Annotated in this window: 43 protein-coding genes; 21 read left to right on the plus strand and 22 right to left on the minus strand. The window is 58.2% G+C overall.

Going from position 1 to position 42,088, the window contains the following annotated elements; all coding sequences use genetic code 11:
* Nucleotides 1-263, minus strand: a 263-nt coding sequence (locus LNV08_RS21925; RefSeq protein WP_263535882.1) for a transposase, incomplete at its 3' end; no start/stop codon positions are given.
* Nucleotides 264-335: 72 nt separating this feature from the next.
* The gene (locus LNV08_RS21930) at nt 336-1,280 is read right to left on the minus strand and encodes a hypothetical protein (RefSeq protein WP_263535883.1); all 945 of its coding nucleotides are present in this window, start codon (nt 1,278-1,280) and stop codon (nt 336-338) included.
* A gap of 916 nt (nt 1,281-2,196) precedes the next feature.
* Here LNV08_RS21930 and LNV08_RS21935 point away from each other — a divergent pair.
* Nucleotides 2,197-2,412, plus strand: coding sequence for a hypothetical protein (locus LNV08_RS21935; protein WP_263535884.1), 216 nt, complete (start codon nt 2,197-2,199; stop codon nt 2,410-2,412).
* A 78-nt stretch (nt 2,413-2,490) separates the two neighbouring features.
* On the opposite strand, the gene LNV08_RS21940 is transcribed toward LNV08_RS21935, so the two are convergent.
* The 9 genes from LNV08_RS21940 to LNV08_RS21975 all read right to left on the minus strand — a co-directional run bounded on the left by LNV08_RS21940 (nt 2,491) and on the right by LNV08_RS21975 (nt 11,936).
* Entirely contained in the window at nt 2,491-3,783 is a 1,293-nt protein-coding gene (locus LNV08_RS21940; protein ID WP_263535885.1) for a nitrate/sulfonate/bicarbonate ABC transporter ATP-binding protein, read from the minus strand.
* 10 nt (nt 3,784-3,793) lie between these two features.
* On the minus strand, nt 3,794-5,521 hold the full coding sequence (locus tag LNV08_RS21945) for an ABC transporter permease (protein WP_263535886.1): 1,728 nt from the start codon (nt 5,519-5,521) through the stop codon (nt 3,794-3,796).
* A gap of 146 nt (nt 5,522-5,667) precedes the next feature.
* The gene (locus LNV08_RS21950) at nt 5,668-6,093 is read right to left on the minus strand and encodes a c-type cytochrome (protein ID WP_263535887.1); all 426 of its coding nucleotides are present in this window, start codon (nt 6,091-6,093) and stop codon (nt 5,668-5,670) included.
* 11 nt (nt 6,094-6,104) lie between these two features.
* Nucleotides 6,105-7,454, minus strand: a complete 1,350-nt coding sequence (locus LNV08_RS21955) for a cytochrome c1 protein (RefSeq protein ID WP_263535888.1) — start codon at nt 7,452-7,454, stop codon at nt 6,105-6,107.
* A gap of 64 nt (nt 7,455-7,518) precedes the next feature.
* Nucleotides 7,519-8,097, minus strand: coding sequence for a cytochrome b (locus LNV08_RS21960; protein ID WP_263535889.1), 579 nt, complete (start codon nt 8,095-8,097; stop codon nt 7,519-7,521).
* 78 nt (nt 8,098-8,175) lie between these two features.
* Nucleotides 8,176-9,570, minus strand: a complete 1,395-nt coding sequence (locus LNV08_RS21965; protein WP_263535890.1) for a sensor histidine kinase — start codon at nt 9,568-9,570, stop codon at nt 8,176-8,178.
* A gap of 5 nt (nt 9,571-9,575) precedes the next feature.
* Nucleotides 9,576-10,238, minus strand: a complete 663-nt coding sequence (locus LNV08_RS21970) for a response regulator (protein WP_263535891.1) — start codon at nt 10,236-10,238, stop codon at nt 9,576-9,578.
* Between the two features lie 647 nt (nt 10,239-10,885).
* Complete coding sequence (locus LNV08_RS23230) at nt 10,886-11,320, minus strand: HAD domain-containing protein (RefSeq protein WP_414858788.1); 435 nt, start codon at nt 11,318-11,320, stop codon at nt 10,886-10,888.
* A 211-nt stretch (nt 11,321-11,531) separates the two neighbouring features.
* Nucleotides 11,532-11,936 (minus strand): BPSL0761 family protein, encoded by a 405-nt coding sequence (locus tag LNV08_RS21975; RefSeq protein ID WP_263535892.1) that lies wholly within the window; start codon nt 11,934-11,936, stop codon nt 11,532-11,534.
* 1,247 nt (nt 11,937-13,183) lie between these two features.
* On the opposite strand from LNV08_RS21975, the gene LNV08_RS21980 reads away from it, so the two are divergent.
* Together LNV08_RS21980 and LNV08_RS21985 are read left to right on the plus strand one after the other, a co-directional pair.
* Nucleotides 13,184-13,486 carry a helix-turn-helix domain-containing protein gene (locus LNV08_RS21980; protein WP_263535893.1) on the plus strand — a complete coding sequence of 101 codons (303 nt, stop codon included), beginning with the start codon at nt 13,184-13,186 and terminating at the stop codon, nt 13,484-13,486.
* An 81-nt stretch (nt 13,487-13,567) separates the two neighbouring features.
* The gene (locus LNV08_RS21985) at nt 13,568-13,864 is read left to right on the plus strand and encodes a helix-turn-helix domain-containing protein (protein WP_263535894.1); all 297 of its coding nucleotides are present in this window, start codon (nt 13,568-13,570) and stop codon (nt 13,862-13,864) included.
* Nucleotides 13,865-14,642: 778 nt separating this feature from the next.
* Here the strand turns inward: LNV08_RS21985 and LNV08_RS21990 are convergent.
* The 3 genes from LNV08_RS21990 to LNV08_RS22000 are packed head-to-tail and all read right to left on the minus strand — an operon-like array spanning nt 14,643 to nt 19,478.
* Complete coding sequence (locus tag LNV08_RS21990) at nt 14,643-16,985, minus strand: hypothetical protein (RefSeq protein WP_263535895.1); 2,343 nt, start codon at nt 16,983-16,985, stop codon at nt 14,643-14,645.
* Entirely contained in the window at nt 16,978-18,435 is a 1,458-nt protein-coding gene (locus tag LNV08_RS21995; RefSeq protein ID WP_263535896.1) for a tyrosine-type recombinase/integrase, read from the minus strand. The genes LNV08_RS21990 and LNV08_RS21995 overlap by 8 nt, the downstream gene beginning before the upstream one ends.
* Nucleotides 18,436-18,473: 38 nt before the next feature.
* Nucleotides 18,474-19,478 (minus strand): tyrosine-type recombinase/integrase, encoded by a 1,005-nt coding sequence (locus LNV08_RS22000; RefSeq protein ID WP_263535897.1) that lies wholly within the window; start codon nt 19,476-19,478, stop codon nt 18,474-18,476.
* 870 nt (nt 19,479-20,348) lie between these two features.
* On the opposite strand from LNV08_RS22000, the gene LNV08_RS22005 reads away from it, so the two are divergent.
* The 18 genes from LNV08_RS22005 to LNV08_RS22090 all read left to right on the plus strand — a co-directional run bounded on the left by LNV08_RS22005 (nt 20,349) and on the right by LNV08_RS22090 (nt 31,243).
* Nucleotides 20,349-20,546, plus strand: coding sequence for a hypothetical protein (locus LNV08_RS22005; protein ID WP_263535898.1), 198 nt, complete (start codon nt 20,349-20,351; stop codon nt 20,544-20,546).
* A 3-nt stretch (nt 20,547-20,549) separates the two neighbouring features.
* Nucleotides 20,550-20,774, plus strand: a complete 225-nt coding sequence (locus LNV08_RS22010) for a hypothetical protein (RefSeq protein ID WP_263535899.1) — start codon at nt 20,550-20,552, stop codon at nt 20,772-20,774.
* A gap of 104 nt (nt 20,775-20,878) precedes the next feature.
* A complete protein-coding gene (locus tag LNV08_RS22015) occupies nt 20,879-21,076 on the plus strand; it encodes a hypothetical protein (protein WP_263535900.1) in 198 nt (65 codons plus the stop codon).
* 3 nt (nt 21,077-21,079) lie between these two features.
* Nucleotides 21,080-21,505 carry a hypothetical protein gene (locus LNV08_RS22020; RefSeq protein ID WP_263535901.1) on the plus strand — a complete coding sequence of 142 codons (426 nt, stop codon included), beginning with the start codon at nt 21,080-21,082 and terminating at the stop codon, nt 21,503-21,505.
* A complete protein-coding gene (locus LNV08_RS22025; protein ID WP_263535902.1) occupies nt 21,505-23,283 on the plus strand; it encodes a replication endonuclease in 1,779 nt (592 codons plus the stop codon). The genes LNV08_RS22020 and LNV08_RS22025 overlap by 1 nt, the downstream gene beginning before the upstream one ends.
* 429 nt (nt 23,284-23,712) lie before the next feature.
* On the plus strand, nt 23,713-24,201 hold the full coding sequence (locus LNV08_RS22030; RefSeq protein ID WP_263535903.1) for a hypothetical protein: 489 nt from the start codon (nt 23,713-23,715) through the stop codon (nt 24,199-24,201).
* A complete protein-coding gene (locus LNV08_RS22035) occupies nt 24,198-24,884 on the plus strand; it encodes a hypothetical protein (RefSeq protein WP_263535904.1) in 687 nt (228 codons plus the stop codon). Before LNV08_RS22030 ends, LNV08_RS22035 begins: the two co-directional genes overlap by 4 nt.
* 286 nt (nt 24,885-25,170) lie before the next feature.
* Complete coding sequence (locus LNV08_RS22040) at nt 25,171-26,010, plus strand: major capsid protein P2 (protein WP_263535905.1); 840 nt, start codon at nt 25,171-25,173, stop codon at nt 26,008-26,010.
* Between the two features lie 52 nt (nt 26,011-26,062).
* On the plus strand, nt 26,063-26,464 hold the full coding sequence (locus tag LNV08_RS22045) for a hypothetical protein (RefSeq protein ID WP_263535906.1): 402 nt from the start codon (nt 26,063-26,065) through the stop codon (nt 26,462-26,464).
* 3 nt (nt 26,465-26,467) lie between these two features.
* Nucleotides 26,468-26,878: a hypothetical protein gene (locus LNV08_RS22050; protein ID WP_263535907.1), complete on the plus strand. Its 411-nt coding sequence runs from the start codon at nt 26,468-26,470 to the stop codon at nt 26,876-26,878.
* 86 nt (nt 26,879-26,964) lie between these two features.
* A complete protein-coding gene (locus LNV08_RS22055) occupies nt 26,965-27,243 on the plus strand; it encodes a hypothetical protein (protein ID WP_263535908.1) in 279 nt (92 codons plus the stop codon).
* A complete protein-coding gene (locus LNV08_RS22060) occupies nt 27,243-28,442 on the plus strand; it encodes a hypothetical protein (protein WP_263535909.1) in 1,200 nt (399 codons plus the stop codon). Before LNV08_RS22055 ends, LNV08_RS22060 begins: the two co-directional genes overlap by 1 nt.
* Nucleotides 28,443-28,444: 2 nt before the next feature.
* Nucleotides 28,445-29,167 carry a hypothetical protein gene (locus LNV08_RS22065; protein ID WP_263535910.1) on the plus strand — a complete coding sequence of 241 codons (723 nt, stop codon included), beginning with the start codon at nt 28,445-28,447 and terminating at the stop codon, nt 29,165-29,167.
* On the plus strand, nt 29,164-29,850 hold the full coding sequence (locus LNV08_RS22070; RefSeq protein ID WP_263535911.1) for a glycoside hydrolase family 104 protein: 687 nt from the start codon (nt 29,164-29,166) through the stop codon (nt 29,848-29,850). The genes LNV08_RS22065 and LNV08_RS22070 overlap by 4 nt, the downstream gene beginning before the upstream one ends.
* Nucleotides 29,847-30,401, plus strand: coding sequence for a hypothetical protein (locus LNV08_RS22075; RefSeq protein WP_263535912.1), 555 nt, complete (start codon nt 29,847-29,849; stop codon nt 30,399-30,401). The genes LNV08_RS22070 and LNV08_RS22075 overlap by 4 nt, the downstream gene beginning before the upstream one ends.
* Nucleotides 30,398-30,580: a hypothetical protein gene (locus tag LNV08_RS22080; protein WP_263535913.1), complete on the plus strand. Its 183-nt coding sequence runs from the start codon at nt 30,398-30,400 to the stop codon at nt 30,578-30,580. Before LNV08_RS22075 ends, LNV08_RS22080 begins: the two co-directional genes overlap by 4 nt.
* A 196-nt stretch (nt 30,581-30,776) precedes the next feature.
* A complete protein-coding gene (locus LNV08_RS22085; protein ID WP_263535914.1) occupies nt 30,777-30,917 on the plus strand; it encodes a hypothetical protein in 141 nt (46 codons plus the stop codon).
* Nucleotides 30,918-30,982: 65 nt separating this feature from the next.
* Nucleotides 30,983-31,243: a hypothetical protein gene (locus LNV08_RS22090; RefSeq protein WP_263535915.1), complete on the plus strand. Its 261-nt coding sequence runs from the start codon at nt 30,983-30,985 to the stop codon at nt 31,241-31,243.
* Between the two features lie 734 nt (nt 31,244-31,977).
* Here the strand turns inward: LNV08_RS22090 and LNV08_RS22095 are convergent.
* The 8 genes from LNV08_RS22095 to LNV08_RS22130 form a co-directional block, all read right to left on the minus strand.
* Nucleotides 31,978-32,697, minus strand: coding sequence for a M48 family metallopeptidase (locus LNV08_RS22095; protein ID WP_263535916.1), 720 nt, complete (start codon nt 32,695-32,697; stop codon nt 31,978-31,980).
* Complete coding sequence (locus LNV08_RS22100) at nt 32,697-35,828, minus strand: type I restriction endonuclease subunit R (RefSeq protein ID WP_263535917.1); 3,132 nt, start codon at nt 35,826-35,828, stop codon at nt 32,697-32,699. Before LNV08_RS22100 ends, LNV08_RS22095 begins: the two co-directional genes overlap by 1 nt.
* Before the next feature lie 71 nt (nt 35,829-35,899).
* The gene (locus LNV08_RS22105; protein WP_263535918.1) at nt 35,900-36,031 is read right to left on the minus strand and encodes a hypothetical protein; all 132 of its coding nucleotides are present in this window, start codon (nt 36,029-36,031) and stop codon (nt 35,900-35,902) included.
* Nucleotides 36,032-36,112: 81 nt separating this feature from the next.
* On the minus strand, nt 36,113-36,562 hold the full coding sequence (locus LNV08_RS22110) for a hypothetical protein (protein WP_263535919.1): 450 nt from the start codon (nt 36,560-36,562) through the stop codon (nt 36,113-36,115).
* A gap of 11 nt (nt 36,563-36,573) precedes the next feature.
* Nucleotides 36,574-37,839 carry a restriction endonuclease subunit S gene (locus LNV08_RS22115; RefSeq protein WP_263535920.1) on the minus strand — a complete coding sequence of 422 codons (1,266 nt, stop codon included), beginning with the start codon at nt 37,837-37,839 and terminating at the stop codon, nt 36,574-36,576.
* On the minus strand, nt 37,830-40,271 hold the full coding sequence (locus LNV08_RS22120; RefSeq protein ID WP_263535921.1) for a type I restriction-modification system subunit M: 2,442 nt from the start codon (nt 40,269-40,271) through the stop codon (nt 37,830-37,832). The genes LNV08_RS22115 and LNV08_RS22120 overlap by 10 nt, the downstream gene beginning before the upstream one ends.
* 65 nt (nt 40,272-40,336) lie before the next feature.
* Nucleotides 40,337-41,263 (minus strand): HNH endonuclease, encoded by a 927-nt coding sequence (locus tag LNV08_RS22125; RefSeq protein WP_263535922.1) that lies wholly within the window; start codon nt 41,261-41,263, stop codon nt 40,337-40,339.
* A 1-nt stretch (nt 41,264) separates the two neighbouring features.
* Nucleotides 41,265-41,585, minus strand: coding sequence for a hypothetical protein (locus LNV08_RS22130; protein WP_263535923.1), 321 nt, complete (start codon nt 41,583-41,585; stop codon nt 41,265-41,267).
* Nucleotides 41,586-42,088 lie beyond the last annotated feature (503 nt).

Consider the following 42,088-nt stretch of genomic DNA (forward strand, 5'->3'; position numbering starts at 1 on the left):
TACGCGGCGGCCTTTTTTAAGATGTCGCGCTCCTCGGTCGTACGCTTTAGCTCAGCCTTGAGCTTGGCCATTTCGCTGCGCAGCGATGCCGCCTCAGTGGCCGCCGGGCCGCGGCCTTGATCCTTGGCCTGCCTGACCCACAAATACAAGCTCTTATCCGAAATCCCAAGGCGCTTGGCCACTTCCACGACGCCATGCCCTCGCTCGGTCACCTGTTTCACCGCCTCGGCTTTGAACTCCGGGGCATATCTTGCTCGACTCATTTCCTCTTCTCCGTTTCAAGTTCGACCTTATCAGGTGTCTACTGAAACGGATGAAGTCCATAACGTCAAAATTCAATGGCCTGATCGGCTTGCCGCGCAGATCCGGTGCACGGCCGGATTGGGCCCACATGCCACCTCGCCAGCTATTAATTGAACACCAGTGGTCCATCCCGCATCAATGCCATACGGTGCCTCAATCAAAAGATGCTCTTCGTCGCTGTCCACAACTACAAAGACCCATTGCTTTCCATTTCTTGTTTCCGTTGCCAGGGCAACGCCGGAAACTCCGGCGAGGTACTTACGAAGAACGTTTCCGAATACAGCGTGGCTCATGAATTCACTTCTCCCTCTGTCGTATCCGTCCTTTTCCAGAGGCGTTTCACGAAGCTTCGTTTCCGATGAACTACGAAATGCTCGAACAGCCGCCAGTGACACTTGGGGAAATTTCGTGTCTTGCGTTACCCGTATGCGCGAATACTGGCGAAGGTTTCCAAGATTCCCAAGATGGTATTGATCCACAGGATTGCCACAACAACCGATTGAAACCGAAGTCATTGTTTCGGCGCCTGGCGATACGTGCAAGATTCGCAAGGGCCATAGGACTGATTGCCGCACCATATAGCCATCTGTCGCTTGGAACCAAACAAGCGTTGCGTCTCCTTCGGCGCACTGAGCGCTCCCGGCGTATACAACGTCTTGTTTTCCATCCCCGTCAAAATCCATTTGGTAGAAAGAAGAAGACTCTGTTGGCTCAAGGGCACGCTCAATGAATGAACAGTCCGGGCCTTCGAGTGGCCCTTTCTCTAGTTTTGCCGAAAGGTATGCGGTCCTTAGCTTTTCTCGGATTGAACTGAGCGACTCGGGAGAAAATTTTGGTGCAGCCGAGACGAGCCGCCAAGACTTTGTAGCTGGATAGAGAAAGGCAGACGCCTGCGCCTGTTTGTCTTCCGCGACGGCGTTTCCCGCTAAGAAAAATGGCGCGACCAGCAACAAGAAGTAGGAGCGTATCGAGACCATCGTTGTGGGCCTAAACTGCTGTGTAGCGTGGCAAAGCGCTGAATACTGCCAGAGCCCGCGCAGCAACAACTCCGCCCGAATGGCTCGTAAGTGCTACTCTGAGGTGGACTTTTATGTCATTTAGATGCTTATTCATGCGGCACTAAAAACATCGACAAAAGCCGAGCCTGTTACAAACTCCCTGGCGGCCGCGCGCTGCCGCCAGGAATGGGGCGGGCCCCATGTTGCCATCAAATCCAAGCGTTATGCCATCTTCGGTGCGGCAATGCCCGGTTTCTTTTGGGCCGTTAGCTCGTCCAGCCGCAGTGCTCATGGTGCCCGGGTCGGCTCTGACGAGCCGACTCCCCTCGGTGTTCACTGCGCAGGTCTCCGGCGGCAAACGTCCTTCCTTCGCTACGCTCTCGGACGGGCACAAATCGCCCGTCGGCGGACCGAGCCAACTTCGGGACTGGCGTTCGGCGCGGGGATGGGGCAAGGCGTTCGCGCTGCAAGCGCACTGCAGCTAAATGCAGCAACCTCGGCTGCATTGAGAGGGGCTCCAAGTGGCTGAAAAAATGCCAGAACCAGGAAAGGGAAACCTGGCCGAAAAACGCCTCGGCTTTGAATCAAACTTCGCAATGCCGCCCCCGGCTACGATTGCCGGAATTCCTGGGTCATGTTGCCGGATTGTGCAGTCACGATCAACTATGGGAGCTTCTTCGTAAACCGTGGAAAAATTTGACTCCAATTTTGCACTTCACCACCCGCAACGCCAACGAGGAGTCCACCATCAGGCACTTGCAGGGTTTATTGAACTTTCGAGACCGAAGAAAGCTCTAGGTTTAGATGCAGTTTTGTCGGCTTTTTCCGATAAATAGGAAACGGTTGGGCAAAGCGGTCGACATCGGACGCAGGCTCCGCTGCACAGGAGCACCTCATGAGCAACAGCATTTCGCCTACAACGCTGGCTACCCAACAGCTTCGCCAGAACCAAGCCACCGCTGCCGTGCAGCAGGCTGCAGTTTCCCGACAGGCTCAGGCAAGCCGCGTTGATGCAGATGGTGACAACGATGGCAGCACTCGCGCTGCGCCCCCGCCAACACCATCGCCACCGTCGGCGACCTCGGGCAACAATCTCAACGTGGTGGCCTGATCTGCATCATCAGCTAGATCGCGGCCCACTCAGGGCTTGGCACTTTCTCGCCGGTCAGCCTGGCGCCTCTTTGGCGCCTCAACCCTCTCCAGACTCGGGCAGATGAATCATGCCTGTGTGGTAGTTGTACTCGAACACCTCACCATAGCGCGCCCATTCGATCGCCACGCGCAGCACCCGTTCGGCCTCATGCTCGTCCATGCTTTCATGCAGCAGCTTGAGGAAGGGTTCCTCGCGCAACTCGCCATGCGGCTCTTGCTCCAGACTGTGCCGGATGAAAGCCGCAATCGGCACATGGGCCATCAACTGCTGGCCGAACAGCTCACGCCGCAGTTCATGGTCGCCCTGGACATAGCTTTGCCCCAGCGGCGTGATCAAGATGTCGCCGCGCTCCAGTTGGGCCAGGCCCAGTCGGTGCAAAGCGTCGGCCAAGGGCAGCAGATCTTCGTCGGTCAGCTCGCTCTCTTCGGCCAATTGAGGCAAGTCGGCGCGGCCTGCGAAGCGCGCATCGATCAACAGCTCCAACAGGCTTTCCATCCGACCGACATCGGCCTCGGGCAAGCGGTCCGACAAATGCGGCCGCAGCTCTTGCACTTGGTCGGAAGGCGCCGCACCTGCCGTCATCAAGGCATAAACCTCATCGATCAACAGGCGAACTTCCGGGCTGTCGGGGTGCCGTGGGCGCGGCAGGCCGATCGGCAATTCCGCCCGCACCCGACCCGGGTTGCTGGCAAAAATCAGCACCCGGTCGGCCATCATGACCGCCTCTTCGATATTGTGCGAGACCACCAACATGGCCTGGGTCGGCATCTGACCGCTGCCCCACAGCGTCAGAATTTCATTGCGTAGGCGCTCACCGGTCAACACATCCAGCGCCGAAAACGCCTCGTCCATCAAGAGCACCTGCGGCTCCATCACCAAGGCGCGCGCCAAGCCCACGCGTTGGCGCATGCCACCCGAAAGTTCTCGCGGCAAGGCGCCTTCAAAACCGGCCAGGCCGATCATGTCGATGGCGTCACTGGCGCGCCGGCTGCGCTCTGACGAGTCAACACCGCGCGCCTCCAGCCCCAGCTCGACGTTTTGCTGCACCGTCAACCAGGGGAATAAAGCGAAGGATTGAAACACCATCGCAATGCCGTCGGCCGGCCCGAAGACCGGCTGACCGCAATAGTGGACATCGCCGCCATCGGCCGGAATCAAGCCCGCCATGATGCGCAGCAGAGTCGACTTGCCCGAGCCCGACTGGCCCAGCAAAGCGACGATTTCGCCTTTTTCCAGGCGGAAGTCGACCCCCTCCAACACCGAGCGCTGGCTTCCGTCCGAGGACTTGAAGCTCTTGGCCACTTTCTTCAATTCAATCAGGCTGCTCATCTGGGAAATCCTAAAAATTCATGCGTTGTTCGGCGATGCGGTACAGGCGCCGCCAGACCCAATGATTGAGGCCCATCACGAACACGCACATCACGCCTATGCCCAAGGCAATGCGCGGAAAGTCGCCGATCGAGGTCATGTGCGCGATATAGCTGCCCAAACCTTGGGCCTGCAAAGTGGTGTCACCCCAGGACACATATTCGGCCACGATGCTGGCGTTCCAGCTGCCGCCACTGGCGGTGATGGCGCCCGTCACGAAGCTCGGGAAGATCGCCGGCAACAGGTAGCGGCGCCATTTCAGCCAGCCGCTCAGGCCCAGGTTCTGGGCGGCAAAGCGCAACTCGGACGGGATCAAGGAGGCGCCCGCGATCACGTTGAACAGCACATACCACTGCGTGCCCAGCACCATCAAGGGCGATAGCCAGATGTCGGGGTTGAGCTTCCAGTGCACGATCAGCATCACCGCCACCGGGAACATCAGGTTGGCCGGAAAGGCGGCCAGGAACTGCGCCAAGGCCTGCACCCGCCCTGCAATACGCGGATTGAGGCCTATCCACACCCCCACCGGCACCCAAACGAGCGAGGCCAGCGCAATCAGCAGCAGCACGCGCAGCAAGGTGTAAAAGCCGAGTTTGAAAACATGGGCCGCTTCAGCCCAGCCAACCTCGGTGTGGATAAAGGTCAGCAAGTGCCAAAGCGCGAACAACACGGCGGCCGCCAGCAAGGCGTCCCAGGCGCGTGCCCAGAGGGGGTTCGGCAATTGCGGGCGTGCACGGATGGAGGTGCCGTCAAAACGCCGCCGGGTCAGCCTGAAAGTCGCGACCAACAAGCGCCCCGGCAGCACGCCCAAACGTTGCAGCAAAGCGGTGCGGCGCAGCCAGGTCAGCAACCAGGAGGTCGGTGCTTGCTCATTGCCGGACTCTTCGAAACGGAACTTGTCGGCCCAGGCCAGCAGCGGCCGGAAGAACAGCTGGTCATACAAAAGAATGCCGACCAGCATGGCCAGGATGGCGTAGCCGATCGCCTGCAGATCGCGCGCTGCAATTGCCATCGCGATATAGGAGCCGACGCCGGGCAACTTGATGTCCTGGTTCGCCACCGAAATCGCTTCGGAAGCGACCACAAAGAACCAGCCGCCGGACACGCTCATCATCATGTTCCACAGCAGGCCCGGCATCGCAAACGGCAGCTCCAGCCGCCAAAAGCGCTGCCAGCCGGAGAGCTGAAAAATGCGTGCGGCTTCCTGCAATTCGGCCGGTACCGTGCGCATCGACTGGTAGAGGCTGAAGGCCATATTCCAGGCTTGGGAGGTGAAGATCGCAAAAATCGCTGCGCATTCGACGCCCAGCAGGCTGCCCGGGAAAATCGCGATGAAGCCGGTCACTGTGATGGACAGAAAGCCCAGAATCGGAATCGACTGCAGTATGTCCAGCAAGGGCACCAACACCCGTTCCGCGGCCTTGTATTTGGCCGCCAGCGCGGCGAAGGCGCAGGCAAACAGCACCGATGCGGCCAGGGCCAGAAACATGCGCAGCGTGGTGCGCAGCAAGTAATAAGGCAGCACCGCGGGGTCAAGGCTGATCGGCAACACTTCACCCAGATGAAAGGGCTGAGCCATTTGTGAGCCCGCCAAGGCCAGCAGGCTGAGCAGAGCGAGTACCAGCGGCAGCAAGGCCCAATCCCAGCGATTGGTGCGGCCGTCAATGACTTGCTGAGGGAAAAACCGTTTGTCTTGCATGTATTGGGGCAGTACGGAGAGTGGCAGCCGCAGCAAATTGTTGACGAACTGCGGGCATACACCAGCGCTATCTTGGCAAGGGGCTCAAACGGGAGCGCCCGACGTTGTCGGGCGTGGTCACTTGCCAAACGGCGATGATCGCTTTGCTATTTGACGCTGGCGAGAAAAGCCAATAAGTCTGCTCTGGCGTGGGCGTCGGTCAAACCATCGAACTTCATCGTCCCCCCAGGCAAGGCTGCCTTGGGCGCGCTGATGTAGATGTCTATTTTTTCGGCGCTCCAAGTCCATTTGCTGGCCTTCATCGCATCGGAATAGGCCACGCCGGCCAGGCCCGCGGAAGGGCGGCCCAGCAGCGCAAACAAGCTCGGGCCTTTTTTGTGCTTGCCCTCTTTGAGACTGTGGCATTCGGCACATTGGGTGGCGAACACCTCGGCGCCTTTTTTGATCTCGCCATCAGCGCGTGCGCTCGTGCTTGCTGCACCGCAGACCAGGGCCAGCAGCGCAGTCAAGACGGCCTTGGGCAAGCTCTTAAAGGGGCGGCGTGGATGGATTGACTCGGCAACTGTGTACATATGCATGGGCCTTAAAAAGAGGTCCAGGCGAACAAGAACAAGGTGTTGTTGTCGGCTGCATTGCGTCCCGCACCGTCATAGTTCTTGCTGGCGCCGTTGTATTTGGTGAAGCGCGTGTACTGGGCGCCCAGCTTCACATTGGCCCATGGCGCGCCCCAGGAGTCTTCCTTGCCAAAAGGCGTCCAGTCCATTTGCAGCACTTGACCGGCGCTATTGGGCACATTGCCCGCGTTGGCGGCATACAAGAGGCTGTCGGCCGAGCCATCGGTACGGAATTGTCCCAAGGACAAGCCCCAGCTTTGATTGAAATGGTAGGAGGCATTGAGCTTGAGTTCGTTCAAGCTTCCGTTCAAGTTGCTGGCTTCGCCTGCGGCCAGCAAGGCGTCACGGCGTTGGGTTTCGTGCACATAGCTGCCTTGCAAGGTAAAGACATGTTCGCGCGTGCCCAAGAATTGGTATTGGCCGTCGATGCCTATGTCTCGGTAGCGATTGCTGGCGCTGCCACTGCTGCGATCGGGCTGGATGCTGCTGTTGAAGCCGAACAAGCCGACCGAATAGGCGCTACTCTTCAAATCCTTGAACCAGGCCAAGCGCCAGTAGGCTGTGCCGTTTCCGAGCTTGCCGGGATCATCGGCTCGGCCCAAACCCAAGCGGGACTGCGTCGTTGGCGACAAGCTGCGATAGCTGCCGAGTTCGGCGTACCAGCTATTGTCCAGAAAGGCATAGGCGGAGGCACCCACCACATGCTGCTCCAGCGCGCCATTGATCAGCGTTCCGGTCTCAGGGCCGCTGAAACCCAACGCCGAGCCGATATAGGGGAAGCCCCAGACCGGCATGCTGTTGAAAGGGTCCTGCACGCCGGGGTTGTTGTTCAGCGAGGCACCCAGGATCAGCTCTTTGCCTTGCCATTCGGCACTGTGAGCGAAGCGCAGGTCCATTTGGTCGATGGCGGTTTTCTTGCCAATGCCGTCGTAGGTGACTTGCATGAAGGCACCGAGTTGATCGGCCAACTTGCCGGCGATGAAGAGCGAAGCTTCGTCCAATGCGTTGTTGTCGTTGGTCTTGTAGCCGTCGGCCGGCGCGGCGTCTTGCGCCTTGCTGGTGTGAGTACGTGAGGCCACCACCATGGCAGACAGCGGCACATTGCCACCGCTGCCATTGCTGTCGGTATAGCCGCCAATCTTGAACTTGATGCCGAAGGGCGTCAGTTGCGGGCCAAAGGCGCCAATATGGCAGGCCGCGCAGTCCTGCCCGGTCTGGCGGGCGAAGCTGGGGACGGCCCAACTCGGCGTTGCGCTAATGAGCCCCGCAGTTACGCCCGTGAGCAGCGCAAAGCGCCGCAACAGTCTATGCATATTCATGGCTATGAATTCTCAAAAATGATGGGTAGGAAATAAGAGCGGCGTAAGAAATTGGATGGCCGCTTCAACCGCTGCGCCAGCTCGGCAACATGGCGCCTAACACCTTGTCCCGGCGTATCCATTGATGCCAGGCAACGGCAAGCAGATGCAGGCCTATCACTGCCGCCAGTAGCCAGGCCACATTGCCGTGTACTGCTTCGAGCGTTTCGGCCAGATCCAGATCGGTGGCCAGCAAGCGCGGCAAATGAATGCTGCCAACGCTGACGGCATGGCCGCGTGCGTTGCTCAGCAAGAAGCCCAGTGGGGGCAGGGCGAGCAGCAGCAAATAGACCAGCCCATGCATTGCGCCGGCCAGCCGGCGCTGCCACGGCGTCGCTTCGTCCAGCGTAGCTGCCAATTTCAAGCGGCTGCGCAGCAGCAGGCGCACAAGCGTCAATGCCGCCACGCAAAGGCCAGCCAAGCGATGCCATTGCAAGACCGAAGCACGCAAAGGATCTTCATCGAGCCAGTCGCGGCCAATGATCAGGGCAAAAACCAGCAGCAGCGCTGCGGCCGTGAGCCAATGCGCATAGACGATGGCTTTGGGATGGCGCAGCTCGGCTGTAGCAGCAGCGGCAGTTGGCGATGGTGATGTGGAAGGCATACGGGCTTCTCGGTAATCCGCGAAAACCCGAGGCTAGGCCCTACCTGCCTTCAAAAGCCTGACAAATTCAGGCGCCTTTCAAACCGGTATGGGGAAATTGACCGTCACTTGCAGGCCCTTGCCGCTTGCCCCACTTGACCCGCTACCCAGGCTGACCTGCGCGCCATGCCGCAAAGCCACCTCGCGCACAATCGCCAGGCCCAAGCCGCTGCCCAGCTTGGATGCGGTGTCGACTTGGTAGAAACGCTCAAACACCCTGTCGTATTCACGCGGGTCTATGCCCGGCCCCTCGTCTTCGACGGTCAAAAAACAGCTGCAATCCGGGCGCGTGCCGCAGCTCACGGTGATTTTTCCAGCCGGCTCACTGTGGCGGATGGCGTTGTGGATCAGGTTGCCAAGCATTTCCTGCAACAACCAGGCTGAGCCGTTGACAAACGCAGGGCGAGCCTCAAAGCCCAGATCCAGCCCGGCTGCCAAGGCTGCATCAAGCCAGCTGGAGGCGGCATCTTCCAGCAACAGTTGCAGATCCAAGCGCTGCAAAGCCTCGGCCTGCACCGATTGGGGCCCGGAGCGCGCCAAGGCCAGCATCTGATGCGTCGACCGCGCCAGGCGCTGCAAAGAAGTCTTCAGGCTCGTCAGACGCTGACGTTGATTTTCATCGGCGTCCCGCTCGGCCAATTCAAGCTGCATCTGCATGCCGGCCAAGGGCGTGCGCAATTGGTGCGCTGCATTGGAAAGGAAGGCCTGCTGCGCCTCGGTGGAGACGCGCAAATTTGCGACGAAGCCGTTGATCGCGCGGACCAGCGGAAGCAAATCGGCCGGCAGTTCCGCGGTCGCAATGGCGCTGAAATCTTCCGGCTGCCGGGCTGCCACCGCTTGGCTCAATTCATCCAAGGGCTTCATTGCCAGGTGCACACCCAAGTGGACCAGCAGCAGCGCCAGGCTCAGCAGCACCAAATTGGGAATTACCGTGTCCATCATGACCAGGCGCGCTTGCGCCTCGCGGCGCTGCAGCGTCTCCGCCACGACAATCTTGAGTGCTCCCAATGCCGACGCATGGGGATAGGTGATGATGCGCATCTCCCGGCCGTCAAAGCGTTGATCGGCAAAGCTGGCTTGAGCCAGAGCCTGCTTGTCCAGCAAACCGGCCAGCGCAGGATCTCCGCCGATGACGGCGCCTTCGAGTGTGCTCACCAGAAAAAATAACTGGTCCTTGCCATCCGCAATCTGCATCGCGCGCATGGTGCGCGCCAGATGCAGGCCGAGGTCATCATCGACGGCGTCGTCCGCGTCCATATCCAGACGCGAGGCCAGGGCTATTGCAACCCTGGCCAGCGCCTGGTCCTGGTTGTCACGCGCGCGCTCGAGTGCCCGCACATAATCGTAGACGGCACTCAACAAAATCACCAGCAAGAGCGGCCCGAGCAGCATCCGCAGAAGGCGGTCGCGCAGACTCAAATGGAACTCGCGCATCGCGGTCAAACGTCGATGCGGTAGCCGATGCCACGCACGGTGCGGATGGTGATGCCGCTGTCGGCAAATTTTCCGCGCAAGCGCGAGATATAGATCTCGACCGCGTTGTCGGTGATCTCCTTGTCCCAGCGGCTGAGGCTGTCGGCCAAGCGGCGTTTGGCGATCACATTGGGGGCAGCCAGCATCAGCGCCTGCATCAAGTGCCATTCGCGGCCCGTCAATGCCAGCGGCTCGCCAAACAGCTCGGCCGCATGGGTCGCCAGATCAAGCGTCAAAGGCCCAGCCGTCAAGCGGGCGCTAGCGACCGAGCGGCTGCGCCGGATTAGCGCTTGCACCCGCGCCAGCAATTCGGGCCATAAAAAGGGCTTGATCAGATAGTCGTCAGCGCCTTCGTTGAGTCCGCTGACCCGGTCCGACAGCCCGTCGCGTGCGGTCAAGATCAGAATTGGCAGCGTGTGCGCGGCGGCCCGCACTTGGCGCACCAGGCTCAAGCCATCCATGCCGGGCAGGCCAAGGTCAAAGATCGCCAGGTCATGTACTTGGTGGCCCAAGGCATCCAGCACCTGCTCCGCGCTGCCCAAATGATCCATTTCATAGCCCGCCCGACCCAGCGCTTCGCGCAGACCGGCTGCCAGCAACTCATCGTCTTCGACCAACAAAATGCGCATCGGAATATGGTGCAAAAAATGGAACTGCTTGAACAGGCAGCTGGGCAGTATCGGCTTCGCAGTTGGCGGGAGCTCCTGCTGATTGTCCGTCCCTTTGCTGGCTGGATGTTTTCCCGCCTGCCATTTGGGACAAAGCTGGCAGCTAGGCGAAAGCCAGATCGTTGCCCCGCTCTGTAGGCGCCGACGCTCAAGCTCAGCCCCTGCAGTCGCCCTAACCCGGCTGACAGTTACCAAGAAATGCGCTCATAGAACGGGTCATCAGGAGCGACTTCGAATGCCCGCTATGGGCACATGGGAGCCATTCAATCACGTCGAAAGTAAGTCTCATACACCTACTTTCGGTTGGCTTAGTCACATCGGAATGAGTGGCCAGTTCGAATCGGAATGCCTGGCTATTTTGAATCGGAAGAGGTGGCTATGTTGACCGGAATACGCAGTACGGACAGCAGCTCTAGCCTAGAGAGACCCGGCGCGTGGTCTAGACCCACAAGCTCAGACAGTCAAAGAGGAGGGCGTTCAAGTGGCAGTGCGCTCACCCGAGTCAAGACAAAATCGCTGAGCAACTGCAGCCCGTCAAGTTACATGTAACGCCGGATCAGACTACATGCTGGTCACTGTTTACGAGCAAATTGGAGTCAAAAGTGCGATCAACCGACTGCGGCGACGAGCGATGCCAACCTGTCAAGATCAAATTTGGTCAATCCTGTATCGGGATCACACAGCACTACGCGTTTGTTAAATGGTCTGTATAGCCAAGCCTGATCTTCCAGGGCCGCCCAAGGTCGCCATGGCAGGGCGCTTTGGCGTAGCCACATGGCCACCTCCGCCTCCCGAGAGAAGCGCTCCGGGCTGTCGCCGGCGAGCTTTGGCGTAACACCAACGATTCGGGACCGAATCCCCGCCGAGAAATGGCTCCGCAACTCGTCCAACGACCGCGTTAGCCGCCATGTCGACGATACAACCACGTCCACCCCCGGGTGCAACTGCAGCCAAGCTTCTAGCAGTGGCAGACGCGTGAATAAATCGGCCGGCTTGCAGCCGTATTTGTGCAGCACCCCGTCGAAGTCGAGAAAGAGAAGCATGGTATCGGTCGGCTACGGGGTCGAAGGGCCAAATGCCGGGTATTGTGTCTTGCGCTCACCGAATGCACCTCGCAGTATCGCTGTTGCCAACATGTGCGTGCGCTCGCCGAGCGTCGTCATCCAATGCAGGTTCAGGGTCACTGCGCGTTGAGGTGCAACGCCAGCGCTGCTTCGTCGTTCCCCTATTCATAGTAGCTCTGCCAGCCAAGCATCAAACCTTGTCCACCCACGAAATGCCCACGTCATCTTCAGGTAGCAACCAATACCGAATGGAAAAAATTGGGTTGGGTTCGCACCATGTTTGGCGCAACCAAAGCTCTGGATAGTGGCGGCGGGTGCACATCAATTTTCGGATCAGAGTTTCGTCCTCAAGGTGAATGGCCCCTAGAACATCAAAGAGGGAGCCTGCCGCGTCTATTGACGCTGCCCAGCGTAAATGGATCAATGGGGCGTCAGTTTCGACCAAATGAATCAAGTCCAAGGGGGTCGGATAGTCTGGAATCAACTGCGCAGCCCGCTGGCGAATCTCGAAACCCAGAGTTTCTTCCAGCGTCATGGCTCGCAAGAGTTCACCGCCCCAACGCAGCGCTCGCATACGTTCGCTTGGCGTTGACATGGCATTCCTTTCCAGTTCATATTGCGGGCTCCGCTTTTTGATAGCACAGCGTGCGACCTAGTTTCTTGGTGTAGCCCGGCTCGTGGCCGGGCCAGTTGAATCGGCGCAGGACTGTTGCTGCCAATTGCACATTGCAAGCGCGGCTTGGGAACGTCCATCGAGCCTGGGATCTTTAGTTCCGGGGGAGGCTATCCGGAAGATTTGCTGATGCGTTTCAAATCAGACATTTCCTTGGTCGTTGGGTGGGCGGTGCGCTGCATCCGCAGCTGTCGGGAACTCGCATCCATGCCAAGTGGGATCGAATTGCTCCAGTGAGCGTTCGAGGGCTCGGTCAAGTTGGCCAGGTTCGACGATCCGAAGCCATGGTCCGAGGGTCAACTTCAGGCATTGCTGGCAGAGGTCTATCTGAACCTTGTTTCCATCTCCAAAAATGGAGCCATAGCCGCCCATTACGTCAATGGACACAGTTTCATGGAACTCCACCTCGCCGCTTTCAGTCAAGCGCTCACAGCGATCGCACCGGATCTGTTTCACGAAGGACTGTGGACGAACGTCTCTGATTTGCATTTTTTTTCGGTTCTTAGAACTTTTGGAAATATGCGTGTGCAGATTCGGAACATGCCTTAAGCCGATTCCACTTCCAAGATCAGCTCGAGATCGGTGATCTTCGATACCCCCACGTCGCTCGCTTTTGCAGGGACATAATTCCCAACGGCATCTCGCAGCAAGATAGCTTCATTGTTTGATGCGTCGCATCTAACGCGCCATATCGAGTGAATCGCACGAATGCTCCACTGTCCATTCGGGTTTGTTGGAGGAGTCACGCACTGCAGCCCGACAAGTCGCCCCCCCTGCTTGAGTTCCAAGTGCCCTAAAAGGTCCTCGTTCCAAAAAATCCCTGTGGTTTCGGTGTACGAGTCTGGTGCCTCACCAATCAACATGCTTACCAAGTACCAAGTGTGATCGCAAGGCAAGCTAAATGCGCGCCAGTAAAGGATGCTTGGAGTGGCGAGTCCAAAGGGAAGCGTAAGTTTGTGGCGAGGCTCAGTGATGAACATTTTTGAAGTAACTTTTGTCGGTCATTGGCCGTACGGGCAAGCTTGCCATCTGGTTATTTAAAATACATAGTGTCTATTGAAGAGCCGTTCGTCGGCAACTGCTGGCTAAAACAGCCCCGCGCTAATTTTGGGGATAAATTCCCTTTCCGAATACGGAGTGTGTTGCGATACGTTCTGCCTGAGGGTCACATGCTCAAGTCAGTCCATAGCAGTCATAACGAAACATTTCTGAAACTCTTGCGCAGACGACGCGTGTCCATGGGACTCAGGCAAAAGGATCTTGCTGTCCGGATTGGACGTGGGCAAGGAACAGTGAGCAAGGTGGAACGAGGCGAGCGGCGACTCGACGTAATTGAGTTGCGGGCTTGGCTACGAGCGCTCGATCTCGACTTCGCAACGTTTGCTCGTGACCTTGACCAAGAGTTGCTCGCATTCCCCATTCCTGAGCTCAATATTCACACCCTGCCAGCACGTCGTCATCGAATCGTTTGATTCATCGTCGGTTCTTGCAAAAGGTTCTTTGTATTATTTAAAACGTGGCGAAATTAGGACTGATTTGGGACGCTCACTGGGATGCAATCCCGTCCCAAATCTGCCCCCGCCAGAGGCCGCCCCCGAGGCTCGAAGAGCTTCCACGTCAATGTGGCCCAGGCGTTCGGCTCAATCGTGCGTGAAGGTCGTATCGCGCAAAACATCTCTCAGGAGGACATGGCCCACATGGCACAGATGGAGCGCTCCTATTTCGGTCGAATAGAGCGCGGCCAGAGTCAACCCACACTGTTTGTCATACTCAAGATCGCAAGTGCTCTTGGTGTTGACCCTGGAGTCCTTGTTGGCGTGGTTGGCGAGGCTCTTGACAAGCCTGAATGAGATCGGAACGCGGCGTTTCACAAGCGCTATGGCGTCTGTCAGAAGCTGACGGAGGTGTCGCAGATTGCTTGGACGTCCATTGTTTGGAGATATACACCAAACATGCGACTCTCTTCGGCGGTCCGACAACGATCGATTTCATGCTCGGCAAAGCAGCTAGTTGGACTCATTGCAGTTGCTGCCTATCTAGAGGGGCAACTCAGCTTGGGTATTTCATGACGTCTGGCATTGCCTTACCTTTTAACTTCCCCCTTTCTTGCTCGAGGCCTTGTCTATTGAAGTCTGCTTCGCACTGACAGGGTCTTGAACTTGGCCAGAGTGCAGACGCTGCGGAATTGTTGCAACTTTCCCTGACAGCTCAGGAGGCAACGCCCCCTGGCGATGTAACCGGTCTCGAATGTCTGCGTAGGACTTGTAAAACGTGAGCAACTTGGCCGTACCGCCCAATTCCGCCATAGCCCGAACCATGGCCAAGTGGCTAGCAACCCTGGCCGCCTCATTCACTTCCAGCTGTCGAATCCGAGCTTCCCCCGACTGAAGCTTCTCCGCAGCAACCTTTGTCCCGCTTCGTCTGACGTTGCCGGCGAATGTTCGCAATTCTTTCTGCTTTTGCTGTGCGGCCTCAAGCAAGGCTCGGCGCTGGGGGTGCCTCGTGTAGTCGGAGGCATTGTTCACGCAAGAATGCGCCCTAGACAGGGCCCTGGCGGTAATGTCCTCGTCCCTGTCGAGCATAGCCGCAAGAAGAGCACAGAGTTCCACGTGAGCGGGGTCTCTCGTCTTACGCGCCATGCAAGACGCTCCTTCGATGGTTTGTAGTTGTTGACAGATCCGTTCCAGTTGGGAATACGGGCTGGCCGGGCAGGGTGGCCATCAACGCTTCGACACCGGCCAATCGCACCGAGGCATGGGCGATTTGATTTGCCTTGCCTATGGACCCTTCAGGCTTCGCCTGAGCATGGTCGAGCGCCGTCTTCAGTCGGCCGTGCAAGGTGATGATGTTTTCCTGATGTTCTGGCAGGTTAGTGGCTGACAAATGGCGGCAGCCAGTGAAACACTCCAAGTGCTTGGGGCAGGGGTCCACGGTGAACGAATTCAAGCACGTGCCATAGGGCGTCGCATGAAACCCGTCCGCTTCGGCGGCCAAGAAACGTAAGGCGGCAACGTCCCCTTCTTTCAGCTGAATGCTTTTGAATTCCTTGACGACAGGGCCATTTGCCCGGCCAGCCATGATGAGTTTTGCCACGGTGGCGGCCTTATTGGCGCCGATGAGCAAGTCCCACTCATCGGGCAGCTCAATTTCGTCCAGTTCTTCAGCCAAGCTACGGTGGTCGTATACATAGCTCTGCGTGACGCTGCGTCGGTTAAATCGCTTGGTAATAATGGTGTCAGCGACACCGAGTCTAAACAGCTCTGTGTTCTGAAGGTGGCGAAATGAATGGGTTTTCAAGCGTAGCGCTCGGTCTTCGCCGGATTGCCCGTACAGCGAAAACAGCGACTGCTCTTTGTAGTTGTCGGCACCTAAGCAACGCAAGAGCATTTCCTCGTCCGCAATTCCAATTGCATAGGTGAGGGAAGGGTCGAGCACTGTCTGCCCTCGGCCGGCACCAACGGCGCGTTTGGGCATCAGGAACAGCATTTCCCAGGGCGCAATCGTTGTGCCGTTGTCGAGCGTCAGAGGCGCCAAGTCTGAGAGCTTGGTCTTGAGGTGTTCGGCGAGGTAGGCCTCGACATCAGAAACAAGCAAGACCGTGCCTCGAACACCCCTGCCGGGTCCAGGCGTTCCATCGATGTTTCGGGGAGCCAACCCGTTTGCGCGCCGCTCTGGGGAAAAGTACCGACTGATAGTCGCGGTCAATGACGTTGACGTGGACTGAAGGTGCTTCAAATCAGCAAGTTCCGTGAGGTCCATTGTTTCTGCATATCGGTCCAAACAAGCCTGAACACCTTCAGGGTAGGGCTCCGCCGCCCACACTGGATTCCCCGTCAAGTGCCCATACATTTCAACTGAGTCAACGAGTTGGTCGAGCTCATACATGGGCAAGATTCGGCCAGTTTCGAACTGTGCCTTGATCGTCTTTCGAAGGGGGGCAGTCAGGCGAGCCACCTCGTCAAGATTGCTCTCCAGCACGTCCCGAAACATATCCGGAACAAATTGCGTTTCTTCATAGAGCAGGTTCGTACCCTGCTTCTCAGCGAAATGCCGCAAAGACAGGGTCTCGGAGATGCCACCGACCTCACTGGCAGGCCGACCAGCATCATCGACATAGGCCCGGGTCCGTTTCCAATCCAAAGGGAGCAGGGAGACCTCACCAATCCGCAGGCCCGTAATGAGCAAGACCTTGACCATGGCAAAGCGCAGGGCGTCACTTAGATTCCGAGGTTGTTCGGTGAATACGATTCGAATGAGCTCCCAGAACGCCTTCCGCTCAGGAAGCTTTTCCTCAGACTTTCGCTCAGATAACGTTGTTTTGAGCTCGGCCTCATTTTGCGCAAATCTGGCTCTTACTTTGGTTGCCTTTTCAGGTCTCGATACCAACGTACCCATAGGACAAGCGTCAAACAGGTGCAAAGGGTCGATGAGGCTCGTAAGCAACCCTAGTAAAACCACTGTCCGACCTTTTGAGACTTGGCACTCGTCGGAAATTTCGCAGGTCAGGCGCACGTCATCTGCCGTTACAAGCCATGGAGCCTTCCCCGACACGGTGGCCAGGAAGCGCAGGGCGCTAGCCGCTTGGCTGATGTACCCAACCCCCTTCTTTTTGACAAGTACATGCTCGACCGAAAACGCTTTTATCAAGTCCTGCCAGGCCAAAGAAACCGGTGAAATTTTTTTGCCTGGGGGCAACAAACCTCGTTCAATCAGCTTCGCAACAGCGTCATCACATTCGCTGAACAAGCGAAGTACAGCACCCTTAGGCCGGCCGTCCTTGGTCATAACACGCAAGTCCCAAACATGCTCTGGTATGGCCTCGCACTTTTCGTTCAATTCCATTTCCCAACAGAGCCCGGAATCACGAGCGATTCGCTTGCTCTGGTCAATGAAAGCCTCGAAATTTTTGTTGACGCCAGCCACAGCGGCTACGGCTTGAACAGGGAATTCAAAGGGGAGGGGCCTATTCATCAGAACCCTTCAGTTCCCGAAGAACGCCCTGAACCTCAGAAATCGTACGCTGCAGCTGCAAGTAGGCGGGGGACTCCTGCTCACCCCGACCGCTGTCTTTGTAGAACGTCACAACGCTGCGGAAGTCCGTCAGCACTTGCTCATGAAGAGCAACGTCCCGTACTGGCATGAATTTCGGGCAGCCGTAGCATGACGAAATGGGATTGAGTTCGCAGCTCGGCTGACCGGTAGTGCAGCCCCCGATGCCAGCAATAGGAATTCCATGAGGTACGCCCGCCACCTGCTGGTCGCCTCGCAACGAGGCCAATTCGTCTGGAGAAAGGAATTTTTCTCCGGCTATTTTGGCCACCGTTCGATAGGTTTCAGACACGCCAAGTGCTTTGTTCACCAACTCGGCCTGATTGGCTGAATGGGCAAAGTACACATTTGAGGTTCGCAGGCTTGAGTGGCCCAGGGCTGCCGCTAGGTCTTCATGACTCGCGCCAGCGTCAACCAGCCGTTGTGCCATCGAATGGCGAAAGTCGTAGGCCGTACGGTTGCCATCGGGGAGGATTTTAGCAATTCTTGCTATCAAAGCCGTGCTTAGCGTCCCAACTTTGGCGAATCCAAAGAAAAATGCCCCTTCACCCTCGGACGCCCGACGCTGCATGAGCGCCACGAAAAGCGGCGCCCATTCACGCTTGACCTTTCGGTTGAGGCGTAGGCTCGCTAGGGCCGGGTCCCGTTGCTTCAACATCTTGAAGGACAAGAGTACGGTGGCGCTGCCGTCTACCTCACTGACGCGCACGGAGCAATCTTGCTTTCGTAACATGGCGAGCTGCTTCGGCCGCATGCCAAACTGGTATGAACTCACAAGAAGACATGCCAGTTCAATGTCCGACTGTCCAAGGTCAAACGCCCGGCTCGCCTGGTCGTCAATCCAGCGAACCAGCCGTGCTTCCTCTTCAATGGTGACAAAGCAATCGCCGGCACGCACGGTGGAATATCGGTCCCGAGCTTTTAAGGGCAGGGCTCTGGATACAAAACTGACGTGTAACGGACACCATGGCCCAAACCTCATACGGCAGAGGAAGCCCAACAGCCCTCGTAAGGACGCCAGCGCATCAGTCGAATATTTGGCGACCAACTCTCGCCAGTTCCGACGCATGGCCAACGGCTCAGACAGGGCTGCAGCCTCAATGTCCGCTGAAGCGATACCTGTAAGCAGGTCAAAGTACGACACAACGGTGCTCGGCATCAGGTCCTGGATTGAGAACAGTAGATAGGCACGGATGAGCGGCCGAATTCGAATATCTAGCCGAGCAAATTTCAGGGTGTACCGCTGGCCAGAGACATGAAGGACCATCGAGTCCAAGCATTCTGCAGGTTTCAGCGTTCGAAGTTGCTCATCAAAATCATCTTCATATCGGATGACGCTGGGAAGGCGGGGTAAGCCATTGAGTGCATCCAAGAAGGCGTCAGATTGGATGTGCCGAACTGTCCCGGCGGTCAAAGTGGCAAGGCTTTCAAGAATTCAAGCCGGTCGTCGAACTGGTCGGCCAAAGTTTCATTGAGCCTCTCATCCATGGCTGCTTTTGCGTAATGAAGGGGCATCAAAGAATTTTTCGACCAACCAAAGTAGCTGCGAAGGTGCGCCATGGCCTGTTCTGGGGATTTGCCTGCGGAAAGCAACTGCTTCATTCGAACGACAGCACAGGTGTGCCGTAGCGCATGGGGGGTAACAAACAAGGCATCTGTGTACTTGAGTAAATCGGCCCTGGCTCCAGTTGAGAGTGCGCCAGACAGCCTTCGAAATGCTTTGCCAACGCCCGCTAAAGACAGTGGCTTTCCTAGCATGCTACTCAAAAAATAGTCGTGATTTACTTTACCTCGGTAATTTTCAGCATAAGCAAGAAGCACGCCGGCTGTTGTATTTGTAACGGGAATTTGTCGAATCGAATCAGCGGTCTTGATACTGGGCTTTGAGAGCCTTGGATCATCCTCAGCTTCGTTGGTTCGAACTATTAAGAGCCACCGGGTGGCGCCAGTCTTGGGGTCTCGCTGAGAAACTGGCGTGCTTGCGCTGAGCGTCAAGGCCTCACCACGTCGAAGCCCCTGATTCAGCAGCAAGACAAACAGGCTGTACACGCGCCATTGTGTGGCCACCTGGTCAAAAGGGTTTCGCGCTGAGCCAGGGGTCACAACCTCCATTATTTCCAACAAGACGGAGGCAGGAATCGCTCTTGGCTTTAAGTTGAAGCGTTTCTTAAGTGGTCGAAGCCCAATATAGAGGCGGTCCAGAGCGGCGATTCGTTCACGGATATCGGCCATACGATGAGCCATGGCTGGGTTTCGCTCCAGTCGCTCACAAGTGTCTCGGACAAAGAGAAATGCCGTCTGCCATCGAGTTTGTGACGTGCTCTTTGGGCTTGGAACGTTCAGCAGTGACACGAAGAATGCTTCCAGCATGTTCCCAAGCGCTTCAAGATCAAGCGCGGCAATTGCGTCGTCCAAGACCCCTCCAGCATTTTCAGTGTGCGCGTACAGCGACTCAATGTCCGATAGTTTCCTTTTTAGGGTCGAAGTCGCTAAACCGGCTCCGTGAAAGATTGACCAGACCGATGCCCAATACCTAGGCAACATTTGGTCGTCAACCAGAACTGGTTTTTGATGTGGGAGTGTGAGGAGCATTTAACGCAACAGTGAAAGGTAGTCATTGTGCAGGAATCTGTTGCTTATTTTTCGGATAACGCAACACCAGCAAAGGTAGTTGCTCTATCGACAATGTGTATTTTGCCGGTCAGCGAAAAACGCTCAGAACCTCGATAAACACTGGCGAAACTCCCGTTTGGCCTATGGGACAAAATGTCCCAAACTTGCGTTTTTAGTGTGCCTGGGACGCTGGGTTAGACGCCTCAAGCCGAGTAAGTAGCATTTGCCACACTTCGCGGTCTGAATCCGTGCTTGCTCGCTCCAAATTTACCCATGCGACAACCGTCGCTGCATCGAGGCCGCAAAGCTCGCCAAGCCGCATGGCTACAGGGTTTGCGGGCACTGTCCTGCCTGCCCGATAGTTGCAAATGGCGTTCGGATGGATGCCAAGAATTTTGGCTAAACGGTAGTCGGAAACGTCGCCTTGGCGCTGCTTGGCGACTTCGATCAAATCGACGGTTGAAAGCACTGAAACCCCCCGGTTTCGTCGCTGAATTGCGACAAAGTGAACTGTATACCCTACATCAAACAGAGGGTAGGGCAAACACTACGTTTGATATACAACGTGGCGTTTGATAACGTGCGCCTCGCTGACCGGGTTTTTAAGTCTTGCCTCCCCCGGTTCCCCCGGTCAGCACCTTGACCGGGCGGGCCAATGAACGGGGGTTCGGTATGCGTTACACGATCAATTTGATAGGCCAAGACGATCCGGCGACCATCAAAGCCGAGGCGGGCCGAGTCTTGTTCAATGGGCGGGCAATCCTGCCATTTGAGGCCGCAATGCTGGGCGATGCGCTGAACGAATGCGCCGACCAAGCCGAAACACTCGCAGCGCAAGCGGCGGCGGCACTTCAACCCGTAGAGGCTTGAGCCATGAAGCCGGACACACAGCGTTTTGTTATCGAAGTTCACGAATTTAAAGACAACAGCCTGAAAAAATGGGTCAGGGCAGTCGGCCGCAAAGGGCCGCAATATTACGTTTGCTGGACGCGGGCCGCGGCGTGTGAAATGCGGGGCGGCATCGCTGAAAGATCGCTTGCGGAGCTGGCGAAAACAGCGGCGGCGGCGGGGCACACTTTGCGGATAGTTCCAGCATGAGCGGGCCGCTTTCATCCACACTCGCAAGCGCGGCGGTGCGTCACGCTGCAATGGCCCAATGCCATGCAGTAATCAAAGCCTGGGCGCCGAGCAAGGCGCAAAGCTTGCCCGCCAAGACCTGGGCGGCTATTCCAGAGCGCACGCGCTTGACCCTGGTAATGATCGCGGCAAGTCAACCGGGCGAGCCGGTACGGCTGGCGCGGCAGCCGTGGGCGAGCTTTTCCGAAGCGGATCAGTGCGCAATGGCGGCGGCGGCGCGTGTGCTGCTGAAAGACCTACGCAACGCGGCGAGCTTGTTCTAAGCCATGAGCAGCGGAAAAAGCGCGGTTCTTGCCCGCCTGTATGTCCCTTGTGATTTTGCGGGCTACAGGACAAACATCGAGGCGCATCGGTGGGGAAATACCGTTACATCGGCGTTTGTTGTGCTGGGGCGAGAGCCTGAACACATCGAATCGTTGCGGGTGCGTATGGGTCCGCACGTGCTTATGGATTTTTCCAGCGTGACAGATCCAGAGACAGGCATTAAGACAACCGGTGGACAGTTGGCGGCGTGCATGTCGGCCTACTTTGGCCGGCGTGAGCTGGGAGGATTTCGCCTACCGATGGCCGACCTTCCGGGCCAGGGCGTGGCAATACCGATCAACTGGAGCCTATCGCTTGAAATTGGTTTTTGCGCTGACATGCCGGCCGGCAAGACCTTTGTTTTTCAAGAATTGATCGAGCTGGGCTGATGCCTTACAGCGCCGCACAAATCCGGTCCTTGAAAGCCGAGGCCGACGCGCCGCACTATGCGGAGGCGAAGCGCCGCGCAGAGTTCGCGGACGCTATGCGCTGGGCCGGCGCCAAGATCGACACGGCTTTGCACAGCATCACCGGCCTTGAGCCCGATTGGCAATTGCGGGCCGTCGCCAAAGCGCGGGCGGCGGCAATGCTTAATCTGATCCGCGACTATGAGCAGAAGATAACGCCGGCCTGGATCAATGAGCAGGTAACGCTCTTACAGGCGGCGCCGCTTGCGTTCAAATGCGGCACCGGCCGCGATGATGAGCAGTTGCAAGCAATGGTGAAGCGGGCGACTTGCCATTTGTGGTGGCGCCGCCAGCTTCGACGCGCCGCCGTAAGTACGAGAGAAACGGCCGCGATGCACGCGGGCGAAGTCTGCGCAAGGCGCCGACAGCCTTACGTAACGAACGATACGGTTCGACGTTACGAGCTGGCCGACAAACGCAATAGGGAAATGCTGGAAGCGACAGAGCTGGAAAGCGCGGACGGCGAAGTCATAAACCTGCTGCAAGCCGTAGAAGCCAGTACGGCAAACAAGGCTATCCGGCGCGGTGAGCTGATGACGCGCATACGGGGCGCCGAAGAATGGGCCGAGGCGCGGGGCATGGTGGGCTTGTTCACGACGAACACCACACCGAGCCGCTTTCACTCGCAACTGATGCGGGCCGGCGCCAACCCAAAGCACGACGGCAGCACGCCGAAGGATGCGCAGCAGTGGTTATGCAAGACCTGGGCGCGAGCGCGGGCGGCATTGCAGCGGCGCAAGGTGCGGGTTTTTGGCTATCGCGTGGCCGAGCCGCATCATGACGGATGCCCGCATTGGCACATGCTCCTATGGTGCGACCCGGCACAGGTGCAACAGTTGCGCGAAACAATCCGGGCCTATTGGCTGGCCGATGCCGGCGACGAACCCGGCGCACAGGAACACCGATTCAAGGCCAAGGACTTAGACGCGGGCGGCGCCGTTTCGTATGTCGCCAAGTACATATCCAAGGGCATAGATGACGCCGGACAGATCGGCGCCGAAGGCCACACCGACGAGCGCGGCGGCGAACAGGCTGAAATGTTCGACGGCAACGCGAACAGGGTCCAGCGATGGGCCGCAGCATGGGGCATTCGGCAATTTCAGAGCATCGGGCAACCCCCGGTTACGGTTTGGCGCGAGTTGCGGCGGGTCACTGACCAAGCCGCACAGGGCGCGACTATCACGGTACAGGCCGCACATGCGGCAGTCAGCAAGACCAGCGGGCGCCGTGCGTGCTGGCGGGCCTACATGGACGCGCAGGGCGGCGCCATGCAAGGCCGCGCATACGCCGTGCGCGTGCTGGACGATGGCGAGCCGAGGGAAGGGCGCTACGGCACGGAATACCGGCCGCGCCCGGTGGGCGTGTTTGATGTGGCCGAGCCGGATCAATGGATTTTGAGCAACCGGCGCGAATGGAAAGCGCGGGGAGCCTGGGCCGAGTCGGAGCGGGTCCAGCTGCGCGGGTGGTTGTGGGCTGAGGCAAGGCCGCAGGCCGCGCAGCCTTGGACCCGTGTCATTAACTGTACGCAGGGGCGCCAGCAGGGCGCCGACCTGATGAGCCTAGGGCTAGTCGGGGCATTGAGAAAAGAGCCGGGGGCGGCAGTAAATCAACAGGAAACCTATGAAACGCACCCCCCAAACCATCGCGGCCGAAGCTCGGGCCCATTTGACAAACGCCAGCTTGGCATTTGTCCCGGTTAACGTTGTCAAATCGGCAGAGCTGGCCGTTGAATTCATGGAGAGCACAGTAGCGGCGCTGGACTCGGCCGGCATCCTGCCTCAAGACCCGCCAGCACCAGAACAAGCGGCGGGCTGACCGTGGCGGCCGAGACAATCGGCCGCTGCAAGTGTCCGGTTTGCGGCGGGGCGGCGCGTTTGAGTCTCGCCAAGTCGCAACTGTCGGTTATCACTTGCAACGGTTGCAACTTCCAAGGATTCGCACGGTCCGACCGCAGCGACGAAAAATTGCGGGCTTTGCTCATCGCAGAGCCGGCCGCAGCCGCGCCAGCAGCCGCACCGGCACCGACGCCGGCACCGGCCGCAGCCAAACCGCCAACACCGGCACCAGCACCAGCAGCCGAGGCGCCAGCAGCGGCGCGGGCGAGCTGGGGCATTTTTGGAGGCTGACCCATGCCCCCCGATCAAGAAATTCAAGACAAACAACCCGCCGACCTGGGCGCCGACCTGGGCGGGCTACTGTTGCAGGCCGAGGCTATCGAGGGCGCCAATGCACCGCCTGACCCGACACAGCAGCAAGCCGCGCAAGTGGCGGCCGTGGTCGAGAGCACAGCGGCAGAGCTGCAATCTGCGCTTGAGCTGGTGCGCATGATGGCGGCGCCGCTTATGAGCTGGTGGCCGGAATTCGGAACGGTCTGGAACGACCGCACATTGCAGGAAATCAGCGCAGGCGGCGCGGCCGTTATGGAGCGCCACGGCTGGACGGTGGGCGATGCGTTCTCGAAATTCGGGCCCTATATCGCGCTGGCCGGCGCGACCCTGCCGCCTGCCCTTGTGACCTATCAGGCCATCAAGCTGAACAGCGCCGAGCAGCGCCGCCAGCAGCAGCCGCAGCGCCGACAGGCGCCGCAGCATGAGGACGCGGAAGGGGTCAGGCCGTGAGCGTCACCAACCGCGCCAAAATCGAAGCCTACATAGGCGCCAGCAGCAGCGGCAAAGGGGTAAGCATTAAGCGGCGCCTGGATGAGCTGAAGCCGCGGCGCTTGCTCATCTGGGACCCTCGCAACGAATACGGCAAAAGCGGGCCGGGTTACGACAGCTTGCCCGCCTTGATCGGCGCATTCAAGCACGCCAAAGGCGGGCCGGTGCGGGCCCGATACGTGCCTGGGGCGAATATGGACCTGGGCGAAGCGTTCGGCATCGTCTGCAAGCTGGCATTCCAAGCCGGAGACTTGGTGTTTTTGGCCGAGGAGCTTTCAGACGTTACAAAACCGAGCTGGGCGCCGCCAGCGTGGCGCCAATGCCTGACGCAAGGCCGGCACCAAGCATTGCACATCATCGGCGCGGCGCAGCGGCCGACCCTGATAGACAAGACGTTTCTTGCGAATTGCACCCTTGTTCGATGCCTGACCCTGGGCTATGCCGAGGACCGTAAAACAATGGCACGCGAGCTGGACGTTGGCCAAGCGGCCATAGACGCGCTTTATGTGACCGAAACCGACACGCTGACGGTGATGGCTTACTTGGAGCGAGAGCGCCGCAGCAAGGAACTTACAGCGGGTCACATGCAATTCAAGGCCGGCAAATTCAGCGAAAAGCGTACACCTCACGCCGGGGCTACGTAGCGCCTACGTACAGGCGGCGGGCCTATGTACAAACGGCGAAACCGGGTTTACTGGCGGTGTTCTTTTCACCCACACTTCAAACCAAGGAAGCCGACCAAATGAAAGCCCATATCAAAAACGCCGCGATGACTACCGGCATTGTTCTGTTGACGATCTACGCATTGCGCCAGATCAGCATGACGAAAAATCTTGTCGATCGCGCCTTGAACGGCTGACCGACAAACACGCGGGCCGCATGGCCTAACTTCAAATCGAGCCGGGGGGCACGAAGAAGGAAACAAACGCCATGCGCGCTATTCGCCTCCCACAATTCCAGAACGTCGGCCCAAATCAGCGGGTTTCTATTCGCCTCCCCCTGGGTGTTTGCTACGAGAAGATTTATCTTCAACTCGGGACCAACATTCTGACCACGTTGATTACGAATATCGTCCTTCGGATCAACAACAAAGAAGCGCAACGCTGGAACAGCGCCGCCGACATGATCACCGGTTTGAATGCCTATAAGGGCAACAACACAGCCAGTACCTCATTCTTGACGCTCGACTTCACCGAGGGCAGCGCAAAAGAAGAGGTAGGCATGAAACTTGGGACCATCGCTGCAACCCAAGAGGCCGGCGTTCAAGAATTCACGCTTGAGTTTGACCTAGGCACCTACACGGTAGTTGGTGGCTCAATCATCACCGGATGGGCAGATGTTGAACAGCCAAGCGCAAACGGTGTTATCCAGCGCGTGCAAGTGGCTCAAAAAGTCATCGCAGCAGCCGCGCAGGAACAAATCTTTGTTCCTTTTGGCAAAAACGGCTACCAAGTCAAACGCATCATCATCAAGCACACCAATCTGTCCAGCATTCGTGTTCGACGGGATGGCGTGGACATTTACGAGGACTTGCCCGTAGCTTTGGCAAATCAGCGTTTGACCGACTTCAAGCGCATTCCTCAGGCCGGCTATCACGTGTTGGACTTCATGCCCGACTCGCTGCAAAGCAACGCCTTCAACACGGCATTGATTCGCGGCGCGGACGGTAAGCCCATTCCGGTGGAAAACTTGGATATTCGCGTGACCACTTCGGCCGCCGACACGCTGACGGTCTACACCGAAGCCTATAGCCTCAACTCGCAGTTGTGATGCCGGTGCGGGCGCCCAAGCGGCGCCCGCCTGGGCATTTTGAAAGGACGCTATGAGCGCAAGAATCGACAACATGATGAGTCCGACTGATGACGCCGCCTATACGGGCAGCTACAACGACAGCGCGGGCGCCTGGGACATGGGCGGCGCAACGCCGGATCAGTTCGAGGCCGCACAGATGCAGCCGTTTACGCCTGGATCAAATCAGGGAGTTCCTTGGTGGCAAGGGATCATCGGCTATGGCATCACGCGAGCAATTGACAACCGCTATGGACCAACGCCAATTCAGGGCAATGTTGCGGCGGGCAGCTTCGCCGGACAAAACGGCCGCAGCTACTACCAAGCGCCAAACGGCACGCGGGGACAAGTGCCCCAGAGCCAGCAGCAGGCCGGGACGAATCCGCTTGTGTTGCTGGGCGGGCTTGCACTCGCCGCGCTCGCGTTCGCGGGCTGACCAATGGCTAACGGCATCGCAGCCGGCGCACAGGCCGGGGCGGCTTTTGGGCCTTGGGGCGCAGCCGTGGGCGGCGCATTGGGCGCCGCCACTGATATGGCAAGCGCGGCAATGGGCGGGCCATTCATGGGCGGCACTTCGCACGCCACATACGGCGATGTAGACGTAGATCATTCTGGTTGGTCAGTCAACGTCGGCAGCGGATCGGCAACGACCGACAACGCACAAACCAAGACCAAGCGCAAAGAGCAGGCGGCAGTGCGCGACCAATTCGCGCAGGGGATCGGCTACGGGCCTCCGTGGGCTGATGACGTTATGCCGGCCGCGCCAATGCAGGCCGGAATGAACAACTACGCGATTTTTTTCCTAGGCGGCGCGGCGCTGGTGATGCTCATTAAGAGGATGCGCAAGTAATGGGCAGCTTGAGGCCAGCAACCGACCGGGCCGCAGCCGTTGAACGACTGCGGCCGGTGGAACGTCACGCGCTGGAAGGCGCGACCGTGGCCGATATGACGGCCGGCTGTTTGATGCTAGACATACTCGAAAACGGCCGCGCCGTGGGCGCCGTCGCGCTCGATATTGTCGGCAACGTGGCGACCATCACGGCAACAGCGCGGGACGGCGAGCTAGGGCCGGATGAGCTGGCCCAACTCGAGACAATCGCAAGGCGAGAGGGCGCCCACACCCTCAAATTTTGGACGCGCAGGCCGGCGCTTGTTCGATCAATGCAGCGGGCCGGCTTTGAGCTGGTAAGCGCAGAAATGGAAAAGGCCATTTGATGGGATCAAAAAGCAGTCAGGCCAACAGCCAGCAGTCAACGCAAAACTACGATCAGCGGCAAACCAACATCACCGATGACCGCGACACAACGAATATTTACGACTGGAGCGACCACAGCACCCGCACAAATCTGAACAATCAGCAGAGTTGGGACAACTCAATCCGCGTTTCTGACAGCTCCGACCGGCGCCAGAGCTGGACGGACAACAGCGACCGCAGCAGCCGCCAGAGCTGGACGGACAACAGCGACCGCAGCAATACGCAGAGCTGGGACAACTCAATCCGCGTTTCTGACAGCTCCGACCGGCGCCAGAGCTGGACGGACAACAGCGACCGCAGCCAGGACAACTCGATACGAGTTTCTGATAGCTCGGACCGGCGCCAGAGCTGGACGGACAACAGCGACCGCAGCCAGGACAACTCGATACGAGTTTCTGATAGCTCGGACCGGCGCCAGAGCTGGACGGACAACAGCGACCGCAGCTACAACGACAGCAGCGACCGCAGCACGCACCAAGCATTTGATAACTCGATACGTGTAAGCGATGACAGCGACCGGCGCCAGAGCTGGACGGACAACAGCGACCGCAGCTACAACGACAGCAGCGACCGCAGCACGCACCAAGCATTTGATAACTCGATACGTGTAAGCGATGACAGCGACCGGCGCCAGAGCTGGGCCGATAACAGCTCAAGGTCTGACAGCTCTGATAACTCGATACACGTAAGCGATGACCGAGATTGGTATGACGCAAGGTCAGACAGCAGCCAGAGAAATACAACTACGGTTAATTGGACCGGCACGGATGCCGGAGCGGCCGAGCTGCTGAAGGGGATAAGCAAAGACCAAACGGACGGCATCAAAACAATTGCCGGGTTTGGAGATGATGCATTGCGGCGAATGGGCGACAACGCGACCAGCGTATACGCGACGGCCGGCAGCAATGCGACACGTGCCTTTGACTTGGCGACCGCTCGCAGTACGGATGCCTGGAGCGCCACAGTCGAAAAATCGACCGGCTTGATTGACTCGCTGCTGAAGGGCGCAAACAACACGGTAAACGCAGCGCGGGACATATCGCAAAGCGCAATTACCAGTTTTCAACCCGCAGAAAACAAGGCCCAAGACGTTGGCCTAAAACTCGGCATGATCGCGGCGGCGGGCGTGGCCGTGCTGATGCTGACAAGGAAAAAATAAGCATGGAAAACCTACGAATCACACTCGCGGCCGGTGAAACAAAAGTATTTGTTAAGGCTGGCCGATACTTTGAAATCATTGATTCAACCGCAGCAGTTACCTTGGCGTTTTATGACTCGAACGGATCACAATGCGATGACGCGACGAACGTATTAAGTGGCTTCTTTTTCTCGGAAAGTTATGCGCAGTTCGACATTTACAGCGCAACGGCTCAAACGGTCGAAATATTTTTATCGTCAAGCGCGGCAGGTAGCAAGAGGCAACCGGGAATTGTGCGGGTTGTAGATGGAGAGAGAGATAAGGTTATTTCTGGCGTGTGTTTTAGGGGCGCACCCGGCAATTCGGGAAATGCGCCTGTTTGTCAATTATTCAATCCGGCCGGAAGCGGAAAAAATGTATTCGTTCAAGCTGTCAGGGCTGGCGCCTTGAATGCCGACAGTTGGGGAATCAGGACAACAACAACGCCGCACACGACAAGCCAGGGGCAGGGGCGAAATCTGGACGTAACGGGCGCAGATTCGGCGGCACAGATGCGCGTAGACGTAAACCCGACGCCGGCAAACCAAAGATTTTTGGCGAGTGGTTATATCGCGGCATCATCGGACACCGTAGTTATATTTCCGCGTCCGGTGATAGTCAGGCCGGGCTATGGAATAGATTTTTACGTCGGCGCGGCAGCTAACACAATCCGCACGAATTTTGAGTGGGAAGAATGGCCGTTATGACGCCAACCCGCGCCGCCATCATCGGCGCCGCCATCATCGGCGGCGCCTGGATGCTTGCCCGCGCAGCCGACCAAGCCGCAGCCTATGACGTTCAAGACGCGCCAAGCGCCGACCCGGCCGAGGGTTCGACCGTCCTCGACTTCGCAAACCCTTGGGGCGCCATTGAGCGCCAATATGACGCACACCAGACCGAGGCCGCGATGAGCAGCACCAACACAGCAGCCTTTTTGACCCTGATTGACTACAGCGAAGGCACAAGCAAGGGCGGGCGCGACCCGTATCGGACTTGCTACGGCTACCGCCACACAATCAACAGCTTCGCAGATCACCCGGCCGTCACCGGTGAGTGGTCCGGCGAGAGCATCGCCAACTTGGGCCCGCAATACGCGGGCCAAGTGTCCACAGCGGCGGGCCGTTATCAAATCATCAAACCGACTTGGCTGATGTGCAAGCGGGCGCTAAACCTGCCCGACTTTTCGCCAGATAGCCAGGACAAAGCGGCCGTTTACTTGATCCGCAAGCGCGGGGCGCTGGACGCTATCGAAGCCGGCCGCGTGGCCGAGGCCGTCGCCAAGTGCCGCCAGGAATGGGCAAGCCTGCCCGGTGCGGGCTACGGGCAACCAGAGCGCCGCCTAACTGCGCTGATTGACGCATACACAAACGCCGGGGGAGTCCTCGCATGATGAAGCTCGAAAGCATCAAATTCTTGGTGATCCTGGGCGCGGCCGGCGCGGCGGGCCTTTACATCTGGCAGCGCGGCGGCATCGCCCAAGCGGCAGCGGGCGCGGGCGCAGCAATGGGCGGCGCCGTGGTGGATGCAGCGGGCGGCGCCGTTACGGGCGTGGTCACAGGCGCAAGCCAAGCCGTAGGCATCCCGACGCCAGCACAAACCACAACGGACGCGGCCGTCGCTCGCTGGATCATCGACAACGCCGGCTATTGGGAAGCGTCGAAGTGGTGCGGCTTGCCCGCGCTGCTGAAGGGCGCCGCGATGGATGCCGGCACCGGATCGCCGCCGCCAGCTCAGAGCGCAGCGGGGCGCGAGTTCTTGAACAGGGCGCCGCCGCAAGCCAGCTACGACGAAACCGACAGACTCGCCAAACGCTACCCAAGCCCAAGCCAGAGCCAATATGAAACGGGCGGGCGCTACGCCGGCAGCGGCAGCGGCGCGGCAGATGAACGCAGCTTTTCCGACCTCTCAAACCCAAATTACAACTACTGGCCGACACCATGAAGAAAATCGCCCAATACATCGCCGCTCGCTTGCGTGAGCCTTCTACCTTGTCGGGCCTTGCGGCCGTGGGCGTGCTGTTCGGCCTGCCGGCCGGGACCGTAGACGCGGGCGCGGCCGTGGTGGCTGGCGCGTGCGCCGTGCTGGCCGTGGTCTTGCCAGATGATTGGGCAAGCAAATGATGCCGGTAACGGATGCAGGCGGGCGGGCCATCGTCGCCGCTTTGCTGGGCGCCGCGTTGGGATGGGGCGGTAATGCTCTCACGGTGGGCGGGCGCGTGTCTGCCATCGAGGCGGCGCTAGTCAGAATTGAGGCTAAGTTATACATGCAGGCCGTTATGACGCCGGCACCTGGGCAACAGACACAGGCGCCGACCAAATGAAGGCCGGCAGCTTGATGCCAAGCGGGCCGGCCGTGGTGCGCGAAGCCGTGACCGTGATCGCGGGCGCCGTGCTTGCCGCTTTCGTGATGTATCAATTTCCCGCCGTCAAAGCCTGGGTAAAACGCGCCTGGGAATGAGACACTATGGCCGGCGCATTTCAGCGTTAGCCAATTGGGAGATTGACAAAATGAAAGCTCTATTCATGATCGCGGCCGGCTTGATCCTGACCGCTTGCGGCGGCGGTGGCGGCAGTGATGCACCGGCAAAGCCGGCCGAAGCCTGCAAGGAAGTCACCAACACGACCGGAGACATTGTGGACAAGGCCGGCAAAGTGCTCATAGCCGGTACGTCGACAAAAGTCAGCTTGTGCTGCGCGACCGCGTTCAAGGTAACGACGACGCCGGATCAAGTGGGCAGCGATGGAAGCATCATGAAGGGCAATACAACCAACAGTTGCACCTGACCCGGCCTAGTCCAACGTCAAGCCCGGCGCCTTTCAGCAGGTGGCCGGGCTTGTTTCATTCGCCGCTCGATCGCGTGCGCCACGGCAGCAGGCGGCATCGAATGCCGGTGCGCCATAAGCGGGCTATTGGCCGAGCCAAAATCACCGAGCGCCATCAAGCGCAGCACGTCGGCTAGATGGGCTTCTGCCTGGGCCTGGGCACACCGGGCGAGCTGGGCCTGCAAAACGGCATCATTTACGGCCGCGCAGTCAACCAAACTACGGCCCCAAGTCGTTAGCCAAAACAGAGCGAGTCTTGCCTGAAGCGGCGCATCATCATCGCGGCACCATCGAGCCAGCGTGCGCCGATTGACGCCGAGCAGCGCGGCAACTTCGCCGCGTGTTGCGCGTAGGTTCTCCAAAATCTGGCAAATCTGCGGCAACTGTTGCGGTATTTGCTTGCTTATCATAATTTCATCCCTGAAATAAAGTTTTTTTTGTCTATTGACGAAAAGATTATGGGGGGTTAAGGCTTGACAAGACTTGATAAAAGCTGAACAAAACGGCCCTCAGAACTTTATCGACAATGTGTATTATGTAAAATTGCTCATGCGAAAAATACGGTCAAAATTGACCCGATGTCGGCCCCAAGGAATTTTGGTAACCACCCGAAAAATTTTGGTAACCGACCGCCTGGCCCGACTTCTCACCGGTCAAGCTGACACCTGGTCAATTCCAGAACCTTGAACTCGCGCTCACCTTGAATCGTCTATGCCAGCCCCCAGCGGCAACGCATTCAACTCCTTGCGCGCCTCCCGCCATTGCGGCCAATGCAAATCCAGCAACGCCACGAACCGGTCGCTGTGCGTCGGCTCCAGCAGGTGCACCATCTCGTGCACCACCACGTACTCAATCAGGTCCTTGGGCTTTTTGACCAACTCGGTGTTGAGTCGGATATTGCCCGCCTGGTGGTTGCAGCTGCCCCATTTGGTTTTCATGCGCTGCAAGAAGTAGCCAGAAACACGCACACCGAGCTTCAGCTCCCACTTGGCAACTAGCTTGGGCACCAAGGCATGCAGCAAAGACTTATGCCAGGCATGCATGACCTCGGCCCGTTTTGCCAAGTCATGACCAGGACGCATCGACAGCGTGATGCGCTTGTGGTCCAACTTGACGAACGGTTTCACGTTGGCTTCCACCACTGTCATCAAATGGCGCCGCCCCCAAAGCTCGTGGCTCTCGCGCTCTTGGAACTTGCGCGGTGTTTCACGCGCCTGTGCCTTCAGCGACTTTTGTTGCTGCCGAATCCAGCTCAGTTTGGAGATCGCATAGGCACGCGCCACCTCACTGCGGGTGCTGACGGGGGCCACCAGCGTGACGCGCCCGTCCGGCGGGTGCACGGTCAGATGCACGTTCTTCACGGCTTTGCGGACCAAGCTGATTTGCAATGTGCCCAAAAATATCTCTTCGCTCATCAATAGCCTGGCTGGTTCTTGATGATTTCGAAGATGGCCATGGTGGCAGCCTTGTTCTTCTTCATGATGGGGTGGATTGCATTCTTCACCTGAGCTTCCCGGGCCGGGTCTCCCCTCCAGCCCGCAGGCGCTTTCTCACGCACGGCCTTGTCCAAGGCCAAAGCCAAACTCAGGCATTCATCTCCATAGGCCGGCTCTGCTTCATGAGCCTCGGTCGCAGCATCAGCAGCTGACTCCGCAAGAATGCCAGGGAGGTTGTTGTAAAGCACGGCCGCCTCTCGGTTGCCCTTCAGCTCGGCCGGTAGCTTGTCATCGCCCTTCCCTTGCTTGCCCAATTGCTTGGCCAGCGCTTCGGCATCCCTCAGGAATTTTTCATAGCTTTCGGTGTCGTCAATCTTCTGCTGAATCAAATCCTCCAGCAGCTTGGACATCTGCTCGTAGAACTTGGGGTCTGTCAGCTGGTCGCGGATGATGGTCTTGCGGACGTTGTTGATGATGCTCTCGGCAATCGCATTGCGAGACAACTTGCCCTTCTCATTGAGCTTCTTGGCAATCGAGTCATGGATGCCGGTTTCAATGATCAATTCGGTCAACGACAGCGAGTTCAAGTCGCCCAACAAATCCGCCGGATCGGCCTGGATATAGGTGTTGATGAGGTGGCGCATGTCCGCCTCAAAAGGCTTGGTGTCCAGCTCTTCGCCGGAATGGTTCTTGATCGCCGCGCGCACCTCGGTATAAAAGGCTGTCTCTTTTTCGAAGGCCTCGATCTGGGCCGCACTGTAACCGGCGCCTTCCAAGTCCGAGGCCAAATCCGAATAGGCGCGAACATAGGCGGCCACCGCCTTATAAAAAGCAATCCGCAGCGGTTCGGTGTTGTCCAAGGCAGCCGCATCGGCCGCGCTGCCGCAGAAGTAAAGGATGTGTTGTTCAAGCCCCTGCGGCTGCTTCACCGGCGCGCATAGGTAAATCAGCGCCTCGCGTGCGCCGTCGAGCTTGGCCTTGCCCTCCTCGCGCCAGTCCTTCACGGTCACATTGCTGTCGTCGCCGCAGCTTTCGGTATCCAGCTCTTCCGAGGTGTAGACCGCAATCGCGTTCTGCACCTTGCTGAACAATTCTTTGTAATCAACGATGTGGCCGTAATCCTTGTCATCGCCATCCAACCGGTTGGTACGGCAAATAGCCTGAAACAGGTTGTGGTCGCGCAGCTCGTTGTCCAGATAGATGTAAGTGCAGCTGGGCGCGTCAAAGCCCGTCAGCAACTTGCTCACCACGATCAGCAACTTCAGATTGGCCGGTTCCTCGATGAAGCGCCGCTTCATCTCGGTCTCGTATTGCGTGGTGGTTTGCCCCGCCTTCAGCACATGCTGGGTGTAGGTGTCGAACTTGTAGCGGTCGTCGCTGTCCTTGGGCTCTTGCGAGATCGCGTTGTGGTTCGGCTCGAAGGACGTGATGATGCCGCAGTGCTTGCCGAAGTTCGTGTTCTGAAACAGCCGGTAGTAATGGCAGGAGTCGTAAATCGAGGCCGCCACCAAGATGGCCGTGCCCCGGTCGTTGCTCAGCCGTGGCCGCACGCCAAAGTCATGAATGATGTCGGCCATGATGCGCTGCTTGCGCTCGCCCGAACTCATCAGGTCCTCCATCGTCGCCCAGCGCCGGCGCAAAACGGATTTTTGGTAATTGTTCAGGCCCTTGGCCGCCTTTTCAAACCAGTCGTCCACAGCCTTCGGTGAAGTCAAACGCTGCGGCACCGCCCGCGCCTCGTACTTCAGATCTAGCACCACGCCGTCTTCCACCGCCTCGTGGAATTTGTAGGTATGGATAAAACTACCAAACACCTCGCGCGTGGTTTGCTTGTCTTTGCGCAGCAGCGGCGTGCCAGTGAAGCCAATAAAGATGGCGCTGGCCAGCCAGCGTTTCATCTGCTTGTTCATGTCGCCGCCCTGGGTGCGGTGGCATTCGTCCACAAACACGTAAAAGCGCCCCGCCACCTTGGGCGGCTCGCCCTTCAGGTCCGACGCATCGATTTTGTGGATCAGCGCGCACATCAAGCGCGGAGATGGCGATGCCAGCTTCTCCACCAGGTCCCTGCGAGACAGGATGCGTGGCGACGGCGCCTCGGCGCCAATCACCCCGGCGTTCTTCATAACGCCTTCAATCTGCTTGTCCAACTCATCCCGGTCGGTCACCACCAGGATGCGTGCCTCGGGGTCATGCTCCAGCAGCCACTTGGCAATCAGCACCATCAAGATGCTCTTGCCGCTGCCCTGGGTATGCCAGATGACGCCACCCTCTTGCCGCTTGATGCTTTCTTGCGCCGCCTTCACACCTTCAAACTGATGCAGACGGGGCACCTTCTTTTGGCCCGCATCAAAGATCACGAAATTGCGCATCAGGTCCAACAAGCGCTCGGGTGCCAAGATCTGGCTCAAGGGGCCGTCCAGCAACTCCCCTTCTGCCAGGTCTCCTGCGGCCGCCTGAGTTTTGTCGTGATGCTTCCACTCGACATAAAACTTCTCCGGCGTGCCCGTCGTGCCGAAGCGCAAGCCTTGCGAATCGCTGCCGGCCAGTACCAACTGCACCGTGCTGAAGAAACCCTGGTTGAATATCTCTTCCTGGTTGGTGATCAGTTGCCGGATGCCATTGGCCACATCCACCGAGCTGCGCTTAAGCTCCAGCACCGCCACCGCAATGCCGTTCACATACAGCACGATGTCGGGCCGGCGCTCATGGCCACCCTTCAGCGTCACCTCCTCGGCCAAAGCAAAGTGGTTGTTCGCCGGGGTCGCCCAATCGATCAACTCCACCGTCTTATGCGGTACGCCGGCCGCCACTTGGACCGGCACGCCGTAACGCAGCAACTGGTATGTACGCAGATTGGCCTGATAGGGCGTGATGCCGGTGGCGTCCGCCGCAGTCATCAGCTTTTGAATGGCTTGGGAGATATGGGCGTCGCTATACCCACGCTGCTTCAGATTGGCCGTGAGGTAGTCGGTTTCGATGCAGCGGTTGCCTTCGCGCTTGTTCCAGTCGCCCAAGTAGGCGTAGCCCAGGCCGCCTTCGGCCACATGGCCGGTGACTCGCGAAATTACGCGATTCTGGGTGCGTCGTTCCGGTCTAGGTGCGGTAACCATACTGTCTACTCCCTCCGCGTCTGTATTGCGCGTATTTGTTGGCTTGCTTGCCTACTTGGCCTTTGAGCCCATCAATCCAGGCTGTGGGCGCTTTCCAGAAATCCGCGAATTGCAGTATTGCTCCAAGCATCAGCCTCAAACAAAAGATGGTCCCGCACGATGTAACGAACGATGCCTTCGCGTACTTGCTTTGGTGTTTTCACTCTTCGCTCCCTGTTCGCGTAAAAAATGTCAGTTCTGTCTAATGATCGAATCGATTTCTGGGTGGCTTCTGGTCAGGCCCATCAATCGCACATGTTGCGCCGGTCAACAAACGCTCGAATTTTTGAGTTGGTCCATTCGGCTGCGAGCGCTAGGACATAGTCTCGTGTCAAATATTGAACAACGTCCTCTTCGCAAACTGGGTACTCGTCGCGACTTGGGTCATCGTCGCGCCATGCCCAGTCCTCACCCTCATTGGTTTTCAGCCACAACGCCTCCCGTTCATAAGGCTTCAACTGGCTGACAGGCCAAGCCAACATGTCATGAATGGATTGCAAATACACGTCCCAATAGACTGACTGCTCACACTGGACTTGCACACAAATTTCATCCCAAGTCGTTTCCAGCCCGGAGTCATCACCCGACAAGGTGTGGTGCATTTTTTGCAATCCAGCCACCGCCTGCCGACACAGCCGCTTGGCGACATCGGTTGCCAGGCCCGTGACGATGCGGCTCTCGCTCAGCTTTTTCATGCCGCCGGCACTCATACGAGGCGGGTCTTTCCGGTCAGCAGCTCTTGCATCATCCCTTGCTTGAGGGCGCGGGTTTTGGCGAGGCGGGATTCGAGGGCGGCGAGGTCGGAGTCCATGTCGGAGAGGACGGCGGCGATGGCGATTTGCTCATCAAGCGTCGGCGGCAATTCCAACGGAATTCGTTCAGCGATCAACCTGTTGATGTTGGTGAGGGCGGAGGCCTGCGAATTGTCGATTAACCAACGCCGTGTCGGGCTAGAACGAAGCGCATAAAACAGGAAGCTCGAATTGGCCAAACCTTCTTTGGCTCGGGTCCGATAAGAAAAGCCTGAAAACACTGTTGGTTCATTTGCTCCAAGGAACTGACTTGGGTAACCAATACCTTCGCGCTTCACCGAGGATTTACCAAACACGATATCTCCAGGTTCAAGGGCGAACGCGGCAACCTCTGCAGTTGATGCTTTGATTCGACCGAGGCGGGCAACCTCAATCGAAGACCCAGCGTAGAGGTCCTGCACCGTCACATACAAGGCGCCAGACCCCATTTCGCTGGTTGGTTTGTTTAGGCCGGGAGTGATTTCCGCCACCTGAACAAGAGTGGAGGCACGCCACTTCCCACTGAACCCCAGCAGGCGGGTTTGGCCGGTGAGGAGTTGCTGCATCGCGGCCTGTTTGATGTCGCGCTTCTTGGCGATCAGCCGCTCCAGCCCGGCAATCAGGGCATCGACATCGGAGAGGGATGTGGCGATGGCACGTTGCTCGGCAATGGGAGGCAGCGCGACTGGGAGCTCCCCAAGGGAAGTCTTGCTGATCGACGCGAGATTTGTTGTTTGTTTTCCGGCCAGTAAAAAGAACTTCCTGGCGCTTTGTGTGCTCGTCCAGACATTCAAGAACTCAGGCAGCAACTGGGGCTTGCAGCGAACGACGAAAACATGATTCTGATGCACACAAGGCTCCGATAGTCCGAGCCAAACAGCACCACGGCCAAGCTTGTCTAGATCACCGCCTTCATTCATAAGCACATCACCCGGCAACACCGAGTAACGTTTCAAGTCCTGTTTGCTTATTTCAATCCTGCTAATTTCGGAAAGGTCAAAGTAACCATCTTGGACATTTGCGACCCTTAGGTAAGCAACAGAGATGGCGTCTGCAACTGCGACGTTTGAATTCTTGGCAATCCCACCGCGAACTTCTGCGACCTCGGCAAGGGGCCAAACTGACCAACTATCAGGTAAGGATTCCGCTTGATCGTTCGTCGCCACTGATATCACCGGCATGTCACGCCCATCCCTTTTAGATGCTCAACAACCTTGGCCGACAAGGCATTCACCTCTTCCGCCAGAGCCGGCAACGGCGCTGCATAACGCTCGGCCAGTTCGCGAATGCGCCGCGTCAATGTCTGGCTAACGCGGTCGAGTTCACCGTATAGGTCTGATGCCATGCGCGCCAACCACTTGTCATTCACCACCAGCAGCTGAATTTCTGTGATGCTGAGCTTGGCATACTGGTCATGCGCCAGTTGATCCAACTGGGCGTCCAACTCCTTGACCGTCTTTTTCAAACCCGCCTCATCGTTGCTGAGCTTGAGCCAGGCTTTCAACACCTTAAGCTCGGCTGCACCGTCCGGGTCAGCGCCAATCTCCTTGATGCGATCCCTCACGGCGGCAGCGTTCACCTTGTCGAAGCCACCAAACACCGCGTCTTCACCGCTGTGCTCTTCTTCCAACTCGTTGATGGCACTGCTGCCGGCGTCCAGTTGCGCTTGCGCTTCATCCAGCGCAACTTGCTGCTTGGCAAAGTAGCGCGCCACGATGAAGGCCTTGGGCACCAGGTCGCAAGCCCAGCCCTTGTCCTTTTTCTTGCCCTTTTTGTCCGTCTCGATAATGCGCGCTGGCTTGGCCACCCAGCCGTCTTGGGCAATGGCGTAGGCATCGTCTTGCATCGCTTCGGCCCAGTAATCCATCAGGTGTTGATAGACGCTGTAGGCATCGATCAGCGGGGCGGGTTTGAAGGTGGCAAGCAGATCTTCGGACAAGACTTCGATGAAAGCCTTGGGGTGCTCGCCCAATTTGAAGCCCTTCATGCGCGGCTCGTTGCGGGCTTGCCAGTCGGCGAAGAGTTGCTTGACCGTGGCCTGAAAAGCGCTGAACTCGGCGTGGCCCAGGATGGCGGCCTTGACTTCGGCGACCGGCTGCTGGAGCTGGCTGTAGCCTTGGCGCTTGTCGTTCGCCAGCGGCGCGAACAAGGTGGCGCGCAGCGTGGGCATGACCTGCCAATACGGGGCCAGCGTGCTGCCGGCACCAAACAGGTCGCGGTCCGGGATGCCACCGTTCAGATGGGCGCTGAGGTCTTGAATGTCTTCGGCCTCGCTGGCGTCGATATAGCGCGGCAGGTTGAGGTTGTAGTCGTTCTTGTCGCTATCGATTTCGCTGCGCGGCACCATGCGGGCGTAGCCGGGCATGTCGTCCAGCTTGTGAAAGCTGTCCACGATACGGTGCAGGTCTTGCTCGCGCAGGCGGTTCTTGTTGCCGTCTTTGATGAAGCCCTTGCTGGCGTCGATCATCATCACACCCTTGCGGGCCGATGCGTTTTCCTTATCCAGCACCAAAATGCAGGCCGGAATGCCAGTGCCATAAAACAGATTGGCCGGCAGGCCGATGATGCCCTTGAGGATGCCGCTGCTGACCAGTTGCTTGCGCAGCACGCCTTCGGCCCCGCCACGAAAAAGCACGCCATGCGGCAAGATGCAGGCGGCCTTGCCGCTGCTCTTCATGCTGCGGATGATGTGCAGCAGATAGGCATAGTCTCCCTGCTTGGCCGGGGGCTCACCCCAGGCGAAGCGCTGATAGGGGTCGGCCGACGGGGTTAGGCCGGTGCTCCAGGCCTTGTCGGAAAACGGCGGATTGGCCACCACATAGTCGTAGGTGCGCAACTGCTCGCCGTCCTTGAACTTCGGGCTGGCCAGGGTGTTGCCGCTCTGGATATTGGCCGTGGGGAAGTCATGCAGGATCATGTTCATCCGCGCCAGGCCGGCGGTGGTGACGTCCTTCTCCTGCCCTTCCAGGGTGATTTTGTTACCGGCTTCGGCCGCCACCTTCAGCAGCAACGAGCCGGACCCGCAGGTGGGGTCGTAGGCGGTGGTGTTGGCCTTGGTGTTCTCGGGCGAGATGCCAATGACCTTGGCGATGACACGACTGACCTCGGAAGGCGTGTAGAACTGGCCCTTGCTCTTGCCACTCTCGGTGGCGAAGTGGCGCATCAGGTATTCATACGCATCACCCAGGATGTCGTCGTGCTCGGCGCGGTTTTGCGAGAAGTCCAGCTCGTCCTTCTGGAAGATCATCACCAGATTGCTGAGGCGCTGCACCATTTCATCACCGGTGCCGAGCTTGTTCGGGTCATTGAAGTCAGGGAAGTCGCTGCGCGCCAGGCGGGCATTGGCATCAATCAGCGGCTGGATGATTTGCGTATTGATCTTGTCGCCGATGTCGGCCTTGCCCTTCAGCGCAATCATGTCCTTGAAGCTGGCGCCCTTTGGGATGACCACGGGCGGCGCGAAGTCGTCGGAATCGGCGTACTTGTCGCTGATGTACTTGATGAACAGCATGAACAGGACATAGTCCTTGTACTGGCTGGCATCCATGCCGCCACGCAGCTCGTCGCAGGAGGCCCAGAGGGAGGAATAAAGGTCGGATTTCTTGATGGCCATGGGGCGGGTTCTGGGTCAGGCGGATTCAGGCTAAATAAGGCTCGGGGCGGCAATAAGCCGGCAGCTTAACGAATGTTTTCCAGCAGTCTCTCTTGGGGGCGAGCCAAGCTGCCAATGGCCAGCTCATCACGCTTGGCCAAAAAGCGATCAAAGCGCGACTGCAACTTGGCTGGCGATGGGCAATCGGACAGAGCCGACGGCAAGGATTCCAGCCTCTTGCCATCAAAGCGGGCGTACTCGCTGTGCTTGATGGAAGGGTGTAAATGAACGCGCAGCTGGGCATCAAGGCCCAGCAGATGCAGGTCAAACAGGGTGTGCAGGTCGGCACGTAGCAAGAGGCCATTGCTCACCTGATAGTCGGCGCCCTCCGCATGCGGCACGATGTGCGCGGCCTCCAGCAAAGCCTCCACCCGCGACTCGCTGATGGGGCAGCGGCGCCCATAGGCTTGCAACAAGGCGGCCCGAAATTGACGCTGACCCCGCCGTGTCAGCACTGCGCGCATTTGAATCTCGTCCTCGGAACCAGAGGACGATTGCTCTGCGGACTCGGCTGCAGCCTCATAAGCATCGGCGTCATCATCAAAACTCGTGCCCGCCCCTTCAGATCCTGACGCCTCAAGACGCTTCGCATCAAACACCGAAATCAGCTCCGCCGGGATCGGTCTAAAGCCGAACGCACCACTGCCCAACGTGCCTACCCGCAAGCCTTCGAACCAGGGATGGCTTGCGGCAGAAAGCGCCCAAGCGGGGTCAAACCGTTGCCCTTCCTGCCCCGAGAAGCGCAGACCGCCCTCATCGAGGGGCTCAATGGCATCAACCACGAAGCAATAAGCAATGGCGTAGTGCGTGCCGGCAGCCGATGGCCTCGCCGTGAGCAACCAGACGATGTCCCCTTCGACGACCTTGACAGGATTCTTGGTGCGGGCGGAGAAGCCGCTCGGTACCGGATTCTCTTGACTCAGCTTGTGATACTGGATGAAGTGCTTGCTCATACTAGATTTGGTCAAACTCGGTTTCGGGCTTCGGTGGCGCAAGACTTGTTGCTTGTGCGACATGGATTGAGAAGTTGAATCTAGCGTTCGACTGGCTCACCAGATGCGCTAGCCACAGCATTTCCTTGACCACGGTCGAACTAAGCCAACCAATCAAAGAACCCTTGGTGGATCGACCACTGCCTTGCTTTGGCGAGAGGGATGTGAGCCTGCGTTCGGGCGGAACGACGTGACCGAAGATCCAAAAGCCCTTGCTTGATTGCTTGGCAGGTAACGCCCGAATGGGAAGCACGGCGCCCTCGCCCACGCGCAGTGGATACATCGTCAGTATTGGCTGTCGAATTCTGGCCATATGGCTTGTTTTTCTTGTCGGCCTCGCCAGGCACGGGGCAAGAGCCCCATTCCTCTAAGAGCTTGCTTTGCCCAGACATTGCCTGAAGCTCCTCGCGCGGGAACTGTCAGGCCATCAACGTGCCGGCCATTCTGCCCGAAGTACTTGACACGCCCACGCCAAGAACCGCACTGCGCTTTCGAATCTAAAGCCGTTGGTCGTTAATGACAACGGTGACGTGGCGTTGAAATCGCCACGCTCAGCACTACAAAACTCAGCCGGTACCCTTTTAGCAACACATATTAATTCGCGCACATTCCTTTAATTCAGCCAATTTCCCAAATATTCATGAATTAAGGAAGTCCTTTTGGGCTCCATAAACCACCCCTTTCTTGAGGTGAGGCCTAGTTGAATCTGCCAATCCACCTGTGGCGAGAACATCAAGCATGGTGGACTTGTGTAGTTTCCCCTGGCGACCGGAAGTGCATTATTGG

This window comes from Paucibacter sp. TC2R-5, from assembly GCF_025717605.1.
GTDB classification, from domain to species: Bacteria; Pseudomonadota; Gammaproteobacteria; order Burkholderiales; family Burkholderiaceae_C; genus Paucibacter_A; species Paucibacter_A albus.

Coding starts and splice junctions, on each gene's coding strand:
- LNV08_RS21930 (WP_263535883.1), bottom strand. CDS start 1,280: ATGGTCTCGATACGCTCCTACTTCTTGTTGCTGGTCGCGCCATTTTTC.
- LNV08_RS21935 (WP_263535884.1), top strand. CDS start 2,197: ATGAGCAACAGCATTTCGCCTACAACGCTGGCTACCCAACAGCTTCGC.
- LNV08_RS21940 (WP_263535885.1), bottom strand. CDS start 3,783: ATGAGCAGCCTGATTGAATTGAAGAAAGTGGCCAAGAGCTTCAAGTCC.
- LNV08_RS21945 (WP_263535886.1), bottom strand. CDS start 5,521: ATGCAAGACAAACGGTTTTTCCCTCAGCAAGTCATTGACGGCCGCACC.
- LNV08_RS21950 (WP_263535887.1), bottom strand. CDS start 6,093: ATGTACACAGTTGCCGAGTCAATCCATCCACGCCGCCCCTTTAAGAGC.
- LNV08_RS21955 (WP_263535888.1), bottom strand. CDS start 7,454: ATGAATATGCATAGACTGTTGCGGCGCTTTGCGCTGCTCACGGGCGTA.
- LNV08_RS21960 (WP_263535889.1), bottom strand. CDS start 8,097: ATGCCTTCCACATCACCATCGCCAACTGCCGCTGCTGCTACAGCCGAG.
- LNV08_RS21965 (WP_263535890.1), bottom strand. CDS start 9,570: ATGCGCGAGTTCCATTTGAGTCTGCGCGACCGCCTTCTGCGGATGCTG.
- LNV08_RS21970 (WP_263535891.1), bottom strand. CDS start 10,238: ATGCGCATTTTGTTGGTCGAAGACGATGAGTTGCTGGCAGCCGGTCTG.
- LNV08_RS23230 (WP_414858788.1), bottom strand. CDS start 11,320: ATGCTTCTCTTTCTCGACTTCGACGGGGTGCTGCACAAATACGGCTGC.
- LNV08_RS21975 (WP_263535892.1), bottom strand. CDS start 11,936: ATGTCAACGCCAAGCGAACGTATGCGAGCGCTGCGTTGGGGCGGTGAA.
- LNV08_RS21980 (WP_263535893.1), top strand. CDS start 13,184: ATGCTCAAGTCAGTCCATAGCAGTCATAACGAAACATTTCTGAAACTC.
- LNV08_RS21985 (WP_263535894.1), top strand. CDS start 13,568: ATGCAATCCCGTCCCAAATCTGCCCCCGCCAGAGGCCGCCCCCGAGGC.
- LNV08_RS21990 (WP_263535895.1), bottom strand. CDS start 16,985: ATGAATAGGCCCCTCCCCTTTGAATTCCCTGTTCAAGCCGTAGCCGCT.
- LNV08_RS22005 (WP_263535898.1), top strand. CDS start 20,349: ATGCGTTACACGATCAATTTGATAGGCCAAGACGATCCGGCGACCATC.
- LNV08_RS22010 (WP_263535899.1), top strand. CDS start 20,550: ATGAAGCCGGACACACAGCGTTTTGTTATCGAAGTTCACGAATTTAAA.
- LNV08_RS22020 (WP_263535901.1), top strand. CDS start 21,080: ATGAGCAGCGGAAAAAGCGCGGTTCTTGCCCGCCTGTATGTCCCTTGT.
- LNV08_RS22025 (WP_263535902.1), top strand. CDS start 21,505: ATGCCTTACAGCGCCGCACAAATCCGGTCCTTGAAAGCCGAGGCCGAC.
- LNV08_RS22030 (WP_263535903.1), top strand. CDS start 23,713: ATGCCCCCCGATCAAGAAATTCAAGACAAACAACCCGCCGACCTGGGC.
- LNV08_RS22040 (WP_263535905.1), top strand. CDS start 25,171: ATGCGCGCTATTCGCCTCCCACAATTCCAGAACGTCGGCCCAAATCAG.
- LNV08_RS22045 (WP_263535906.1), top strand. CDS start 26,063: ATGAGCGCAAGAATCGACAACATGATGAGTCCGACTGATGACGCCGCC.
- LNV08_RS22050 (WP_263535907.1), top strand. CDS start 26,468: ATGGCTAACGGCATCGCAGCCGGCGCACAGGCCGGGGCGGCTTTTGGG.
- LNV08_RS22060 (WP_263535909.1), top strand. CDS start 27,243: ATGGGATCAAAAAGCAGTCAGGCCAACAGCCAGCAGTCAACGCAAAAC.
- LNV08_RS22065 (WP_263535910.1), top strand. CDS start 28,445: ATGGAAAACCTACGAATCACACTCGCGGCCGGTGAAACAAAAGTATTT.
- LNV08_RS22070 (WP_263535911.1), top strand. CDS start 29,164: ATGACGCCAACCCGCGCCGCCATCATCGGCGCCGCCATCATCGGCGGC.
- LNV08_RS22075 (WP_263535912.1), top strand. CDS start 29,847: ATGATGAAGCTCGAAAGCATCAAATTCTTGGTGATCCTGGGCGCGGCC.
- LNV08_RS22080 (WP_263535913.1), top strand. CDS start 30,398: ATGAAGAAAATCGCCCAATACATCGCCGCTCGCTTGCGTGAGCCTTCT.
- LNV08_RS22085 (WP_263535914.1), top strand. CDS start 30,777: ATGAAGGCCGGCAGCTTGATGCCAAGCGGGCCGGCCGTGGTGCGCGAA.
- LNV08_RS22090 (WP_263535915.1), top strand. CDS start 30,983: ATGATCGCGGCCGGCTTGATCCTGACCGCTTGCGGCGGCGGTGGCGGC.
- LNV08_RS22095 (WP_263535916.1), bottom strand. CDS start 32,697: ATGAGCGAAGAGATATTTTTGGGCACATTGCAAATCAGCTTGGTCCGC.
- LNV08_RS22100 (WP_263535917.1), bottom strand. CDS start 35,828: ATGGTTACCGCACCTAGACCGGAACGACGCACCCAGAATCGCGTAATT.
- LNV08_RS22110 (WP_263535919.1), bottom strand. CDS start 36,562: ATGAAAAAGCTGAGCGAGAGCCGCATCGTCACGGGCCTGGCAACCGAT.
- LNV08_RS22115 (WP_263535920.1), bottom strand. CDS start 37,839: ATGCCGGTGATATCAGTGGCGACGAACGATCAAGCGGAATCCTTACCT.
- LNV08_RS22120 (WP_263535921.1), bottom strand. CDS start 40,271: ATGGCCATCAAGAAATCCGACCTTTATTCCTCCCTCTGGGCCTCCTGC.
- LNV08_RS22125 (WP_263535922.1), bottom strand. CDS start 41,263: ATGAGCAAGCACTTCATCCAGTATCACAAGCTGAGTCAAGAGAATCCG.
- LNV08_RS22130 (WP_263535923.1), bottom strand. CDS start 41,585: ATGTATCCACTGCGCGTGGGCGAGGGCGCCGTGCTTCCCATTCGGGCG.